Annotated in this window: 50 protein-coding genes (1 of these 50 cut by a window edge); 27 read left to right on the top strand and 23 right to left on the bottom strand. The window is 71.8% G+C overall.

What is annotated here, in order from left to right:
* The 4 genes from egtC to QIS99_RS23740 all read right to left on the bottom strand — a co-directional run.
* Nucleotides 1-588: the 5' portion of an ergothioneine biosynthesis protein EgtC gene (egtC, locus tag QIS99_RS23755; protein ID WP_282515647.1), read on the bottom strand. It extends 186 nt beyond the left edge of the window; only the first 588 of its 774 coding nucleotides appear in the window; its start codon is at nt 586-588; its stop codon lies beyond the left edge, outside the window.
* The gene (egtB, locus tag QIS99_RS23750) at nt 588-1,934 is read right to left on the bottom strand and encodes an ergothioneine biosynthesis protein EgtB (RefSeq protein ID WP_282515683.1); all 1,347 of its coding nucleotides are present in this window, start codon (nt 1,932-1,934) and stop codon (nt 588-590) included. Before egtB ends, egtC begins: the two co-directional genes overlap by 1 nt.
* Before the next feature lie 8 nt (nt 1,935-1,942).
* A complete protein-coding gene (egtA, locus tag QIS99_RS23745; protein ID WP_282515646.1) occupies nt 1,943-3,223 on the bottom strand; it encodes an ergothioneine biosynthesis glutamate--cysteine ligase EgtA in 1,281 nt (426 codons plus the stop codon).
* Nucleotides 3,224-3,440: 217 nt separating this feature from the next.
* The gene (locus QIS99_RS23740; protein WP_282515645.1) at nt 3,441-5,459 is read right to left on the bottom strand and encodes a serine/threonine-protein kinase; all 2,019 of its coding nucleotides are present in this window, start codon (nt 5,457-5,459) and stop codon (nt 3,441-3,443) included.
* Between the two features lie 364 nt (nt 5,460-5,823).
* On the opposite strand from QIS99_RS23740, the gene QIS99_RS23735 reads away from it, so the two are divergent.
* Nucleotides 5,824-8,199, top strand: coding sequence for an excinuclease ABC subunit UvrA (locus QIS99_RS23735; RefSeq protein ID WP_282515644.1), 2,376 nt, complete (start codon nt 5,824-5,826; stop codon nt 8,197-8,199).
* A gap of 169 nt (nt 8,200-8,368) precedes the next feature.
* Here QIS99_RS23735 and QIS99_RS23730 read toward each other — a convergent pair whose 3' ends face one another.
* Together QIS99_RS23730 and QIS99_RS23725 are read right to left on the bottom strand one after the other, a co-directional pair.
* On the bottom strand, nt 8,369-8,851 hold the full coding sequence (locus QIS99_RS23730) for a hypothetical protein (RefSeq protein ID WP_282515643.1): 483 nt from the start codon (nt 8,849-8,851) through the stop codon (nt 8,369-8,371).
* Nucleotides 8,852-8,961: 110 nt separating this feature from the next.
* Nucleotides 8,962-10,470, bottom strand: coding sequence for an amidase (locus QIS99_RS23725; protein ID WP_282515642.1), 1,509 nt, complete (start codon nt 10,468-10,470; stop codon nt 8,962-8,964).
* A gap of 244 nt (nt 10,471-10,714) precedes the next feature.
* On the opposite strand from QIS99_RS23725, the gene QIS99_RS23720 reads away from it, so the two are divergent.
* Nucleotides 10,715-11,857 (top strand): LacI family DNA-binding transcriptional regulator, encoded by a 1,143-nt coding sequence (locus QIS99_RS23720; protein ID WP_408909616.1) that lies wholly within the window; start codon nt 10,715-10,717, stop codon nt 11,855-11,857.
* Nucleotides 11,858-12,033: 176 nt separating this feature from the next.
* Complete coding sequence (locus QIS99_RS23715) at nt 12,034-13,470, top strand: benzaldehyde dehydrogenase (RefSeq protein WP_282515640.1); 1,437 nt, start codon at nt 12,034-12,036, stop codon at nt 13,468-13,470.
* A 92-nt stretch (nt 13,471-13,562) separates the two neighbouring features.
* On the opposite strand, the gene QIS99_RS23710 is transcribed toward QIS99_RS23715, so the two are convergent.
* Nucleotides 13,563-13,994: a thioredoxin family protein gene (locus QIS99_RS23710; RefSeq protein ID WP_282515639.1), complete on the bottom strand. Its 432-nt coding sequence runs from the start codon at nt 13,992-13,994 to the stop codon at nt 13,563-13,565.
* A 154-nt stretch (nt 13,995-14,148) separates the two neighbouring features.
* On the opposite strand from QIS99_RS23710, the gene QIS99_RS23705 reads away from it, so the two are divergent.
* Nucleotides 14,149-15,588, top strand: coding sequence for a dihydrolipoyl dehydrogenase family protein (locus QIS99_RS23705; protein ID WP_282515638.1), 1,440 nt, complete (start codon nt 14,149-14,151; stop codon nt 15,586-15,588).
* Between the two features lie 53 nt (nt 15,589-15,641).
* On the opposite strand, the gene QIS99_RS23700 is transcribed toward QIS99_RS23705, so the two are convergent.
* The 4 genes from QIS99_RS23700 to QIS99_RS23685 form a co-directional block, all read right to left on the bottom strand.
* The gene (locus tag QIS99_RS23700; protein ID WP_282515637.1) at nt 15,642-17,177 is read right to left on the bottom strand and encodes an aminobutyraldehyde dehydrogenase; all 1,536 of its coding nucleotides are present in this window, start codon (nt 17,175-17,177) and stop codon (nt 15,642-15,644) included.
* A gap of 52 nt (nt 17,178-17,229) precedes the next feature.
* Nucleotides 17,230-18,129, bottom strand: a complete 900-nt coding sequence (dapA, locus tag QIS99_RS23695) for a 4-hydroxy-tetrahydrodipicolinate synthase (RefSeq protein WP_282515636.1) — start codon at nt 18,127-18,129, stop codon at nt 17,230-17,232.
* Between the two features lie 106 nt (nt 18,130-18,235).
* Nucleotides 18,236-19,615, bottom strand: coding sequence for a flavin monoamine oxidase family protein (locus QIS99_RS23690; RefSeq protein ID WP_282515635.1), 1,380 nt, complete (start codon nt 19,613-19,615; stop codon nt 18,236-18,238).
* A gap of 142 nt (nt 19,616-19,757) precedes the next feature.
* Nucleotides 19,758-21,191 (bottom strand): MFS transporter, encoded by a 1,434-nt coding sequence (locus QIS99_RS23685; RefSeq protein ID WP_282515634.1) that lies wholly within the window; start codon nt 21,189-21,191, stop codon nt 19,758-19,760.
* Nucleotides 21,192-21,498: 307 nt separating this feature from the next.
* On the opposite strand from QIS99_RS23685, the gene QIS99_RS23680 reads away from it, so the two are divergent.
* Nucleotides 21,499-23,451, top strand: a complete 1,953-nt coding sequence (locus QIS99_RS23680) for a helix-turn-helix domain-containing protein (protein WP_282515633.1) — start codon at nt 21,499-21,501, stop codon at nt 23,449-23,451.
* 82 nt (nt 23,452-23,533) lie between these two features.
* Here the strand turns inward: QIS99_RS23680 and QIS99_RS23675 are convergent, their stop codons facing one another.
* Nucleotides 23,534-23,953 (bottom strand): arsenate reductase ArsC, encoded by a 420-nt coding sequence (locus tag QIS99_RS23675; RefSeq protein WP_282515632.1) that lies wholly within the window; start codon nt 23,951-23,953, stop codon nt 23,534-23,536.
* Nucleotides 23,954-24,128: 175 nt separating this feature from the next.
* Here QIS99_RS23675 and QIS99_RS23670 point away from each other — a divergent pair, with 175 nt between their 5' ends.
* The 13 genes from QIS99_RS23670 to QIS99_RS23610 all read left to right on the top strand — a co-directional run bounded on the left by QIS99_RS23670 (nt 24,129) and on the right by QIS99_RS23610 (nt 38,356).
* Nucleotides 24,129-24,437 (top strand): ArsR/SmtB family transcription factor, encoded by a 309-nt coding sequence (locus QIS99_RS23670; RefSeq protein WP_282515631.1) that lies wholly within the window; start codon nt 24,129-24,131, stop codon nt 24,435-24,437.
* Nucleotides 24,434-25,537, top strand: coding sequence for an ACR3 family arsenite efflux transporter (gene arsB, locus QIS99_RS23665; RefSeq protein ID WP_282515630.1), 1,104 nt, complete (start codon nt 24,434-24,436; stop codon nt 25,535-25,537). Before QIS99_RS23670 ends, arsB begins: the two co-directional genes overlap by 4 nt.
* Entirely contained in the window at nt 25,534-26,622 is a 1,089-nt protein-coding gene (locus QIS99_RS23660) for an ArsO family NAD(P)H-dependent flavin-containing monooxygenase (protein WP_282515629.1), read from the top strand. Before arsB ends, QIS99_RS23660 begins: the two co-directional genes overlap by 4 nt.
* A gap of 123 nt (nt 26,623-26,745) precedes the next feature.
* Nucleotides 26,746-28,128, top strand: a complete 1,383-nt coding sequence (locus QIS99_RS23655) for an NAD(P)-binding domain-containing protein (RefSeq protein WP_282515627.1) — start codon at nt 26,746-26,748, stop codon at nt 28,126-28,128.
* A 607-nt stretch (nt 28,129-28,735) separates the two neighbouring features.
* Nucleotides 28,736-29,968, top strand: a complete 1,233-nt coding sequence (locus QIS99_RS23650; protein ID WP_282515626.1) for an MFS transporter — start codon at nt 28,736-28,738, stop codon at nt 29,966-29,968.
* Nucleotides 29,965-31,188, top strand: a complete 1,224-nt coding sequence (locus tag QIS99_RS23645; RefSeq protein ID WP_282515625.1) for a CaiB/BaiF CoA transferase family protein — start codon at nt 29,965-29,967, stop codon at nt 31,186-31,188. The genes QIS99_RS23650 and QIS99_RS23645 overlap by 4 nt, the downstream gene beginning before the upstream one ends.
* 78 nt (nt 31,189-31,266) lie before the next feature.
* Complete coding sequence (locus QIS99_RS23640; protein ID WP_282515624.1) at nt 31,267-32,415, top strand: acyl-CoA dehydrogenase family protein; 1,149 nt, start codon at nt 31,267-31,269, stop codon at nt 32,413-32,415.
* 57 nt (nt 32,416-32,472) lie between these two features.
* Nucleotides 32,473-33,237 carry an SDR family NAD(P)-dependent oxidoreductase gene (locus QIS99_RS23635; RefSeq protein WP_282515623.1) on the top strand — a complete coding sequence of 255 codons (765 nt, stop codon included), beginning with the start codon at nt 32,473-32,475 and terminating at the stop codon, nt 33,235-33,237.
* Nucleotides 33,234-34,079 (top strand): crotonase/enoyl-CoA hydratase family protein, encoded by an 846-nt coding sequence (locus QIS99_RS23630; protein ID WP_282515622.1) that lies wholly within the window; start codon nt 33,234-33,236, stop codon nt 34,077-34,079. Before QIS99_RS23635 ends, QIS99_RS23630 begins: the two co-directional genes overlap by 4 nt.
* Before the next feature lie 33 nt (nt 34,080-34,112).
* On the top strand, nt 34,113-35,282 hold the full coding sequence (locus tag QIS99_RS23625; RefSeq protein WP_282515621.1) for a thiolase family protein: 1,170 nt from the start codon (nt 34,113-34,115) through the stop codon (nt 35,280-35,282).
* Nucleotides 35,283-35,402: 120 nt separating this feature from the next.
* Nucleotides 35,403-36,164, top strand: coding sequence for an electron transfer flavoprotein subunit beta/FixA family protein (locus QIS99_RS23620; protein WP_282515620.1), 762 nt, complete (start codon nt 35,403-35,405; stop codon nt 36,162-36,164).
* A gap of 80 nt (nt 36,165-36,244) precedes the next feature.
* Nucleotides 36,245-37,201 (top strand): electron transfer flavoprotein subunit alpha/FixB family protein, encoded by a 957-nt coding sequence (locus QIS99_RS23615; protein ID WP_282515619.1) that lies wholly within the window; start codon nt 36,245-36,247, stop codon nt 37,199-37,201.
* A 138-nt stretch (nt 37,202-37,339) separates the two neighbouring features.
* Nucleotides 37,340-38,356, top strand: a complete 1,017-nt coding sequence (locus QIS99_RS23610) for a LysR family transcriptional regulator (protein ID WP_282515618.1) — start codon at nt 37,340-37,342, stop codon at nt 38,354-38,356.
* A gap of 80 nt (nt 38,357-38,436) precedes the next feature.
* Here QIS99_RS23610 and QIS99_RS23605 read toward each other — a convergent pair whose 3' ends face one another.
* The 4 genes from QIS99_RS23605 to QIS99_RS23590 all read right to left on the bottom strand — a co-directional run bounded on the left by QIS99_RS23605 (nt 38,437) and on the right by QIS99_RS23590 (nt 41,645).
* Nucleotides 38,437-38,601 carry a hypothetical protein gene (locus QIS99_RS23605; RefSeq protein WP_282515617.1) on the bottom strand — a complete coding sequence of 55 codons (165 nt, stop codon included), beginning with the start codon at nt 38,599-38,601 and terminating at the stop codon, nt 38,437-38,439.
* Nucleotides 38,602-38,755: 154 nt separating this feature from the next.
* On the bottom strand, nt 38,756-39,451 hold the full coding sequence (locus QIS99_RS23600) for an HAD family hydrolase (RefSeq protein WP_282515616.1): 696 nt from the start codon (nt 39,449-39,451) through the stop codon (nt 38,756-38,758).
* 230 nt (nt 39,452-39,681) lie between these two features.
* Nucleotides 39,682-40,716 (bottom strand): NADP-dependent oxidoreductase, encoded by a 1,035-nt coding sequence (locus tag QIS99_RS23595; protein ID WP_282515615.1) that lies wholly within the window; start codon nt 40,714-40,716, stop codon nt 39,682-39,684.
* A complete protein-coding gene (locus QIS99_RS23590; protein ID WP_282515614.1) occupies nt 40,716-41,645 on the bottom strand; it encodes an amidohydrolase family protein in 930 nt (309 codons plus the stop codon). The genes QIS99_RS23595 and QIS99_RS23590 overlap by 1 nt, the downstream gene beginning before the upstream one ends.
* 128 nt (nt 41,646-41,773) lie before the next feature.
* Between QIS99_RS23590 and QIS99_RS23585 the strand changes: the two genes are divergently transcribed.
* Genes QIS99_RS23585 through QIS99_RS23570 form a run of 4 tightly spaced genes read left to right on the top strand, consistent with a single transcriptional unit; the run spans nt 41,774 to nt 45,247 of the window.
* Nucleotides 41,774-42,763 (top strand): quinone oxidoreductase family protein, encoded by a 990-nt coding sequence (locus QIS99_RS23585; protein WP_282515613.1) that lies wholly within the window; start codon nt 41,774-41,776, stop codon nt 42,761-42,763.
* A complete protein-coding gene (locus tag QIS99_RS23580; protein WP_282515612.1) occupies nt 42,760-43,212 on the top strand; it encodes a hypothetical protein in 453 nt (150 codons plus the stop codon). Before QIS99_RS23585 ends, QIS99_RS23580 begins: the two co-directional genes overlap by 4 nt.
* Nucleotides 43,209-43,616 (top strand): hypothetical protein, encoded by a 408-nt coding sequence (locus QIS99_RS23575; protein ID WP_282515611.1) that lies wholly within the window; start codon nt 43,209-43,211, stop codon nt 43,614-43,616. The genes QIS99_RS23580 and QIS99_RS23575 overlap by 4 nt, the downstream gene beginning before the upstream one ends.
* Nucleotides 43,613-45,247, top strand: coding sequence for a 3-(methylthio)propionyl-CoA ligase (locus QIS99_RS23570; protein WP_282515610.1), 1,635 nt, complete (start codon nt 43,613-43,615; stop codon nt 45,245-45,247). The genes QIS99_RS23575 and QIS99_RS23570 overlap by 4 nt, the downstream gene beginning before the upstream one ends.
* Before the next feature lie 121 nt (nt 45,248-45,368).
* Here QIS99_RS23570 and QIS99_RS23565 read toward each other — a convergent pair whose 3' ends face one another.
* From QIS99_RS23565 to QIS99_RS23535, 7 genes are all read right to left on the bottom strand, one after another.
* Entirely contained in the window at nt 45,369-46,379 is a 1,011-nt protein-coding gene (locus QIS99_RS23565; protein WP_282515609.1) for an ABC transporter substrate-binding protein, read from the bottom strand.
* Between the two features lie 80 nt (nt 46,380-46,459).
* Nucleotides 46,460-47,296 carry an ABC transporter ATP-binding protein gene (locus tag QIS99_RS23560; protein ID WP_282515607.1) on the bottom strand — a complete coding sequence of 279 codons (837 nt, stop codon included), beginning with the start codon at nt 47,294-47,296 and terminating at the stop codon, nt 46,460-46,462.
* 5 nt (nt 47,297-47,301) lie between these two features.
* The gene (locus QIS99_RS23555; RefSeq protein WP_282515606.1) at nt 47,302-48,153 is read right to left on the bottom strand and encodes an ABC transporter permease; all 852 of its coding nucleotides are present in this window, start codon (nt 48,151-48,153) and stop codon (nt 47,302-47,304) included.
* Between the two features lie 50 nt (nt 48,154-48,203).
* A complete protein-coding gene (locus tag QIS99_RS23550; protein WP_282515605.1) occupies nt 48,204-49,010 on the bottom strand; it encodes a TauD/TfdA dioxygenase family protein in 807 nt (268 codons plus the stop codon).
* A gap of 143 nt (nt 49,011-49,153) precedes the next feature.
* A complete protein-coding gene (locus QIS99_RS23545) occupies nt 49,154-49,930 on the bottom strand; it encodes a GntR family transcriptional regulator (RefSeq protein ID WP_282515604.1) in 777 nt (258 codons plus the stop codon).
* 221 nt (nt 49,931-50,151) lie between these two features.
* Nucleotides 50,152-50,610, bottom strand: a complete 459-nt coding sequence (locus tag QIS99_RS23540; RefSeq protein ID WP_282515603.1) for a MaoC family dehydratase — start codon at nt 50,608-50,610, stop codon at nt 50,152-50,154.
* A gap of 162 nt (nt 50,611-50,772) precedes the next feature.
* Complete coding sequence (locus QIS99_RS23535) at nt 50,773-51,663, bottom strand: LysR family transcriptional regulator (protein ID WP_282515602.1); 891 nt, start codon at nt 51,661-51,663, stop codon at nt 50,773-50,775.
* Nucleotides 51,664-51,882: 219 nt separating this feature from the next.
* Between QIS99_RS23535 and QIS99_RS23530 the strand changes: the two genes are divergently transcribed.
* From QIS99_RS23530 to QIS99_RS23510, 5 genes are all read left to right on the top strand, one after another.
* Nucleotides 51,883-52,800 (top strand): CoA transferase subunit A, encoded by a 918-nt coding sequence (locus QIS99_RS23530; protein WP_282515682.1) that lies wholly within the window; start codon nt 51,883-51,885, stop codon nt 52,798-52,800.
* A gap of 8 nt (nt 52,801-52,808) precedes the next feature.
* Entirely contained in the window at nt 52,809-53,561 is a 753-nt protein-coding gene (locus tag QIS99_RS23525; RefSeq protein WP_282515601.1) for a CoA-transferase subunit beta, read from the top strand.
* Nucleotides 53,562-53,620: 59 nt separating this feature from the next.
* Complete coding sequence (locus QIS99_RS23520) at nt 53,621-55,159, top strand: 3-hydroxyacyl-CoA dehydrogenase (RefSeq protein WP_282515600.1); 1,539 nt, start codon at nt 53,621-53,623, stop codon at nt 55,157-55,159.
* 44 nt (nt 55,160-55,203) lie between these two features.
* Nucleotides 55,204-56,364, top strand: coding sequence for an acyl-CoA dehydrogenase family protein (locus QIS99_RS23515; RefSeq protein WP_282515599.1), 1,161 nt, complete (start codon nt 55,204-55,206; stop codon nt 56,362-56,364).
* A gap of 58 nt (nt 56,365-56,422) precedes the next feature.
* Nucleotides 56,423-56,674 (top strand): electron transfer flavoprotein subunit beta/FixA family protein (locus QIS99_RS23510; RefSeq protein ID WP_408909618.1); only part of this gene is annotated, 252 nt, incomplete at its 3' end.

The following is a 56,674-nucleotide window of genomic DNA, read 5'->3' as shown; positions in this document are numbered from 1 at the left end:
CGTCGCGGCGATCTCGGTGCCGTCCGTCACCAGCAGGTTGAGGCGCGAGCGCGGCGCGGCGGCCGCGACCTCCGTGACGGTGTCCGCCAGTGCCTGCGGCAGTGCGTCGCCCGACCGCAGCCGGTGCAGCAGCAGCGCCCACACGAGCGCCGAGTCGCAGCGCGCCTCCAGGGCGAGCAGTTCCTCGGCGGGCAGGCAACGGGCTTGCTCCGCAAGGGAGTCGGGCCAGCCCGCCACCATCCCGTTGTGGCTGAACAGCCACGGCCCGTACGCGAACGGGGCCGCCGCGGCCTCCCCGTCCGCGCCCGCGCGCGTCGCGTCCCGCACCGCCGCGAGGAACGCGCCGCTGCGCACCACCCGCACCAGGTCCGCGAAGGACTCGTCGCCCCACACGGGCCCGGCACGCCGGTACCGGGCCGGCACCGGATCTCCGTCCGCGTACCAGCCCACCCCGAACCCGTCGGCGTTGACTGTCCCGTGCCGCTGCCGGCGCGGCGCCCAGGACTGCACGTAGAGGCTGTGCGGCGGACGTACGAGGAGTTCGCCGAGGGGTTCCGGCGGGCCCAGGCAGGCGAGGTGACGGCACATCAGCGCACCACCGCCCCGGCCGTCCCGGCCGCCTCGTCCACGCGCGCGTCCCGCGCCGTGCGGAAGCCGGAGAAGATCTGCCGCCGCACCGGATGGTCCCAGTTGCGGAACGTGCCCCGGCACGCCACCCGGTCCACGGCGAACGAGCCGCCGCGCAGCACCTTGTGGTCGCCGCCGAAGAACACCTCCGAGTACTCGCGGTACGGGAACGCCGCGAACCCCGGGTAGGGCAGGAAGTCGCTCGCCGTCCACTCCCACACGTCGCCGATCAACTGCCGTACGCCCAAAGGTGACTGGCCCGCCTCGTACGCGCCCGCCGGGGCCGGGCGGAGGTGGCGCTGGCCGAGGTTGGCGTGGTCCGGGGCCGGGTCTGCGTCGCCCCACGGGTAGCGGCGGGAGCGGTCGGCGGACGGGTCGTGCCGGGCGGCCTTCTCCCACTCGGCCTCGGTGGGAAGCCGGCGCCCCGCCCAGCGGGCGTACGCGTCCGCCTCGTACCAACTCACGTGCAGCACCGGCTCGTCGGGCGGCACCGGCTCCGTCACCCCGAAGCGGCGGCGCAGCCACTGCCCGCCCTCGCGCCGCCAGAACAGCGGCGCCACGAGACCGTGCTCGCGCACGTGCGCCCATCCCGCCGGGTCCCACCAGCGCGGCTCGTCGTACCCGCCGTCCGCCAGGAACTCCAGATACGCGCCGCACGTCACCGGCGTCGTGTCGATCCAGTACGCGGCCACCTCGCGGCGGTGCGCCGGGCGCTCGTTGTCCAGGGCCCACGGCTCGGTCGACGTGCCCATGGTGAACGGGCCGCCGGGGACCAGGACCTCACGGGCCGCGGGTGGCTGCCGCACCGGCTCCGGGTCGGGGGCCGTGAGCGCGGCCGGGCCCTTGCGGAGCTGGTGCGTGATCAGCATCGTCTCGTCGTGCTGCTGCTCGTGCTGCGCGATCATGCCGAACGCGAACGCCGCGTCCACCAGCGCCGAGCCGCGCAGCGCGCTGGTGTCCAGGACGTCCAGGGCCCGGCCGCGCACCTCCGCCGCGTACCGGTGTGCCTCGTCCGGCGGAAGCAGCGGCAGCGAGGGGCGCTCCGCGCGCGGGTGTTCGAACGCGTCGTACACCGAGTCGATCTCCGGCCGCATCGCCTCGCGCCCGGCGACGGCGCGAAGCAGCCACTGCTCCTCCTGGTTGCCGATGTGCGCGAGGTCCCACACGAGGGGCGACATCAACGGCGAGTGCTGTGCGGTCAGTTCGGCCTCGTCCACGCAGGTGGTGAGCAGCCGGGTGCGGTCCCGCGCGGTGGTCAGGGCGGCGCGGGCGGCGGTGCGCAGCGCCTCCTCGTCGGGCGGGTCCATGGGGGTGTTCAAGGTGTCCTCCCGGTCACTTCGTCGAGCAGGTCGTCGGCCGGGCAGCGGCCCCGCGCGACATGGCGCTCCGCGAACGCGCCGACGGCGTCCACGACCGCGTCCGGTGCGCCGCGCCGGGGCAGCGCCTCCAGGGCGGCGGCGAAACAGTCCTCGGCGGCCTCGCGCAGCTCCGGGTCGGCGAGGCCGTGCCGGGCGGCGTCCAGCCACAGCGGGCTGCGCGGGGCGGCCGCGCCGTCCTCGCCCGCGGCCCGTTCGGCCAGCGGTTTCACGGTGCGGTACGCCCGCTCCGCGGCCTGCGGGTCCTCGAACAGCGCCTCGGTCACGGCGAGCGGTACGAGCCAGCCGTCCCGGCCGGGCTGCGCGTCGATCATGCGCAGCTCCAGATGGCCGCGCGGCCTGACCGGCGGGAACAGCGTCGTCAAGTGGTAGTCGAGGTCGGCGCGGGTCGGCGGCCGGGGCAGCGCGCCGCCGCGCAGCCAGTCCCGGAAGCTGACCCGCTCCGGCACCAACCACGGCCCCTCGGGCGTACGGACGCACATCACCGGCGCGTCCAGGGCGTGCCGCACCCACGCGTCGCGCGGCTCGGCGGCCTCCAGGGGAGCGGCGCTGCGGCCCGGCTCGATCGCCGCCCACACCGCCTGCCGGGTGGACCGCCAGCCCGTCGGACGGCCCCGGTCGAGCGGGGAGTTGGCGAACGCGGCGACCAGGACCGCGCCGAGCAGATGGGCCAGGCGCCAGCGCCGCCCGTGCCCGAGGGGGCCCGGTTCCTCGTACCCGGCGTCGAGGCAGACCTGCACCGAGGCCGTCGAGCACATCATGGCCCGCCCGGCAGGACCGGTGCGGTCGAAGTACCGCTCCATCGCGATGTAGCGGGCGTCGTCGAGGAGGCGGCGCGGCGGGTGCCAGGGGTCCTGGCCGAGTCCGGAGAGGCCGAGCCCCAGGGCGTCCAGTTCGCTGCGGGCGAGGCGGAGGTCGGCGGAGACGGAGGCGACGCACTCCGTCAGCGATGCGGCGGGCAGCGAGCTCAGCTCCAGCTGGCCGCCGGGTTCGACCGTCAGGGCCGAACGCAGGGGCAGGGCGCGCAGTGCGGCGGCGGCCGCCGCGGACCGTTCGGGGGGTACGGGGCGTCGGGGGGCGTGCACCTCGTGGACGAGCCACTCCAGTTCCACGCCCACTCTTCGGGGCGGTCCGGTCTTGAAGCAGATGCCGTGGACGAGCGCCTCCACCTCGTCCTCGGACACCAGCGTGTCGTGCTCCGTACAGTCGGCCTCACTCATGGCCGGTTCCTCCTGTTCGAAGGCGTCGGGGCGTCGGGCCCTTGGGGCCTTGGGGCCTTGGGGGTGACCTCCGTGAGCGGGCGCGCACGCGGGCGTACGGACGCCGCCCCGGAAGACGCACCCGTCCACCCAAGACCCTCGCGCCGGTCCGCACAAGGGCGCCCCGGCGGCGGCCGGCCGCTGTTGCCGGTCTGTTGGAGGTGGCGCGGCCCGGCGTTCAGGCGCGCTTGTAGTCGTAGCCGTTGGTGTTCGGGGCGCCTGAGCCGCGCTGGATCCCGCTTCCGTTCACAGCGAAGTACGACGGGTCCAGGGTCTTGTAGCAGGAGTACGGGGCGCCACTGCTGGTCAGCGTCGCCGTGCCGATGTCGATCCGGGTGTTCTGGTTGGACTTGGACGTCACCTTCGCCGTGTACACGCACGCCTTGCCGTTCACTTCCTCGACCATGCGCACCGAGCCGCTCGCGTGGATCGTGACGGTGTCGGGCTGGCCGTTGTAGTCGAGGGACTCGGCGTACCTCCAAGTGTCGACGAAGAACTCGGGCACCGCACCTCCGCCTCCACCTTCGCCTCCGCTGCCGCCACCGGAGCCGTCGGACGAGCCGGAGCCGCCGTCGTCCCCCGACCCGGAGTCACTGCCCGTGGACGTTCCGGAGCCGGCGCCGCCTTCGCCCGCACCGTCGTCCGCCGCGCCGCCCGCGGAGCCCGCGGAGCCCTGGCCGGAGGCGCCCGCGGAGTCGGCCGAGCCCTTGCCGCCGTCGCCGGAGCCGCCGCCGTCCTTGCCGCCCTTGTCCTCGTCCTTACCCTCGTCACTCTCGTCCTTGTCCTCCCCCGACGGTGAACTGCTGGGCCCGGACGGCGAGTCGGGCCCCGAGGAGGCCGCCGGGCCGCCCTTCGGGGGTGCCGCGTTGTCGTCGGAGCCGCCGAAGGGCTGGAGCAGGGCAAGGCTGCCGCCGCCCAGCGCGAGGACCGCGAGCACCGACAGGGCGAGCGTCCGGAGACGGCGCCCCCGCCCGCGCTCCTCCTCGCGCCGACCCACCGGGCCGGCCTCGGCCTTCGGCTCAGGCCCGGCCGCGCCCGAGGGCCTGGAATCGGCCCCGGCCCCGGCCCCGGCCCCGGCCTCGGCCCCGGCCCCGGCCTCGGCCCCGGCCTCGGCCCCGGCCTCGGCCCCGGCGTCCGCCTCCGCCTTCGGTCCGCCGAGGTGGGCCGTCTCCCGGTCGACGGGCGGCGGGGCCGTCTCCCGGTCGACGGGCGGTGCCCCGGCCGCGGGCTCCTCGCGGGCCGGGGTGGCGACCTCCGCGTCCAGGAGCCGGGCCGCCTGCTGCGCGAGATGCGTGACGACCGCGCCCGGCAGCTCCGTACCGGACGGCACCGCCGCGCGCCGCTCCTCGTCCGCCAACAGCGCGGCCACATCGGGCCGTTCGGCGACGTCCTTCGTCAGGCAGCGGGCGACGAGGGCACGCAGCCGCTCGTCCTTCAGCCGCCCGAGCTTCGGCTCGCCCTCGACGATCCGGTACATCACGGCGTGCTGGTTACTGGCCCCGTGGCCGAACGGCAGCACGCCCGTGGCCGCGTACATCAGCAGGCAGCCCAGCGCGAACACGTCGCACTTCGGGCCGGAGCCCTCGCCCAGGATCTGCTCCGGCGCCATGAAGCCCGGCGAGCCGATCACCATGCCGGTGCTGGTCAGCATCGACTCGACGTCGGTCTGTACGGCACGGGCGATGCCGAAGTCGATGACGCGCGGCCCGTCCACGGTCAGCATCACGTTGGACGGCTTGAGGTCCCGGTGCACGATCCCGGCGCCGTGGATGTCCTCCAGGGCGCGCAGCATGCCGTCGCCGAGCGCGTGCACGGCCTGCGCGGGAAGCGGGCCATGGCCCCGTACCACCTGCTCCAGGGAGAGCCCGGGCACGTACCCCGTGGCGACCCAGGGGAGCCGGGCGTCCGGGTCGGAGTCCAGGACGGGCGCGGTGTGGCGGGCGCCGACCTTGCGGGCCGCGCCGATCTCACGCCGGAACCGCGCCCGGAACTGGCCGTCCTCGACGTGCTCCTCGTGCACCACCTTCACCGCGACCGTACGGCCGCTCCCGGCCCGCGCCAGGTACACCCGCCCCATGCCGCCCGCGCCGAGCCGGCCGAGCAGCTGATAGGGGCCGATGTGGGCCGGATCGGCCGTGGTGAGTGGCTTGATACCGCCCTCGACGTTGTCGTCGCCCCCGCCGGTCGCACTCGTCATCGCGGTCTGATCCCCTTGGTCGTCCGGCCCGGTGCCGTGGCCGCCCGTCTGCGTCAGCGGTGTGCACGGCGCGCACACCGAAGGTCACGACGCGTACGACGGCCGTCCGGTTCTGCCCAACTCGGAGCATGCGGGCGGTGGTTCGAAGATGAGCGGTGGTCACTTTACGACGTAACGGCGGCGTACGGCGATCACGGTCGCGCGTTCCGACGGGGACGGGCAGGCCCGCGCCCGAGGCCCGCTGCGGACGGGGGCCCTCCGGTCAGGATCGGAGAAGCACGGGCCGCGCCCCGCCTCTAATGTGACTGCCATGAGGAGCCGGGTCGCGCAGGCGGCGCCGCGGACGGACGGAGACACGAGAACCATGGCAAAGACCGAGCTGCACGCGGCCGACCGCCACGACCTGATCCGGGTGCACGGCGCGCGCGAGAACAACCTCAAGGACGTCAGCATCGAGATCCCCAAGCGCCGCCTCACGGTGTTCACGGGCGTCTCCGGGTCCGGCAAGAGCTCCCTGGTCTTCGACACCATCGCCGCCGAGTCCCAGCGGCTGATCAACGAGACGTACAGCAGCTTCGTCCAGGGCTTCATGCCGACCCTCGCCCGCCCCGAGGTGGACGTCCTCGACGGCCTCACCACCGCGATCATCGTCGACCAGCAGCGCATGGGCTCCGACCCGCGCTCCACCGTCGGCACGGCCACCGACGCCAACGCGATGCTCCGCATCCTCTTCAGCCGCCTCGCCAAGCCGCACGTCGGCCCGCCCGGCGCGTACTCCTTCAACACCGCGTCCGTCTCCGCCAGCGGCGGCCTCCGGGTGGACAAGGGCGCGGGCAAGACCAGGACGGAGAAGGTCACCTTCAGCCGCACCGGCGGCATGTGCACCCGCTGCGAGGGCCGCGGCGCGGTCTCCGACATCGACCTCACGCAGCTGTACGACGACTCCAAGTCGCTCGCCGAGGGCGCCTTCACCATCCCCGGCTGGAAGTCCGACAGCCAGTGGACCGTGCAGGTCTACGCCCAGTCCGGCTTCGTCGACCCGGACAAGCCGATCGCCCAGTACACCAAGAAGGAGCTGCAGGCCTTCCTGTACGGGGCGCCGGTCAAGGTCAAGGTCAACGGCGTCAACCTCACGTACGAAGGTCTGATCCCCAAGATCCAGAAGTCGTTCCTGTCCAAGGACAAGGAGTCGATGCAGCCGCACATCCGGGCCTTCGTGGAGCGCGCCGTCACCTTCACCACCTGCCCCGAGTGCGACGGCACCCGCCTCAGCGAGGCCGTCCGCGCCTCCAAGTACAAGCGGAAGAGCATCGCCGACGTCTGCGCGATGGAGATCCGCGACCTCGCCGAGTGGGTGCGCGGCATCAAGGAGCCCTCCGTCGCACCGCTGATCGAGGCGCTGCAGCAGAACCTCGACTCGTTCGTGGAGATCGGGCTCGGCTATCTCTCCCTCGACCGGCCCTCCGGCACCCTCTCCGGCGGCGAGGCGCAGCGCGTCAAGATGATCCGGCACCTCGGCTCCTCGCTCACCGACGTCACGTACGTCTTCGACGAGCCCACGATCGGACTGCACCCGCATGACATCCGCCGCATGAACGACCTGCTGCTCCGCCTCCGCGACAAGGGCAACACGGTCCTCGTCGTCGAGCACAAGCCGCAGACCATCGCGATCGCCGACCACGTGGTCGACCTCGGCCCCGGCGCCGGTTCGGAGGGCGGCACGGTCTGCTTCGAGGGCACCGTGGACGGCCTGCGCGCCGGTTCCACCGTCACCGGGCGCCATCTGGACGACCGGGCGGCGGTCAAGGACACGGTGCGCAAGGCGGACGGGGCGCTGGAGATCCGCGGGGCCACCGAGCACAACCTGCGCAAGGTCGACGTGGACGTGCCGCTTGGTGTGCTCTGCGTCGTCACCGGAGTCGCCGGTTCCGGCAAGAGCTCGCTGATCCACGGCTCCGTCCCGGCCTCCGCGAACGTGGTGTCCGTCGACCAGACCCCGATCCGCGGCTCGCGGCGCAGCAACCCCGCCACGTACACCGGTCTCCTGGAGCCCATCCGCAAGGCCTTCGCCAAGGCCAACGGCGTGAAGCCCGCGCTGTTCAGCGCCAACTCCGAGGGTGCGTGCCCGACTTGCAACGGCGCGGGCGTCATCTACACCGACCTGGCGATGATGGCCGGGGTGTCCACGCCGTGCGAGGAGTGCGAGGGCAGGCGTTTCCAGGCCTCGGTCCTGGAGTACCGCTTCGGCGGCCGCGACATCAGCGAGGTCCTGAGGATGTCGGTCGCCCAGGCCGAGGAGTTCTTCGCCTCCGGCGAGGCCCGCATCCCCGCCGCGCACAAGATCCTGGAACGCCTCGCCGACGTCGGCCTCGGCTACCTCACCCTCGGCCAGCCCCTCACCACGCTCTCCGGCGGCGAGCGCCAACGCGTCAAGCTGGCCACGCACATGGCGGACAAGGGCGGCGTCTACATCCTGGACGAGCCCACGACCGGCCTCCACCTCGCCGACGTGGAACAACTCCTCGCCCTCCTCGACCGCCTGGTCGACTCCGGCAAGTCGGTCATCGTCATCGAGCATCACCCGGCGGTCATGGCCCACGCCGACTGGATCATCGACCTCGGCCCCGGCGCGGGCCACGACGGCGGCAAGGTGATCTTCGAGGGCACACCGGCGGACCTGGTCGCGCAGGGGGCGACGCTTACGGGCGAGGCGTTGGCGGATTACGTGGGGGGCCGCTGACGGGGGGCTGGGCCCGTCGCCTCGTCGCCTCGTCGCCCCGTCGCCTCGTCGCCTCGTCGCCTCGTCGCCCCGTCCTCCGTCCCCCGTTGCCCGGACCGAACGCGGACGCGCCGCGGCCCGGGCGCGCGCCGACTCGCGCCCGGGCCGCGGCACATCCGCCGTGTGCGGATCACCAGGGGTAGTACTGCTTGTTGCCCGCCTTGCAGGTGTTGTTGGGCCCCCACTCGTTCTTGCACACGACGGCGCGTGCCCACTTCACGTTCTTGCCGATCTTCCACGTCCGGTTGTTGTACGAGTCGCCGCCGTTGGTGCACCAGTCGTCCTGCGCCAGATTCACCTTGTACGTCGTGCCGTCGGTGGTCCTGGCGTGCAGCTGGACGTAGACCTCCTTGCTGTCGCAGCTCTTGTCCTTCGCGTACGAGTCGATGTTGGCGAACGTGCCGCGGTGCCCCTTGATGTACGTCCACTTGACCTTGCCGTAGCCCCAGCTCTCCGACTCGGCGGAGCTGACCCGCTTCTTGGCGGCCGCGACGGCGGTGGTCGTGTCGGGTGCGGGCCGGGCGGAGGCGGTGGCCGTTGCTCCGGTGGCGAGCAGTGCGGCGCCTGCCACGCCGATGAGTGCTGTCCTGACGGTGCGGGTGCTGGTGAACATGGTTCCCCCGAGAGGTACTGGGTCGGTCGACTTCCGGTGATGACGTTGCCAGCCGTCCCGCCTCGTGGAGAAGAACTTTCGGCCCACACCGAAAGCGACGTTCGCCTTCGTCAGCCTGCCGCCTCGGCCCCCACAGCCCCCGGCCACCGCTCGAACCACCGCTGGTCGTCCTCCAGTTGGGAGGCGAGCGAGACGAGCAGGGGTTCGCTGTGCGCCGGGCCGAGGAGCTGCGCGCCGAGCGGCAGGCGGCCGGGGGCGAAGCCCGCGGGGACGTTGACGCCGGGCCAGCCGAGGACGTTCCAGGGCCAGGCGTACGGGCACGCCGCGATCATCGCCCGGTCCGTGGCAACGCCGTTCATCGCCGCGAGGGTGCCGACGCGGGGCGCCGGAGTGGCGGTGGTCGGCGCGAGCACCACGTCGTAGCGGCGGAACACCGCGCCGACCCGGCGGTGCAGCGTGGCCTCGGCGCGCCGGGCCCAGCGCAGCGGCGCCCCGCCGAGCGCGCGGCCGAGCCGGGCCGCATCCCGGGTGCGCGGGTCGAGCAGCGCCCGGTCCGGCACGCGGTCGGCCCACTCGGCGATCCCGGCCGTCGCGCGCGGCACGAAGGTCAGCCCGATCGGGCCGTACGCCGGATCCGCCTCCTCGACCTCGTGGCCCAGGGCGGCCAGCCGCTCGGCGAGCGCGTGCACCGCCGCCCGGACGACCGGCTCCAGCCTCTTCGGGGTGGCCGTGAACGGCATCCGGGTCGACAGGGCGATACGCAGCCGGCCCGGGTCGCGGCCGACCGCGTCGCTCAGGCGCAGCGCGGGCGGCCGGTGCAGGTCGCCCTCGTGGCCGCCGCTCGCGCAGTCGAGGAGCAACGCCGCGTCCCCGACGGTCCTGGCCAGCGGGCCGTTGACGGTGATCCCCTGGAACGCCTCCGGTTCCGGCCAGGTGGAGATGCGGCCGCGCTGCGGCTTGATGCCGACCAGATGCGTCCAGGCCGCGGGGATGCGCACCGAGCCCGCGCCGTCCGAGCCGAGCGCCGCCGGTACGAGGCCCGCGGCCACCGCCGCCGCCGAGCCGCCGGACGAACCGCCGGGTGTGTGCCGGGTGTTCCACGGGTTGCGGGTGTCGCCGAACGCGGGCCCCTCGGTGAACGGCCACTGCCCCAGCTCGCACGCGTTGGCCTTGCCGACGATCACCGCACCCGCCGCGCGCAGCCGCCGTACCGCCTCCGCGTCCGCCGCCTTGGCCGGGAAGTCGCCGCCGCAGCCGAAGGCCGTCGGGGTGCCCGCCACGTCCATGTCGTCCTTGACCGCGACCGGCACGCCGAGCAGCGGCAGGCGCTCGCCCGCGGCGAGCCGGGCGTCGGCGTCCTCGGCCTCGGCGAGCGCGGCCTCGGAGCGCAGCAGACGGAAGGCGTTCAGCGTCGGCTGGGTGGCCTCGATCCGGGCCAGCGCGCGCTCGACCAGCTCCCGCGACGACACGTCCCCGTCGGCCAGCGCCCGCGCGCTGCCCGCGAGGCCCGCGGAGCGGCAGGGCGGCGGGGGACTCGCGTGGCTCGCCTGGTCCGGCTGACTCGGCTGACTCCGCTGACTCCGCTGACTCGGCGGGTTTGCGTGGCTCGCGTGGCTCATGTGTGGGGGGGGGAACCTCTCCGCTGCTCGTACTCGTCTGCTCGCACTCGTCTGCTCGTACTCGTTGCTCGTACTCGTCAGTACGCACGAACCGTAGCGGTGCCGGACGGAAATCGGTATGCGTGGCCGGGAGTTGGGGCGGACCGGGCCGGACGGCGTGTCGGCGCAGGTCGCGGCAGGGTGACCGGGGGTACGGGGTACCGGCCCGTGGCGTCCGGGCGCCGTCTGCGAGGATGCGGGCGTCATGGCGCAGATACCGGAGCAGCAGTCACCAGCAACGCGGCCGTCACCGACACGACAGTCGGCAGCCCAGCAGTCGGCAGCCCAGCAGTCGGCACCCCAGCAGGCGACAGCGCAGCCGGGGGCGCGAGGTGCCGCGCCGGGCGCCGCCGCGCCCGTGCCGACCAGTGCCGACGTCGCCCGCCTCGCCGGCGTCTCGCGGGCCACCGTCTCGTACGTCCTGAACAACGCCACCGCCGTACGGATCAGCGAGCCGACCCGGCAGCGCGTCCAGGAGGCCGCCGACGAGCTGGGCTACGTGCCGCACGCCGCTGCCCGCAGCCTGCGCGCCGGGCACAGCCGGATGGTGCTCATGCCCACGCCGACCATGCCCATGGGCGCCCTCTACAGTCATGTCTTCAACGAACTCCAGTGGGCGCTGCGCCGGCTCGACTACACGGTCGTGCAGTTCGGCAGCCTCGGCATGAGCGGCGACGAAGCGGCCCGCGCCTGGGCCGAGCTGCGGCCGGTCGCCGTTCTCGCACCCGGAGACGGCACGCTCACCCCGCGCGGCGTGCATGTGCTCAAGCGCTCCGGCGCGAAGGCCGTCGTGACCCTCGGTCCGCAGCGCGTGGAGGGGGCGCACGCGCTGCTCATGGACCAGCGCGCCGTCGGCCGGTGCGCGGGCGCGCACCTCCTCGACCGGGGGCGCACCCGCATCGGCGTGGTCGTGCCGCGCGAACCCGGCTACGAGACCTTCTCCGCGCCCCGCCTCGCGGGCCTCCGTGCCGCCACCGAGACCCGCGCGGACGCCCGTGTCGTCCCCCTGGAACTCGGCTACGACGAACCGTCGGCGGCCGAACTCGTCGCGCGCTGGCGGCAGTTGGGGCTCGACTCGGTCTTCGCGTACAACGACGAGTACGCGATGCTGCTGCTCCGCGCCCTGCAGGACGCGGGCGTCGACGTGCCCGGCGAGACCGCCGTCATGGGCGCCGACGACCTGCTGCTCGGCCGTCTCCTGCGGCCCCGCCTGAGCACCGTCCGGATGGAGCTGCCCTCGGGGCAACGGCTCGCGGAGCTCGTCGACCGGGCGGTCCGCGACCCCGCCGGTGCCCCCGAGGTGCACCCGCTCCTCGGAACCGAGGCCGTGCCCAGGGAGTCCACCTGAGCCCGCCGCCGCGCCGCCAACCGGGACGTGGCCCGGCAACTCCCCTTGGTCGTACGGGAGTTGAGCGCTGCTCGGCAGGCGGGCGCAGGGCTTGACTCCCGTACCCCATGGTTAGGATGTTGCATCCTGAACCAACTTGTTGCACGCAGAGCGTCGACGTCGAACGGAGACCCGGCATGCCCCTGCTCGACCCGAAGACCTGGCAGCCCCACCCGCTGCGCGGCGGCGCGCACACCGTCACGGAACCGGCGACGGGCGAGGACCTCGGGACGCTCGACCTCGCCGACGGCGACGACGTCACGGCGGCCGCCGAGGCCGCGCAGGCCGCGCAGCGCGCCTGGGCCGCCACGCCCCACTTCGAGCGGGCCGCCGTGCTGCGCCGGGCCGGCGACCTGTTCACCGAGCATGCCGACGAGCTCCGCGAGTGGCTGGTCCGTGAGTCCGGATCGGTCCCCGGCAAGGCCGGCTTCGAGCTGCACGTCGCCGCCCAGGAGTGCTACGAGGCCGCCGCCCTCGCCTCACGCCCCACCGGCCAGGTGCTGCCCAGCGAGGCGCCCCGGCTCTCGTACACGCGGCGCGTCCCGGTCGGCGTGACCGGCGTGATCGCCCCGTTCAACGCCCCGCTGATCCTCTCCATCCGCTCCGTCGCCCCCGCCCTGGCCCTCGGCAACGCCGTCCTCCTGAAGCCCGACCCGCGCACCGCGGTCTGCGGCGGCCTCGCGCTCGGCGCGGTGTTCGCCGCGGCCGGGCTGCCGGAGGGCCTGCTGCACGTACTGCCCGGCGGTGCCGCGGCCGGGCAGGCGCTGGTCGCGGACCCGCGCGTGCCCGTCATCTCCTTCACCGGCTCGACCGCCGCCGGACGTGCCGTCGGTGAGGCCGCGGGCCGCCATCTCAAGCGCGCCCACCTGGAGTTGGGCGGAAACTCGGCCCTCGTCGTCCTCGCCGACGCCGACCTGGACGCGGTCATCTCCACCGCCGCCTGGGGCTCCTTCTTCCACCAGGGCCAGATCTGCATGACGACAGGCCGCCACCTCGTGCACGCCTCGCTCTACGACGCGTACGTGGAACGCCTCGCCGCCAAGGCCGACTCGCTCGCCGTCGGCGACCCGCACCGCGACCCCGTGCACCTCGGCCCGCTCATCGACTCCGGCCAACTCGCCAAGGTGCACGGCCTGGTGGAGGCCTCCACCGCGAGCGGCGCCCGGCTCGCCGCGGGCGGCAGCCACGTCGGCCTGTGCTACCGGCCGACGGTCCTCGCCGACGTCTGCGACGACACGCCCGCATACCGTGAGGAGGTCTTCGGGCCGGTCGCGCCCGTACGCGCCTTCCGCACCGAGGACGAGGCCGCCGCCCTCGCCGCCGCGAGCCCGTACGGCCTCTCCCTCGGCATCGTCACCCGCGACACCGCCCGCGGCCTGGCCCTCGCCGACGGCATCCCGACCGGCATCGCGCACATCAACGACCAGACGGTCAACGACGAGGCCGTCGCGCCCTTCGGCGGCATCGCGGCCTCCGGCACCGGTGCGCGGTTCGGCGGCGAGGCCAACGTGGAGGCGTTCACCGAGCTGCGCTGGACAACGGTGCGGGGGGACGCGGCGACGTACCCGTTCTGAGCCGTTCCCATCCGTTCTGCTGCCGATCGCGTCCCGAACGCACGAGTGCCGGGCCCGGAGCATGTCCCCCGACCCGGCACTCGTACGACGGCTCACGCCTCGGGCTGCTGCCCCGGCTGGCCCGGCCCGCCCTGCTGGCCCGGCTGGCCCTGCTGAGCCTCCTTGGCCTGTTCCTGGGCGATCTGCTGGCGCACCTCGTCCATGTCGATGTTCCTGGCCTGGCCGATCACGTCCTCCAGGGCGTCCTCGGGCAGCGCACCGGGCTGCGCGAAGATCGCGACCTTGTCCCGGATGATCGCCAGCGTCGGGATCGACTGGATGCCGAAGGCCTGCGCGAGCTCCGGCTGCGCCTCGGTGTCGACCTTGCCGAAGACGAGGTCCGGGTGACGCTCGGACGCACCCTCGTAGACCGGGCCGAACTGGCGGCAAGGACCGCACCAGGACGCCCAGAAGTCGATGAGGACGAAATCGTGCTCCGTGACGATCTCGTCGAAGTTCTCCTTGGTGAGTTCCCGGGTGCTCAAGTTGACCTACCTCTTCGCGGTCGGATGCGTCGTACTGCCCGCACAACGGCGCGGGTCAGCTCCCTATTCCTGGGCCCGCGGGCCCCCGGAACGCGGGACACCGATGCCCCTGCCCCTGTGGCCCGCGCGCACACATGCGGGAAGACTGGCCTCCATGGGACAGCCACACGCAACAGCAGCCACCGAGTACGACGTCGTCGTCCTGGGCGCGGGCCCGGTCGGCGAGAACGTCGCCGAGCGCACCCGCGCGGCGGGCCTCAGCACCGCGATCGTGGAGAGCGAACTCGTCGGCGGCGAATGCTCCTACTGGGCGTGCATGCCGAGCAAGGCACTGCTGCGCCCCGTCATCGCGCGCGCGGACTCCCGCCGCGTGCCGGGCCTGCGCCAGGCGGTGCAGGTCCCCCTCGACGCGCCCGCGGTCCTCGCCCACCGCGACGCGTTCACGAGCAACTGGAAGGACGACGGCCAGGTGGGCTGGCTCGACTCCATCGGCGTGCGCCTCTACCGCGGCGAGGGCAGGCTCGACGGCCCGAAGCAGGTCAAGGTCACGTCCGCCGAGGGCGAGCACCACACCCTGAAGGCCCGGCACGCGGTCGCCGTCTGCACCGGCAGCCGCGCCGCCCTGCCCGACCTGCCGGGACTGCCCGGCGCCCGCGCCTGGACCAGCCGCGAGGCGACCAGCGCGCACGCCGTGCCCGCGCGGCTCGCGGTGGTCGGCGGCGGCGTCGTCGGCACCGAGATGGCCACGGCCTGGCAGGGCCTCGGCGCGCAGGTCACGATGCTCGTACGCGGCGAGGGCCTGCTGCCCAGGATGGAGCCGTTCGCCGGCGAGCTGGTCGCGGACGCGCTGCGCGAGGCGGGCGCGGAGGTGCGTACCGGCGTCTCCGTCACCTCGGTGTCCCGCGACGGCGACACCGTCACGCTCACCCTCGACGACGGCTCGAAGGTCGAGGCCGACGAGGTCCTCTTCGCCACCGGCCGCGCTCCGCGCACGGACGGCATCGGCCTCGCATCGGTGGGCCTCGCCGACGGCTCGTGGCTGAGCGTGGACGACAGCTGCCGGGTGGAGGGCAGCAGCTGGCTGTACGGGGTCGGCGACGTCAACCACCGCGCGCTCCTCACCCACCAGGGCAAGTACCAGGCCCGCATCGCCGGCGCCGCGATCGCCGCCCGCGCGTCCGGCACGCCGATCCTGGAGACCGACCGCTGGGGCGCCCACGCGGCCACCGCGGACCACGCCGCCGTACCCCAGGTCGTCTTCACGGACCCGGAGGTCGCCGCGGTCGGCCTCTCCGCCGCCGAGGCCGAGGCGGCCGGCCACCGGATCCGCGCCGTCGACTACGACATGGCGTCGGTGGCCGGCGCCGCCCTCTACGCCGACGGTTACACGGGCCGGGCCCGCATCGTCGTCGACCTGGACCGCGAAACCCTCCTCGGCGCGACCTTCGCCGGCCCGGGCGCGAGCGAGATGCTCCAGGCGGCCACGATCGCGATCGCGGGCGAGGTCCCGGTGGAACGCCTCTGGCACGCGGTGCCGGCGTACCCGACGGTGAGTGAGGTGTGGCTGCGGTTGCTGGAGAGTTATCGCGGCTGAGTACGGAGGGCAGCCCGACGCCGCCGCCGGCCTTTCGGCGGGCGGGTGGGGGTTCACCGCCCGTGGTGGTGCATCACATGCTTCGTACGGGAGTAGTCGTCGAGGGCGTACAGGGACAGGTCGCGGCCGTAGCCGGAGCCCTTGAAGCCGCCCCAGGGGACCTCGTTGGCGAGCGTGAGGTGGGCGTTGACCCACACCGTGCCGAAGTCCAGGCGGCCCGCGACGCGGTGGCTGCGGCGGGCGCTCTCCGTCCACACCGAGGCGGCGAGGCCGAAGGGCACGTCGTTGGCGCGGCGCACCGCCTCGTCCTCGTCGGTGAAGGTCTCCACGGTGACGACCGGACCGAAGACCTCCTCGCGGGCGATCTCCGCACCCTCGGGCACGTCCGTGAGCACGGTCGGGGCGACGAACCAGCCGGGCCCGTCGAGCGCGCCGCCGCCGGCCACCGCGCGGGCGCCCTTGGCGACGGCCCGCTCCAGGTGCGCGAGCACCCGGTCGTAGTGCGCCTTCGACACCAGCGAGCCCATCTCCACCTCCTCGCCCGCGCGCGGGTCGCCGACGACGATCTCGCCGACCTCGCGGACGAGTTCGGCCACGAACCGGTCCGCGACGCCGGCGTGCACCAGGACCCGGCAGCCGGCGCCGCACTCCTGCCCGGAGTTCCAGTAACCGGCGGTGCGCAGGGACGCGGCTGCGGCCTTCAGGTCGGCGTCCTCGAAGATCACCACCGGGGCCTTGCCGCCCAGCTCCAGGTGCACCCGCTTCAGCGTGTCCGCGGCGGTACGGGCCACGGCGCGGCCGCTGCCGACCGAACCGGTCAGGGCGACCAGCGCGATGTCCGGGTGCTCGGCGAGCCGGTGCCCGACCGTCGGACCGAGCCCCGTCACGACGTTCACGACACCGGGGGGCAGCAGGTCGCCGACCAGCTCCGCGAACTTCAGCGTCGTCAGCGGCGTCTGCTCGGACGGCTTGATGACCACGCTGTTGCCCGCCGCGAGCGACGGCGCGAGTTTCCAGGCGGCCATCATCAGCGGGTAGTTCCACGGCGTGACGACCCCGACGACCCCCAGCGGCTCGCGCAGGATCACCGACAGATGGCCGGCGGCGTACTCCCCGGCGGCCATGGACGTGGTCGCGCGCAGGGCGCCCGCCATGAAGCGGAACGTGTCGATGGTGCCGTCGACGTCGTCACGGGCGACGGCCAGCGGCTTGCCCGCGTTCGCCGTCTCCAGGCGTACGAGGACGTCTTTGTGCTCGGCGAGCCGGTCGGCGATCCGGTGCAGCAGCGCGGAGCGGTCGGACGGCACCACGCGGGCCCACTGCTCCTGCGCGGCGAGCGCGGCCCGCACCGCCCGGTCGACGTCGGCGGCGCCGCCCTCGGGGACGCGGGCGATGACCTCCTCCGTGCACGGGTCGACGATGTCGGTGAACTGCTCGTGCCGCGCGTCCGGGAAGGCGCCGTCGACGAAGGGGCCGTCGACGAAGGCGCCGTCGATGAAGGCGCCGTCGATGTAGTGGCGGGCCGGCGGCAGGTCGCCCTCCCGGAGGAGGGGAGCCGGGTCGGCGGGGCGGCGGACGGGTGCGGTCATGGGGTGACTTCCTTACGTCGTGGGCCAGTTGGGTCGGTGACCGGTCCCCGCGTTACCGGGCGGCCGTCAGCTCGGGCAGGTCCTCCAGCGCCGCAGCGATCCGCGTACGCGTCTCCGCGTCCACCGGCAGCAGCGGCTCGCGCGGCCCGCCGACCGGCAGGCCGATCTCCTCCAGGGCGGCCTTCACGGCGGGGATGAAAGCGGCCGACATCAGGGTGTCCATCAGCGGGTAGATCCGCGCCCACAGCTCGCGCGCCCCGGCCAGGTCGCCCGCCGTCAAGGCCCGGTGCACGGCGACGAGTTGGGCGGGCATGACGTTCGCCGTACCGGCCATCACACCGGCCGCGCCCTCGGAGACTGCGGCGAGCAGCAGGGCGTCCCAGCCGATGAACGTGGAGATGACGTCGCCGTGGTGGTGGATCAGCTTCCCGGCCTGCGTCATGTCGCCGGTGGTGTCCTTGATGTAGCGGATGTTCCGGTGCTTGCGGGCGAGCGCGCCGACCGTGTCCGGGTCGAGGTTGACGCCGGTGGCGCCCGGGAGGTTGTAGAGCATGACCGGGATCTGCACGGAGTCGGCGACCGTACGCAGGTAGCGCAGCGTCTCGTCCAGGGTCAGCGGCTCGTAGTACGGGGTGACGACCATCAGGACGTCGGCCCCGGCATCCTCGGCGTGCCGCGAGAGCGCGACGGCCTCGCGGGTGGAGACGGCGCCCGTCTGCGCGATGACGGGGACACGGCCCGCGGTCTGGTCGATGACGGTCTCGACGAGCAGGCGCCGCTCGTCCCCGGTCATGGCCGCGAACTCGCCGGTGGAGCCGCAGGCGACGACGCCGTCGACCCCGCCGTTCACGCTCCGGTCCACGAGCCGCCGCAGCAGCTTCTCGTCGATCGCGCCGTCCGGCGAGAAGGGGGTGGCGAGGGCCGTGAGGATGCCGTTGAGGTGCGAAGCCATGGGGTAACTCCTTTGATTTAAAGGGAAGTTGGTGGGCTGGGAAGGAAAGTTGGAGGGCTGCGAGGAAAAGTTGGTGGGATGGGCAGGGAAGCTGGTGGGCTGGGCTTCAGGCGGCGGAGCTGAGGGTGCGGCGGGCCGTCTGCCGGTCGGTGGCGAGGATGCTGCGGATCTCGGTCGCGGCGGACAGGCCGGAGGAGATGGCCGTCTCGGTGTAGAGCGTGCCGAGGTAGTCACCGGCCAGGAACACCCGGCCGCCGCGGCGGGTGAGCGCGGGCTGGAGTTCGGCGCGGCCGGGGAAGCAGTACGGGGCGCCCGTCGGGAAGCGCTGCACCTCGGCCTCGACGACGTGGTCGGCGAATCCGGGCAGGACCTGGTCGAGGTCGTCGAGGTAGATGCGGCGGACGGTGTCGTCGTCGTGATCCAGCAGGCCGCGGGCGAGGGAGCCGGGGGAGAAGGTCATCAGGCTGCTGCCGGGCTGCCGTTCCCGCTCGTGGCCGCGGACGATGTTGGACATGTTGAGCGCCACGTTGAAGGACCGCTTCGGGGTGGCGATGGCGTACGCGTCGTCCCACCGCTGCCGCCCGGTCTCGTTCGACAGGAACGCGGCGCTGACGTACGGCCCGTAGGCCACCTTTGACAGGGCCTCACGGATGTCCGGGTCCAGGTCGACGGCGACGCGGTGCGCGACCGTCGCCGGGGTGGCGAGGACGACCGTACGGGCCTGCACCTCCTGCGGGACGCCGTTCTCGCGGTAGCGGACGACGACGGAGTCCTTCTTGTGCGCGATCTCGTCCACATGCGCGTCAAGGCGCAGGTTCCCGCCGAGCGAGGCCGCAATTGACTCGGTGAGCGTCGACGGGCCGCCGACGATGGACTGTGTGAGCCCGCCGCCGATGCCCCAGACCAGGCTGAAGTAGCCGACGCCCGCGCCCGCCGACAGCTGGTCGATGTCGGCCGCGGACCGGGTGACCGTCGGCTCGAACAGGGCCTGGGTGTCGGCGGGCACGTCGCCGATGAAGTCCTTGAACGAGCGGTCGTTGAGGAACTCGTAGATCCGCTGCTGGCGTTCGGCGGCCGTCTCGCCCTTGCGACGGCCGACGATGCGGGAGTAACGGGCCACCTGCAGCGCGACCTTGGCGCCGGTCCTCACCATGCCGATCCGGGCTTGCAGCGGCATCGGGATGCGAAATGGGTACGTCTCCACCCGGCCCTCCATGATCGTCCTGCCGTTCATCGAGAGGCCGGACAGCGAGCCCGGCACGTCGATCGCCTCGACGCCGGTGTTGTTCAGGAGCCATCCGGTGGCGGAGTTGCCGCCCGCGTAGACATGGCCGCCCCAGTTGAGGAAGTACGGTCCGCGCCGCTCGGAGCGGATGCGGCCGCCGACCCGGCCCTCGGATTCGAGCAGCAGCGTGTCCCAGTGCCGCAGCCGCCAGGCGGCCGACAGGCCCGCGATGCCTCCGCCGACGATGACGACGTCCTTCATCGGTACACCTCTCTTCTTTCCGTTCTTTCCGTGCGTGAGCAGCAACTTCCGTACGAGGACGGTGTGTTGTCCGCGTTATCCGCGTTATCCGCGTTATCCGTGCTATCCGTGTTGACCGTTTGTCCGGCGGGGTGCCGAACGGTCAGACCCGGAGGCTTTCCGGAGACCGGGGGGACCGGGGGGACCGGTCGGGCAGGGTGGCCGCCTCGTCGAGGGACATGCCGCGGGTCTCGGGCGCCCACAGGACGGAGACGCCGGCGCCGAGGAGGCTGATGGCCGCGGCGGCGAGCATGGTGCCGCCGATGCCCCAGGCGGTCAGCGCCACGGGTACGAGGTAGGTGCCGACGGCGGCGCCGATGCGGCTGGCGGACGAGGCCAGGCCGACGGCGGAGCCGCGTACCTCGGTCGGGAACAGCTCGTTCGGGTAGACCCACTGCAGGATCTGGGTGCCGCCGATGATCAGCGCGTACAGGGCGAACAGCGCCATGATCACGTTCGACGGGGCGTCGGGGAAGATGCCGAGCAGCAGCAGGGCGACACCGGACCAGACGAAACTGTGGATGACCAGAGGGCGCCGCCCCATGCGGTTCACGCAGAACAGGGCGAGCACGCAGCCGGTGAGGAACATGACGGTGATGAGCGCTTCGCCGATGTTGGCGAGGCCGCCTTCGAGGTGAAGTGCGTCGAGGATCCTCGGGCCGAAAGCGTAGATGGCGAACAGCGGGACGATGGAACACGTCCAGAAGACGGTGATGTAGAGCATCCGTCCGCCGTAGCCCGAGCGCATGATCGCCTTGAGGTCGACGTTCTCGCGTTCCTCCGTCGGCAGATCGGCGATCGTCGCCTCGGGGCCGTAGACCTTCTTGAGGACGGCCTCGGCCTCCTCGGCGCGGCCCTTGTTCGCCAGCCAGCGCGGGGACTCGGGCGTGCCGTGGCGCAGCAGCACGATGACCGTGGCGGGCAGGGTGGCGCTGGCGAGCATCCACCGCCAGGCGTCGTCGCCGCCGTACGACAGCATGATCTCGCCGACGATGTACGCGGTGGCCGCACCCACGAACCACATGACGACCAGGCCGCCGAGGAGCGGACCGCGGTAGCGGCGCGGCGTGAACTCGGCGAGCAGCGAGGTCGCGATCGGATAGTCGGCGCCGACCGCCATCCCGATCAGCAGGCGCAGGACGAACAGCCACACCGGATCCGTCGCCCAGAACTGCGCGACGGAACAGACGATGATGGCGACCAGGTCGATGGTGTAGAGGAGTTGTCGGCCGAACCTGTCGGTGAGCCAGCCGCCCACGAACGCGCCGAGAAAGATACCGATGAGCGCGGACGCGCCGATCAACCCCTGGGCGGAGTCCGACAGTTGGAGCTGCGGGGTGATCTGCGCCATCGCGACGCCGATGATGCTCAGGACGTAGCCGTCGAGGAACGGCCCGCCGGAGGAGTACAGCGCCAGCTTCTTGTGGAAGCGCGACAAGGGCGCGTCGTCCACTCTGTTCTCCGGTGGGGTCTCCGGAGTGCTTTCTGGTGTGTTCTCCGGTGTGTTCTCGGCCGTGCTCTTTGCGTGTGCGGTCATCTCAGCCTCCGGGAGCGGCCCGCGCCTACGTAAAGGGCAGCGCGGGACAGGGTCCGGGTCGATGTCGTACGGGATCGTTTCCTGCTGTCCCGCTGTGCTGCTGTCCCGCTGTGCTGCTGTCCCGTCCGTCCTACTGGCAGCCGGTTTCGCAGCAATCGAGGGAAGTACGCGGGTTTCTGCTGGTTGGCGGAGGAGTGGCCGCCGGATGACAGGAAGTATGGGAAGGCCGGGGGCGGCCAACAATGCCCCTGCTGTCCGACGAGGCTCCGACCTGTCCGTGAGTCGGAAATTCGGCTACGGTTGACGCATGGCTGGCCGTCCCCGAAACGCCGTGACCCTCGCTGCGGACGAGCGGGCCGCGCTCCTGCAGTGGACCCGCAGTCGTACCTGCTCGCAGGCGCATGCCCTGCGCGCGAAGATCGTGCTGGCCTGCGAGGAGGAGCCCACCAACACCGCCGTGGCCCAGCGCCTGGGAATCTCCCGCGACATGGTCGGAAAGTGGCGGTCCCGCTTCCTCGCCGAGCGGCTCGACGGCCTGGACGAGCAGCCGCGTTCCGGACGCCCGCCCACGGCGGACGACGACACGGTGGCGCACGTTCTCCTCCGGACGCTCACGCCCCCGCCGTCCGGCGCCCGGCGGGCCTGGTCGACCCGCGCCATGGCGGCGGAGACCGGCCTGAGTCAGAGCACGGTCAGCAGAGTCTGGCGGACCTACGGCGTGCAGGGGGCGCCGCGGAACGCGACCCGGGTGCGCTCGGCGTGGTCCCTGCCGGACCGTGCCGAGGAGATGGTCGGCCTGTTCCTCGCTCCACCCATGTGCGTGCTCGCCGTGACGGCCCGCGCCGGACGAGGCAGGGCCGCACGCAGCTCCCCACCGACCGCCGTTGGGCGCCTGTTCGGCCAGGACTCGGACGTGTCCCAAGTGCTGGCCGTCGCCGGGGCGTTCTCGGCGCTGCGGGGGAAGGGGGACGCGGAAGACAGAGGCGCGACGGTTCCCTCTGCCCCGGCCCGCTCTGACCTGGCCCGCTCGGCTCGCTCTGACCTGGCCCGCGATGCCCCGGACCGCTCTGCCCCGGCCGCCGCTGGCTCCGCCCGCTCCGAACTGCGCGCGTTTCTGGAGCGGGTGACGTCGGAAGCGGGTGCCGGGGCACACGTGCACCTGCTCGCGCACGGGGTGCCCGCGGAGGCCCGCGGCGTACTCGACGGACCGGACACGGCCGACCCCCGATGCCTCCGCTGGCACCCGGCACCCACACCCGCGGAGTGGACCGAAGAGACCCGGCGTCTCCTCGCCGTGGACGGCCGGCTCCCGCGTGGAGCGGCGCCCGAGGGGTCCCGCCTCCGCGATGCGCTGCTGACCTGGTCCACCACGTGGACCCCGTCCGCCACCCCGTTCATGCGTACCGTCACGGCTCGTCCGCCCTACGAAAGCCCCGCCATCTGTGGCCCTGGCAGTGACTCAAGAGTGCGGGATGCGCGTACAGCCGAGCGCGTCGACACCGCCACGGCGCCCCGCACCGCACCCGTCGACGCGCCACCCGGAGCCCCCCTCACCACCGACCCCGTCGTAGCGCTGTTGCGGGAAGCCGTCCTCGCCGCCGGCCACCGTCCCGGAGACCGCGTGCGGGAGGCTCCGCTCGCTTCCCGTCTCGGCCTTTCGCGCCGCGTCGTCCGGGCGGGGCTGCGGGCACTGGCCGAGGAAGGCATGCTGGAGCCGCTCCCCGGCGGTGCGACCGCCGTCCCCGCCATCACGGCGAAGGACGTCCTCGACCTCTATGCGCTGCGGGCCAGTCTCGGTGCCCTGCTCATCCGCCGTGTCGCGATGCTCGGGCCGGAGCAGCTGGCCTCGCCCTCGGCCGCCCTCGCGGAGGTCCGCGCCGCCGCCCGCGAGAACGACCACACCCGTATCCGCGAAGACGATTTGCGGTTCCAGGACGCCCTCGCGCGCAGCGCGGATCTGCCGGAGGCCGCCCACACCTTCGAACGTCTCACGGCCCGGCTGCGCATGTTCGTCACCGTCCTTGACATGGACTACAGCCAGGCCTGCGGCACCATCGCCCATGAAGACGCCGTCGTCCACGAGGCGCTGCGCGACGCCGACGGAAACGAGGCGGCCCGTCTGTGGCGAGTCAAGATCGAACGGTGCGTGCACTACATGCTCGCCCAACTCCCCGAGGACGACGCCGATTCGCACCTCTGGACCTCCCTGGCGGGCAGGCCCCGACTGCATCCCGAGGACGCGCGGGGCGCCGTGCACTGAGGCAACGATCAGGGGCGGGGCGTAAACGATCAGGGGAAGGGCGTAACGGAAGCCGGGCCGCGTACGACGGTCCGTCCGCGCCTCACGCCGTCCGCTGGGCGTCGATCTCGGCGATGAGGGCCTCGATACGGGTCTTGATCTCGTCGCGGATCGGACGGACGGAGTCGACGCCCTTGCCCGCGGGGTCTTCCAGGGCCCAGTCGAGGTACGTCTTGCCGGGGAAGACCGGGCAGGCGTCGCCGCAGCCCATGGTGATGACGTAGTCGGACGCCTGGACGGCCTCGGTGGTGAGGACCTTGGGCCTGGCGTCGGCGATGTCGATCCCGACCTCCTTCATGGCCTCGACCGCGGCCGGGTTGACCCGGTCGCCCGGGACCGAACCGGCGGAGCGGACCTCGATGCGGTCGCCTGCGAGGTGGTCGAGAAATCCGGCGGCCATCTGGGAGCGTCCGGCGTTGTGGACGCAGACGAACAGGACGGAGGCGAGCGGAACGGAGGACATGCGTTCTTCCCTCTACGAGCGGTGCGGGCGGTGCGGGCGGTGCGGGCGGTACGAGCGCTACGGGACGGTACGGGCGGTGCGGGCGGCACTTTCAGTGCGGGCCGTACGAGCACTGCGTGCCCGGCAAGTCAGCCCGCGCTCGTGTCAGCCGTCGATGATGTGACAGTATCAGCCCATGATGACGTCAGTCGACGCTGACCTGATCCGAGTCCTCGCCGACCCGCTCAGGCTGCAGATCGTGACCCTGCTCGCCCGCGAGACGCTGTGCACCACCCACCTCGTCGAGGAGACCGGTGCCCGGCAGACCAACCTCTCCAACCACCTGAGGGTGCTGCGCGAGGCCGGGGTCGTGGACACCGAGCCGTGCGGCCGCTTCACGTACTACAAGCTCCGCCCGGACGTCGTCGCCTCGCTCGCCGGCCAGTTCGCCGAGCTGGCAGAGACCGCCCGTACCGCCGCAGACAACAAGAGGGCCTGCCCGTGACCCGCACCGAATCCCCCGCCCCCACGACAGCCGAGGAGTCCTCGGTCGTCGCGAAGCTGTCGACACTCGACCGCTTCCTCGCCGTGTGGATCCTGCTCGCCATGGCCGTCGGCCTCGGCCTCGGCCGGCTGATCCCCGGCATGGGCGACGCGCTGGCCCAGGTGGAGATCGGCGGCATCTCCCTGCCGATCGCCCTGGGCCTGCTCGTGATGATGTACCCGGTCCTCGCCAAGGTCCGCTACGACCGGCTCGATGCCGTCACAGGCGACCGGCGCCTGATGCTCTCCTCGCTGGTCATCAACTGGATCCTGGGCCCGGCGGTCATGTTCGCCCTCGCCTGGATCTTCCTGCCGGACCTGCCCGAGTACCGCACCGGCCTGATCATCGTCGGCCTCGCCCGCTGCATCGCCATGGTGATCATCTGGAACGACCTGGCCTGCGGCGACCGCGAGGCCGCCGCCGTGCTCGTCGCCCTCAACTCGGTCTTCCAGGTCATCGCCTTCGGCCTGCTCGGCTGGTTCTACCTCGACCTGCTGCCCCAGTGGCTCGGCCTCGGCGACGGCCAAGGGCTCGACGTCCCCGTCTGGCACATCGCCCTGAACGTGATCGTCTTCCTCGGCGTCCCGCTCCTCGCCGGCTTCCTCACCCGCCGCATCGGCGAGCAGAAGCTCGGCCGCGAGCGCTACGAGTCCAACTTCCTGCCGAAGATCGGCCCCTGGGCGCTGTACGGCCTGCTCTTCACGATCGTCATCCTCTTCGCCCTCCAGGGGAAGACGATCACCTCGCAGCCGGTCGACGTGGTCCGCATTGCGCTCCCCCTCCTCGTCTACTTCGCGGTGATGTTCTTCGGCACCTTCCTCCTCGGCAAGGCCATCGGCCTCACGTACGAGCGCACCACGACCCTCGCCTTCACGGCGGCCGGCAACAACTTCGAGCTGGCCATCGCCGTCGCCATCGCCACCTTCGGTGTCACGTCCGGCCAGGCCCTGTCCGGTGTCGTCGGCCCGCTGATCGAGGTGCCGGTCCTGGTCGCGCTCGTGTACGTGGCGCTGGCCTGGCGCAAGAAGTTCGCGCCGTCCGCGATCAACGCATCCGCGTGACGCGGCGGACCGATGTGGTGGTGATCGGCGGCGGCCAGGCAGGGCTCGCCGCCGGTTACCACCTGCGCCGCCGGGGCCTGGACTTCGTCGTCCTCGACGCCCGGTCCACGCCCGGCGGCGCCTGGCAGCACGCCTGGCACTCGCTCCACCTGTTCTCCCCGGCGGCGTTCTCCTCGCTGCCGGGCCGGCCCATGCCCGTACAGGAGGGCAAGGCCCACCCGGACGCGCGGCACGTCGTGGAGTACCTCACCGCGTACGAGCAACGCTACGAACTGCCCATCGTGCGCTCGGCGTTGGTGCGCGGCGTGCATCGCGACGGGGACTTCCTGCGCGTCGAGTCCGAGAGCGGTACGTGGCGGGCGCGAGCCGTGATCTCCGCGACGGGCACCTGGGGGCGGCCGTTCCTGCCCGCCGTCCCCGGCCGCACCGAGTTCGCGGGACGGCAGCTCCACGCCGTCGAGTACCGCTCGCCGGCCGACTTCGCCGGGCTGGGGGTCCCCCGGGCCGGAAGCCGGGGGAAGGTGGTGGTGGTCGGCGGCGGCAACTCCGGCGCCCAGATCGCCGCCGATCTCGCGTACGACACCGACCTGACCTGGGTCACCCAGCGCCCGCCCCGCTTCCTGCCCGACGAGATCGACGGGCGCGCCCTCTTCGACGCGGCCACCGCCCGCCGGCAAGCCCTTGAGGCAGGCCGCACCGACACCGGCGGCGTCGCCGCGCTGGGCGACATCGTGGCCGTGCCACCGGTGCGCGAGGCGCGGGACGCGGGGCTGCTGAAGGCGTCGCCCATGTTCGTACGTATGGAACGCGAGGGCGTCGTCCGGGCCGACGGCACCCGTGCCGAGGCGGACGCGATCATCTGGTGCACCGGCTTCCGACCCGCCCTCTCCCACCTCGGCCCGCTCCAGCTCCGGGGCGCACGCGGGCACATCGCGACCGAGGGCACCCGCGCGGTCGACGAGCCGCGGCTGCATCTGCTCGGGTACGGCGACTGGACGGGGCCCGCCTCCGCGACGCTGATCGGCGTCGGCCGCCCGGCGCGGGACGCGGTCCGGGAGATCGCGGAACTGTGCGCACGGAACTGACGTGACGACCTGATGCCCTGAGCGCTAATTCGATAAATGTCTATGTTGACGTTCGTCAAAGCAGGTGCCATGCTGGCGGCCTAGGCCATCGACAGCCGTCGAAACAAGCTGCGAGGAGTCGCCGTGAACGCGCCCGCCACCGTCGAACTGCCCGTCGTCGTGATCGGGGCCGGCCCCATCGGCCTGGCCGCCGCCGCCCATCTGGTCGAGCAGGGCATCGAGCCGCTCGTTCTGGAAGCGGGCACCCGGGCCGGTGCGGCCGTGCGCGAGTGGGCGCATGTGCGGCTCTTCTCCACCTGGGGCGAGGTCGTCGACCCGGCCGCCGAGAAGCTCCTCGCCCCCACCGGCTGGACCCACCCCGACGCCGCGACCTACCCCTCCGGCGGCGACTGGGCCGAGCAGTACCTCCAGCCGCTCGCGGACGCCCTCGGCGAGAAGGTCCGCACCGGCGCCACCGTCACCGGCGTCTCCCGCTCCGGCCGCGACCGGATCGTCGACGCCGACCGCGAGGGCCAGCCCTTCGTCGTGCACGTCGCCCACGCCGACGGCCGCGAAGAGCGCCTCCACGCCCGCGCCGTCATCGACGCCTCCGGCACCTGGGCCACGCCCTCCCCGGCGGGCGGCAGCGGCCTGCCCGCCCTCGGCGAGCGCGCCGCCGCCGACCGGATCACCTACCGCGTCCCGGACCTCAGCGACCCTGCCGTACGCGCCCGTTACGCGGGCAAGCGCACCGCAGTCATCGGCTCCGGCGCCTCCGCCTTCACCGCCCTCGCCTACCTGGCCGACCTCGCGAAGTCCGGCGACGGCACCCGCACGCAGGCCGTATGGGTCCTGCGTCGCGGCATCTCCGGCGATACCTTCGGCGGCGGCGAGAGCGACCAGCTCCCCGCCCGCGGCGCCCTCGGCCTCGCTGCGAAGGCCGCAGTGGACGACGGCCACGCCGACGCGGTCACCGGCTTCCGCACCGACGCCGTCGAACGCGACGACGACGGCCGCCTGGTCCTGGTCGCCGAGGACGGCCGCCGCCTCGACCCGGTCGACGAGGTCATCGCCCTCACCGGCTACCGCCCCGACCTGTCCTTCCTCTCCGAGATCCGCCTGAACCTCGACGAGCGCCTCCAGGCCCCGGTCGAACTCGCCCCGCTCATCGACCCCAACCAGCACTCCTGCGGCACCGTCTATCCGCACGGCCACCGCGAGCTGTCCCACTCCGAGCAGGGCGTCTACCTGGTCGGCATGAAGTCCTACGGCCGCGCCCCGACCTTCCTCGCCCTGACCGGATACGAGCAGGTCCGCTCCGTCGTCGCCGCACTCACCGGCGACACCGACTCCGCCGACCGCGTCGAACTCACCCTCCCCGAGACCGGGGTGTGCAAGGGCGGCGGGCTCCTCAACACCCCCGAGGCCGACCAGGAGCAGGCGACCGGCTGCTGCGCCCCGACCCCCGCCCTGATCCAACTCGGCGCCCCCGGCACCGACCGGACCCCCGCCTCCGGAGGCTGCTGACCCGAACCGTAGCCCAGGGTGACCCACACCCGGAGCCCGGTCGCGCATCCCACCGGCAGCAGGATCACCGCGAACGTCAGGCACCAGTAGAGCCCATCGCGGAGACTGTCCCGCACCTCGTCCATCGGCCCCCTGCCGCCGCCACCGCAGTGCAGGGGGGCCGCGCGCAGAACGAGTCGACGGGCACAACGCACCCCTGCGCACCCCTGCGCGGCCCCTGCGCGGCCCCTGCGCGGCCCCTGCGCGGCCCCTGCGCGGCCCCTGCGCGGCCCCTGCGCGGCCCCTGCGCGGCCCCTGCGCGGCCCCTGCGCGGCCCCCAGCCCCCGCCCGGCGACCTATAGGCAACCGTAGTCGGTCCGGGTGGATATCGGTCTTGGACGCGATCAGTCCGCGTGGCTTGAATGGGATGACGCGAGATCGCAACCCGGTCTTCGCCGTTCGTCAGGCGAGCAGACATCTGGCCCTGCCCCGACCACGTCGGTCCATCGCCTCTGACGCCTCGCCCTTCATGCCCTCACTGCGAGGAGATTTCATGACTCGAACCCTGCCCAAGGCGGCACCGGCCGCAGCAGCTTCACCAACCAAGGCCGGCGCATGGAGCGTTACCGTGCTGCTGGCGCTGTTCATGCTGCTCAACTACGCAGACAAGGCCGTGATCGGCTTTTCCGCACAGGGCATCCTGAAAGACCTGGGCATCACGGCCCAGCAGTTCGGCGTCGTCCAGAGCGCCTTCTTCTGGTTGTTCTTCGCCGGGGCCATTCTCCTCGGCGCGCTCTCCACGAAGATCGGGCTCCGCTGGCTCCTGGGCATCCTCATGCTCGTGTGGGTTGCGACCATGCTGCCGCTGGTCGGGACCGTCAGCTTCACCGTGCTCGTGCTCTGTCGGCTCGTCCTCGGCTTCGCCGAGGGCCCGGCCTTCGCCCTCGCCAACCAGGCCGTCCAGTCGCGGTTCCCGGCCGAGAAGCGGGCGCTGCCCGCCGGCATCGTCGCCGCCGGGGCCTCCCTCGGGCCGGTGGTGATGGCGCCGATCCTGACGTGGGTGATCGTCAGGTGGTCGTGGCACGCGGCGTTCGCCGTGCTGGCCGTGGCAGGCACCATCTGGGCGGTCCTCTGGCTGGTGTTCGGAAAGGACGCTCCCGCCGCGTCGCCCGCCGCCCGGGCCGCGGAGTCCGAGGTCGTCGACGCGCCGTTCTCCACCCTCATCCGACGCGGCACGCTCATCGGCATCGCCCTGCTCATGTTCTTCGGGTACTGGTCGACCACCCTGAAGGTCGCTTGGCTGCCGCTCTACCTCTCCGACGGACTGGGCTACTCCACCCTGGCCACCGGCCGGCTGGTGATGATTCCGTACGCGGTGGCCGCAGCCGGGTCCATCGCGGCCGGCGCACTCTCCAACCGTCTCCTCGCCAAGGGCGTGTCCCGGCGGGTGGCGCGCGGATATCTGACGGGCGCACTCGTCGTGTCCTCCGGCGTGGCGATGTACAGCTTCACCGTCGTCGGCCAGGGCGTGCTCCAGATGGTGCTGATCACCCTGGCGTTCTCCCTCAACACCGCCTCCTACGCGGTGGCCATCACCACGGTCGCCGACTTCGTACACCCGCGGAAGCGCGGCGCGGTGATGGGCGGCCTGGTCGCGGTGTCGAGCATCGCCGGCGTCATCTCCCCGCTGGTGCTCGGGTACTTCGTCAGCGATGCCGCGAACAAGATCGTCGGCTACGGCCAGGGCTTCGCCCTCGTCGGCGTGCTCATCGCCGTCGGCAGCCTCTTCGCCACCTTCCTGGTCCACCCGGACCGCGACCTTGCCGTGCTCCGTGTCCGAGCCGAGGAGAGTGCCCGATGACCAAGCCCCTGGACGGTGTCCGCGTCATCGACTTCGGTCAGTTCATCGCGGCCCCCGCCGCCGCCCAACTCCTCGGCGACATGGGCGCCGACGTGATCAAGGTCGAGCCCGTGCACGGCGAGTCCGCCCGGGTGATCGGCGCGCCGGGGCAGGCCATGCTCAACGCGTACAGCCGGAACAAGCGCGGTGTCGCGCTCGATCTGAAGGACCCCCGCGGCCTGCGGATCGCGGAGGAACTGATCGCCGGCGCCGACATCGTGGTCCAGAACCTCCGCCCCGGTGTCATGGAGTCCCTGGGCCTCGGGGCACGCACCATGCGCGCCCGGCACCCCGCCCTCGTCTACGCCACGGTCAGCGGCTTCGGGCTGCACGGGCCCTCCCGGCTCCGGGCGGGCCTGGACATCGCCGCGCAGGCCGAGAGCGGCATCATGTCGGTGACCGGCGAGCGGGACCGTGAGCCCCAGAAGGTCGGTTTCCAGGTCGTCGACTCGACCACCGCCCACGTCTGCGCCCAGGCCGTCCTCGGCGCCTACGTCCGGCGGCTGCGCACCGGGCACGGAGACGAGGTCGAGGTCTCCCTCCTGGAGGTCGCCGTCCACCTCCAGGCGCCGAACTGGGGCACCTACCTGCTCACCGGGAAGGAGCCCGTCCGCACAGGGAACGGCCAGCCGGCCCTGGCCCCGGCGGCGGACGTCATGCCCAACGGCGACGGCGCCCTGGTCGTCTCCGCCTACTCGGACGCGCACTTCGAGCGTCTCTGCCGACTCCTCGGCCGGCCGGAGCTGGCACTGGACGAGCGCTTCGCGACGAACGCCGCACGCGTCCGCCACCGCCCCGAGATGCTGGCCGAACTCCGCTCCGAATTCGCGACGATGACCACCGACGACGCCATGCGCCTGCTCACCGAGAACGGCGTGGTGGCCGGGCGCATCAACTCGTACGGCCAGACCATGGCGAGCCCGGACGTCGAGGCGTCCGGAATCTTCATCCGCGTGACCGACGTGGCCGGCCGCGAGACGACCACCCTCGGATCGCCGTGGCACCTCGGCTCCGTGCCCGAGCCGTCGGGGACCGCGGCCCCCGAACTCGGCCAGCACACCGCCGAAGTGCTCGCGGAGCTGGGCTACGCCCGCGACGCCGTCCGCACCCTCGAAGCCGCGGGCGTCGTCCACACGTACGACGCCGAACGGGCCGAAGCGCTCGCCCCGTCGCACCGCTGACACATCGAGCCGCGACGCACCGGCCGCCCTCCCGAAAGACAACTGCCCTCATCTCCCTACCCATTCGAGGAGTACCCCATGGAACGGAACCTGTTCGACGAGGAGCACGACGCATTCCGTGCCACCGTCCGCCAGTTCATGGCCAAGGAGGTGGTGCCGCACATGCCGGAGTGGGAAGCGGCAGGAATGGCTCCGCGCGAACTGTTCAAGAAGACCGCGCAGATAGGCATCAACGGCCTGCAGGTGCCCGAGGAGTTCGGCGGCGCAGGCGTCGACAGCTTCCTCTTCAACACCATCGTGTTCGAGGAGATCGGCTATGCGGCCGCCTCGCTCGGCGGCCTCCAAGTGCACCTGAACACCGTGCTGCCCTACTTCCTGGAGTACGCGAACGACGAACAGAAGGCGCGCTGGTTCCCCGGATTCGCCGACGGCGACCTCGTCGCGTCCATCGCCATGACCGAACCGGGAACCGGTTCGGACCTGGCCGGGATGACCACCACCGCGGTGCGGGACGGCGACGACTACATCCTGAACGGCGCCAAGACGTTCATCACGGGCGGGATCAACGCGGACCTGGTCATCGTGGTCGCGAGGACCGGCCGGGACGGGGAGGACCGGCGCAAGGGACTCTCGCTCCTGGTCGTCGAGTCCGGCATGGAGGGCTTCGTCCGCGGGCGCAACCTCGACAAGCTGGGGCTGAAGTCCTCCGACACCGCGGAGCTGCTCTTCGACCACGTCCGGGTGCCGGCCCGCAACGTCCTGGGCACCGAGGGCGGCGCGTTCGCCCTGCTCACCAGCAATCTCGCCCAGGAACGCCTCTCCATCGCGATCACCGCACAGGCAACGGCGACCGCGGCGCTGAACCTGGCGATCGACTACGTCCGGCAGCGCAAGGTCTTCGGGCGCCGCGTCGCGGACTTCCAGAACACCAAGTTCGTACTGGCCGACTGCGCGACCGAGCTCGAAGCCGCCCAGGCCCTGGTCGACCGCGCCGTCACCGGCCTCGACGCCGGCACGCTGACGCCGGCCGACGCCGCCAAGGTCAAGCTGTTCGCCACCGAGACTCAGGCCCGGGTCGTCGACCGCTGCCTGCAACTGCACGGCGGCTACGGCTACATGCGGGAGTACCCGATCTCCCGGCTGTACGCGGACGCCCGCGTCACCCGCATCTTCGGCGGCACCAGCGAAGTGATGAAGAGCGTGATCTCAAAGTCCCTGGCCCTCTGAGCCCCCGGCTCTCTGAGCGCCGCTCCACGAACCTGTCCCACTGCACGAAGGAACCACATGCACATCAAGGGGATTCACGCCGTCGTCACCGGAGGCGCGTCCGGCCTCGGGTGGGCGACCGCGCGCCGCCTGGTGGCGCAAGGCGCCACGGTCACCCTCCTCGACCTCCCCGCATCGGCCGGCGCGGAACGGGCCGAAGAACTCGGCCCCGCCGCCCGGTTCGTCCCCGTCGACGTCACCGACCCGGACGAGGTGGACACCGCCTTCGCGGCCGCCGCGGAGCAGGGGGCCGTCCGCGCCGTCGTGCACTGCGCCGGCCGCGGACGGCCGATGCGGATCCTGACGAAGGACGGAGAACCCGCGGACCCGGCACCGTTCGAGGCGGTGATCCGCCTCAACGTCCTGGGCAGCTTCAACGTTCTGCGGTCCGCGGCCGCGGCGATGGCCGCCCACGAGCCGTACGACGGAGACCGGGGTGTCTGCGTGCTCACCGCGTCGGTGGCCGCGTACGAGGGACAGATCGGCCAGATCAATTATGCGGCGGCCAAGGCCGGCATCGTCGGGATGACGCTGCCCGCCGCACGCGACCTGGCCGGCGTCGGCATCCGCGTCTGCACGATCGCGCCGGGCACCTTCGCCACCCCGCTGCTCACCAGTGCGCGGCCGGACATCGTCGAGGCCCTGGCCGCGTCCGTGCCGCACCCACCCCGTCTGGGCGACCCCGACGAGTTCGCCGCGCTGGCCGCGCACGTCATCGAGAACGGGATGCTCAACGGCGAGACGATCCGCCTCGACGGCGCGATCCGGATGGCGCCGCGATGAGCCCCGAACCGGGCGCCGCCACGGGGGCCGCCACGGGCGCCACGACGGGCGCCACGACGGGCGCCGCCACGGATGCCGTCGCGGACGCGGTCCGTCTTGAACGCGTCGGTTCCGTGCTCGTCGTGACCATCGAACGCCCCGAGGCACGGAACGCCGTCAACCGGGACGTCGCACAGGGCATCGCACGCGCCATGGACCTGCTCGACGGGGAGCCGCACCTCACCGCGGCGGTCCTGACGGGGGCGGGCCCCCACTTCTGCGCGGGCATGGACCTGAAGGCGTTCCTGCGGGGTGAGCGTCCGAACGTCCCCGGGCGAGGCTTCGCGGGCCTGGTGGAAGCGCCGCCGGCGAAGCCGCTGATCGCCGCCGTGGAAGGCGCGGCCGTCGCCGGCGGCTTCGAGATCGTCCTCGCCGCCGACCTGGTCGTCGCCTCGACCGCGGCCACCTTCGGGCTGCCCGAGGTCAGACGCGGACTCGTCGCGGCGGGCGGCGGACTCAGCCGGCTGCCCGCGTGGGTACCGCGGGCCGTCGCGCTCGAAATGGCCCTGACCGGGGCCCCGTTGGACGCCGCGAAGCTGCACGCGTTCGGGATGATCAACCGCCTCGTACAGCCGGGGAAGGCCCGGACAGCCGCCATCGAACTGGCCCAGCGGATCGCCGCGAACGGCCCGCTCGCGGTCCGGGCGAGCAAGCGGATCCTCACGGAAGCACCGGGATGGGCCCCGGACGAGACGTTCGAACGGACCCGCCGGATCGCGATGCCGGTCCTGCGGTCCGACGACGCCCGCGAGGGGGCCGCGGCCTTCGCCGAGCGCAGGACCGCTGTCTGGACAGCCAGATGACCTACGAGAACAACCAACAGGAAGGGGACAGTCATGCGTGACGCCGTCATCGTCGAGGCGGTTCGCAGCCCGATCGGGCGGCGGGCGGGGGCACTTGGGGAGATCCACCCGGCCGACCTGTCGGCCGCCCTGCTCAACGCCCTGTCGCAGCGGGCGGGGATCGACCCGGCCCACGTCGACGACGTCATCTGGGGCTGCGTCGCCCAGGTCGGCGAACAGGCCGGCAACATCGCCCGCACCGCGGTCCTCGCCGCGGGCTGGCCCGAGAGCGTCCCCGGCACGACCGTCGACCGCCAGTGCGGCTCCAGCCAGCAGGCGATCCACTTCGCTGCCGCAGCGGTGATCTCGGGACAGTGCGACGTGGCCGTCGCCGGCGGTGTGGAGAGCATGTCCCGCATCCCCATGGGGTCGGCGCGGCGTGCCGGCCCGGGGGTGCCGTCCAGCGGCACGCTGCTGCGTCGTTACGACGGCGTCGAGTTCAGCCAGGGCACCGGCGCCGAGATCCTGGCCCGGCGGTACGACCTCACCCGGAGCTGGCTCGACGCGTACAGCCTCGAATCGCACCAGCGGGCCGCCGCGGCCGTGGACCAGGGCCGCTTCGCCAAGGAGATCGCCTCGATCGAGACGCCGGACGGCTCGGTCGTGCCGCTGGACGAGGGCATCCGACGCGACTCGGACATGGCGAAACTCGGAGCCCTGAAGACGCCGTTCGACGCCGACGGCCGCGTCACGGCGGGCAACGCGTCGCAGATCTCCGACGGGGCCGCCGCCCTCCTGGTCACGACGAGTGAGCGGGCCCGCAGCCTCGGCCTGACCCCCATGGCCCGGGTCCACACCGCCACCGTCGTCGCGGACGACCCGGTCACGATGCTGGCCGGACCGATCCCCGCGACCGCCAAGGCGCTGCGCCTGGCCGGCCTCGGCCTTGAGGAGATCGGAGCCTTCGAGGTCAATGAGGCGTTCGCCAGCGTCGTCGGGGCCTGGCTGAAGGAGACGGGCGCCCGGCGGGAGCGCGTGAACCCGAACGGCGGGGCGATCGCACTCGGGCATCCGCTGGGCGGTTCCGGAGCCCGGCTCGCCACCACGCTGCTCCACCACTTGCAGGCCGAGGGCATCCGCTACGGGCTGCAGACCATGTGCGAGGCCGGAGGAATGGCCAACGCCACGATCTTCGAGAACCTCGACCCCCGGGCTCAGCACTGACGGCCGCGGCCGCCGAACGACGACACAACCGGTCGTCGCACCCTCACACAACCTGCCGCTGAACCCGGCCGGTTGACCACCTCAGGGAGAGTTGTGAAGACCTTGCGGATCGTAGTCTGCGTGAAGTACGTACCCGACGCCACGTGCGACCGGCGCTTCGCCGACGACCTGACCGTCGACCGCGACGACCTGGACGGCCTCCTCTCGGAGCTCGACGAGTACGCGGTCGAGCAGGCGTTGCAGATCAAGGAAGCCGTGGACGACGCGGAGGTCACCGTGGTCACGGTGGGCCCCGAGGACGCCCTGGGCGCGCTGAGCAAGGCCCTGTCCATGGGCGGTGACAAGGCCGTGCACGTGGAGGACGACGACCTGCACGGCTCGGATGTGCTGGGCACCTCGTCGGTGCTGGCGAGGGCGATCGAGCACACCGGCTACGACCTGGTGCTCTGCGGGATGGCCTCGACCGACGGCGGCATGGGCGTACTGCCGTCGATCCTGGCCGAACGCCTGGGCGTGCCCCAGCTGACGCAGCTGTCCGAACTCACCGTCAAGGACGGCGTGGTCACCGCCCGCCGGGACGGCGACCTGGCCAGTGAGCAGCTGCGGGCTTCCCTGCCGGCGGTGGTGTCGGTGACCGACCGGTCCGGTGAGGCGCGCTACCCGTCGTTCAAGGGGATCATGGCGGCGAAGAAGAAGCCGGTGGAGACCCTGGACCTGTCGGACCTGGGCATCGCGGCGGACGAGGTCGGGCTCGCCGCGGCCTGGACGAAGGTCGACGAGGCGGCGCAGCGCCCGCCCCGCACCGTCGGCACGATCCTCGCCGACGACGGCTCGGGCGGCCGGCAGCTCGCCGATTTCCTCGCGGGGCGGCGGCTCGTCTAGCCCCTTGGCCCCGACCGGACCCCTCTCATGTCCATCGCTTTCATCGCCTTCACCATCGCCTTCACAGGAGAGTGTTTTCCATGGCCGAAGTTCTGGTCTACGTCGATCACGCGGACGGTGCTGTCCGCAAGCCGACCCTGGAGTTGCTGACCCTGGCCCGCCGCATCGGTGAGCCCGTGGCGGTGTTCCTCGGCGCCGGTGCCGAGGACGCTGCGCCCACGCTGGCCGAGTACGGCGCGACGAAGGTGCTGGCCGCCGACGAGCCGGAGTTCGTGGAGTACCTGGTGGTGCCGAAGGTGGACGCGCTGCACGCCGCGTTCGCGCACGTCTCCCCGGCCGCTGTGCTGGTCCCGTCGTCGGTGGAAGGCAAGGAGATCGCGGGCCGCCTGGCGGTGCGCACCGGCTCCGGCCTCATCACCGACGCCGTCGACGTGGAGGCCGGCGAGGACGGCCCGGTGGCGACCCAGTCCGTGTTCGCGGGCTCGTACACCACCAAGTCCCGCATCACCAAGGGCACTCCGGTCATCACCGTCAAGCCGAACTCCGCCGCCCCGGCAGCCGCTCCGGCTGCGGGCTCGGTGGAACGGCTCGCCGTCACGGTCGCCGAGGCGTCCAAGGGCACGGAGGTCGTCTCGCGCACTGCGCGCGAGTCGACGGGGCGTCCGGAGCTGACCGAGGCGGCGGTCGTGGTTGCGGGTGGCCGTGGCGTGAACGGCGACTTCAGCGCTGTGGAGGCGCTGGCCGATTCGCTCGGTGCGGCGGTCGGTGCCTCGCGTGCCGCGGTGGACGCGGGCTGGTACCCGCACTCGAACCAGGTCGGCCAGACCGGTAAGAGCGTGTCCCCGCAGCTGTACATCGCCGCGGGCATCTCGGGAGCGATCCAGCACCGGGCCGGCATGCAGACCTCCAGGACCATCGTCGCCGTGAACAAGGACGAGGAGGCCCCCATCTTCGACCTCGTCGACTACGGCGTCGTCGGCGATCTCTTCGACGTCGTCCCCCAGCTCACCGCGGAGCTGGACGCCCGTAGGCGCTGACCCCGTTCGCGTACGCGAACGACCTGGTCCACCTGCTTCAAAGCCCTGGGAGACGGCCCTGGCCCGGGCTCCCGTGCAGGTGGACCGCGTACGTGAGACAGCGTCGACACGCAGAGTCGGGATCATTACGCTGCTTGCATGGATTTGCGGCAGATGGAGTACTTTCTCGCAGTGGTCGACCACGGCGGCGTCAACAAGGCCGCCGCGGCCCTGCGGGTGGCGCAGCCCTCCTTGTCGCAGGCCGTCCGGAAACTGGAGAACGACCTCGGAGTCGAGCTGTTCTTCAGGGTCGGGCGAGGACTCGTCCTGGCGCCCGCGGGGGAGGCGTTCGTCGGCCCCGCCCGCACGATTCTCCGCGAGGTCGACGCCGCGCAGGCCGCGGTACGGGACATCGGAGAGGTGCGCACCGGACGGATCGACCTTGCCTCCCTGTCGGACCTGTCCACCGACCCGCTGTCCGTCTGGGTCGCCAGGTTCCGCGTACTGCATCCGGACATCAGGTTCCGCATCGAGGAGCGCGACGACCCGGCGGAGGTCATCGCACTGGTGAAGTCGGGCGCCTGCGAACTGGGCTTCCTCTCCGCGCCCGTGCCCGGTGACGACGTGGCCGCTGAGAAGCTGGTGGACCAGCGGCTCGTACTCGTGAGCCCGCCGGGCACCGAGGACAGGTGGCCGGACCGCGTGCCGGTCAGCGCGCTGTCCGGAGTGCCACTCGTGCTGGGGGAGCGGGGTACGGCGACGAGGGACTACATCGAGAAGACGTTGCGGACCCACGATGTCGAACCGCGCATCGTCGTGGAGGTCCGGCAACGGGGCGCCGTGCTGCCGATGGTCCTCGCCGGGGGTGCGGTCGCCATCATCCCGCTGCGGGTGGCGCTGGAGGCCCGGCACCGGGGCGGGGTGCTGAGGGAACTCACGCCGGGCCTGTCGATGGGGATCGAGGCGATCCACCGGCGGGCCAAGCTGACCAGCGCCACCTCGCAGTTCCTGGCCTTCGCGAAGCAGTCCCTGAACGACTGGGTCTGTGCCATCGAACGGCGCACCGCCGCGGGAGAAACGCTCGTCGAGGCCGCCGTGCGCACGGCGGACGAAACGGACCGGAAGGTGCGCCGCGCCCACCTGCACATCTCGCCCTGGGGTGATCCGCAGGGCTGAACTCCCCTGCTTGCGAGCCTTGCAGACGCCGGTCACTCGGGCGTCGGGCCGGCGGAGCGGCAACGTTCGCTGCTGGCAGGTCAGTTGGTGACACGCAGCGTTCCGGCGTACGCGAACGCCACGATGAACACGGTGGCGAGAACGGCCAGTCCGGCCTCCGCACGGCCCCGCCGCAGGAGAGTGGGCACGTGCACGCCGGTTCCCGTCCCGAAGAGCGCTATGCCGATGGCGATGCTCTGCACCATATCGCGCAGCCGGTCGCGAGGAGGAGGCTGCGCGGGCCGCCGAGCCCCCACCACCGCCCCACCACACCAGTCACGAAGTAGGTCATGACCAGGGTCACGACGACCCTGGCGATCGTCGGGAGGCCGAGCGTGACGACCGCACCCGCGGAGACGGTCAGCCCGAGCAGGGCCACTGAGTGCCGGGGGAGGAGGTGGCCGGTTCGACGGCTCGGGCGGGCGCGAGGAGGGGCAAGAGCGCGTCGCGGGTGGCGCCGGCGTCCCGGTGGTGGACGGCGTGGAGTCCGGCCCGGCGGGCCCCCTCGACGTTGGGCCGCATGTCGTCGACGAAGGCGACCCGCTCCGGGGGCAGACCGAGGCGTGTGCACAGCAGCTCGTAGACAACCCGGTCTGGTTTGCGCAGGCCGACCTGGCCGGAGATCACGACGGGCGAGAAGCGGCCGTCGTACAGTCGGTCGGGGTAGGCGTCGGACCAGCTGTTGGAGAGGACGGCGACGCGGGTACCGCGTGCGCGCAGCTCGTCGGCCAGGTCCCACATCGCCGGGTCGGGGAGCAGCCCGGCGAACATGCCCGCGAGCAGGCCCGCGGGGCGCGGGCGGCTTCCGTCGGTGCGGCGCAGCCGGACCGCGAGGGCGTACTCGAACTCCGCGGCGGGCAGCCGTCCGGTCTCCAACTCGTGGACGGGCGAGTTCTGTTCGCCCTTCCGGCCGAGCCAGGCGCGCATGCAGTCCGCGAAGCTCTGCGGATCGATGCCGGACGTGGCGTGCCACCGCGCGAGCGAGTCGGCGACGGAGCTGGTGAGCACGCCGCCGTAGTCGAACGCGACGGCCTCGACGGGGCCGAATGGCTTCATGACTCTTTCCTCCGTGGGGAGTCGGGGTTTCCCGCTCCGGGCGCCGGGCACCGAGCGCCGTGTCGGTGCCCGGCCCGGATCGACCGGACAGGCGCTGGATCGACCGGACAGGCGCTGGATCGACCGGTGCAGATCGCTCCGCGCTCAGCCCGCTCCCGGCCGGACCGTGAGGTCCCGGGCCGGCCACGGCGGGAGCGGGCCGCTGAGCGTGGCGAGGGGAGAGCGGCCGCTCAACTCCTGCCCGGGCGGTCCGCGGAGGGCGGTGCGACCTCGATGAGCTGCTTGCCGAAGTTGCGGCCGGTGAGCATGTTGACGAACGCCGCCGGCGCGCCCTCCAGGCCGCCCTTGGCGATGTCCTCACGGAACCGGACGCGCCCCTCCTTGACCCAGGCCGCCAGCTCGCCGATGGCCTCGGGCCAGTAGTCGCGGTGGTCGGCGATGACGAAGGAGCGGACGTCGACCCGGTGCAGCAGCAGGTGGCTGAGCCCCTTGACGCCGTACGGCTCGTCCCGGTTGTAGTCGCTGATGTTGCCGCACAGGACGATCCGGCCGTGGTCGTTCATACGCGGCAGAATCGCGTCGAACGTGGGCCCGCCGACGTTCTCGAAGAGGATGTCGACCCAGTCCGGGGTGAGTTCGGCGAGCTGCCGCTCGATGTCGTCCGTGCGATGGTCGAGGCACGCGTCGAAACCCAGCTCCTCCGTGACGTACCGGCACTTCTCCGGGCCGCCGGCGATGCCGATGACCCGGCACCCCTTGATCTTGGCGAGCTGGCCGGCGACACTGCCGACCGCGCCGGACGCCGCTGTCACGACGACGGTCTCACCCGGCTTGGGCTCTCCCAGGCGCAACAGGCCGTAGTGCGCCGTGGCCCCGGTCATGCCGAGCACGTGCAGGGCCAGCGAGATGTCGCCCGCACTCAGCTCGACGATCCGGGCGCTGTCCTTCGTGACCAGGCCGTACTCCTGCCAGCCGAGCATGCACGCCACGTGCGCACCCACGGGCAGCGCCGCCTCGTTGCTCTCGACCACCTCGCCGACCGTCGCCCCGGGCATCGTCTGCCCGGGCTTGAGCGGCTCGACGTAGGACCGGACGGGGTTCATCATCGGCCGCATGTACGGGTCGAGGGACAGATAGCGGACCCGGACGAGCGCCTGACCGGGGCCGGGAGCGGGACGCGGGGTGCGCTCGACGAGGAAGTCGCCCTCGTTGACCATCCCCTGAGGGTGGTCGGCCATCGCGACGCGCAGGGAATCCGCACCCATCACTTGCCTGCCTTCCGGAGCAGCCGCTCGGCGTTGCCGTACATGTAGGAGTGCAACGCCGCGTCGTTCAGGTCGAGTTCGCAGGTCTTCAGGACGCCCTCATCGATGCCGCAGAACGAGTAGGCCGACGCGTAGACGAAGCGGTTGGGCAGCCAGTTGACGCCCTCGGTGTACGCCTGGCCACCCGGGGCGAACATGTAGACGTCGGGGGAGACGAACACGTTGTGGACCCCGGTGACCTCGCTCTTGAAGGCGAGGGCGACGGCCTCGTTGACGTACGGGTAGCAGCCGTGCCCGAGGATGACCGGCATCCCGGGGTGGCGGCGGGCGACCCGGTCGAAGCGGACGGGGTCGGTGTGGCTGATGTCCGGGCCGGCGAGCGGGCCGGTCATGAACAGCAGCGGTACGCCCAGCTCGGCGATCTTCTCGTACAGCGGGAAGAGCTCCTCGTCGTCCGCATACATCGGCGTGCGGGCGAGGCCCGGTTCGAGGCAGACGCCGACCAGGTTCAGCTCCTTCACCGCCGTGTCGAGGCCGGCGATGATGTCGTCCATGGGCTTGTCGAAGTCGACGCCCGCCAGGCCGAGGACGCGGCCGTCGCTGCGCTCGCTCAGCTCGGCGAGGTCGGGGTCCTCGATGTGCACCGGGACCGGTCGGTTCACCGAGTGCCGGCCGTTCATGACGCCCAGGCGGACGCCGACCGAGTCCATCTCCGCGATCATCGCTTCGAGGGCGCGCTCCTCGGCGTTCGGGAAGGGGTCGGTGCTGATCGTGTACGACCGCGGCACCGGGTCGCCCAGGACGCGGTTCACGGCGCCGACGACGGTAGGGGTGAAGAAGAGGCGGTAGGGGCCGGTCGGCGGGCGGAGACGGAAGTCGATGATCCGGCCGCGGAGGCCGTCGAGCCGTTCGGCGGGGGTGCGAGTCATAACGTGCTGCCCTTCTCTTGGCCAGGCAGAGGTGTCCGTTGCGTCGGTCACCGCTGTCGCAGTGTCGCCCTGGCAGAGTAATCCTCGCCGGTGTTATTGTCGACAGTAATTACTAGGAGGTTCGGTCAATGCGTGCTGTACGGATCCGTCCCACTCCCGACGGCGGCGTTCCGGTCGTCGTCGACCTCCCCGACCCGACACCCGGCCCCGGCCAAGTCCTCGTTCGCGTACGGGCGTCGAGCCTGAACCGCGGCGAGCTGCTCCAGGCAAGCCGGGTCAAGGACGGGGATCCGGTGCCCACCGGCGTCGAACTGGCGGGAGAGATCGCAGCGTTGGGGGAGGGCGTCACAGGCTGGCAGCCCGGGGACGCCGTCGCCGCCCACGGCACGGGAACCCAGGCCGAACTCGTCGTGGTCTCCGCCGGCGCGCTCATGCGCAAGCCGGACAGCAGCAGTTGGGCCGAGGCGGGCTCCTTCCTCAACGCCTTCATGACGGCGCACGACGCGCTCGTCACCAACGGCCGCATGGCGCCCGGCGAGTGCGTCCTGGTCAACGCCGCGACCGGCGGCGTCGGCCTCGCGGCCGTCCAGCTCGCCCGAGCGCTCGGCGCCGGCACGGTCATCGCGACCACGACCTCCGCGGCCAAGGCCCGGACCCTGTACGAGCAGGGCGCGCACCACGTCATCGACGTCTGTGCGCAGGACCAGGTGGCCGCCGTCGCGGAGATCACCCGTGACCGGGGCGTCGACGTCATCGTCGACTCGGTCGGGGGCACGGTGTTCGACGACAACCTGACGTCGCTGGCCGTCCGGGGCCGGCTCGTCCAAGTGGGCCGGATGGGTTCGGCGCGCGCCGAGATCGACCTCGCCCAACTGTGGCGCAAGCGGCTCAACCTGATCGGCGTCACCTTCGCGACCCGGACCGAGGAGGAGCGGCTCGCCTGCATCCGGGCAGCCGAACGCGACCTGTCCGACCTGTGGGAGCAGCGAGTTGTCGTGCCCGTGGTCGACCGCGACTTCCCGCTGGAGGACATCGGCGCGGCGTACGACCACATGAGCAAGAGCGGGCACACCGGCAAGATTGCCCTGCTCATGGCGGCCCCGGCAGGTGACCGGTGAACGTCACCGGCCACTGCGACAAGTTCGGCCGCCTCGTGACCCTGCGCCGGCGCCTCGACCCGGTCGAGGACTTCGAGCTGTGGTACTGGACGACGCTGACCGCGTGCACCAACGCCTACAACGCCGCCGCCCACGATGCCGGCCTCACGGTCGCGGAGGACGCCTTCTCCACGATGCCCGGCCTGTACGTGGTGCCGGGCCCCGACGGCTCCTGGCACCGCGAACTGCGCGGGCTCGGCGACGTCAGCCACGTGGGCTGGCCCCCGCTGGAAGGCGACAAGCCCGCCGACATCGTCCGCCTGGAACACGCCGTCCATCGCATAGAGGCGTTCCGCGACCCGTGCCTGCGCGGCCACCGGCGCCCCGACGCCACCGTCGTGGCCGTGTGCGACGAGGCCTTCGCGGTCGTCGAAGCGGTGGTGGCCGGACGCCTGAAGGGGGCCGCATGAACGTCGAACGCCACGTCGAGCTGGCCTCGAACATCCGCCACTCCCTTGCCCGGCTCGGCCCGGACGACCACGAGATGGCCATCGAGGCGGCGATGCTCGCCGGCACCCACTGGCTCAACGCCGCCCTGCACGCGCACGGCGTCGCGGGCGAGGACGAGGATGTCGTCCACTGCTCGATGCTTGTCGTCAACCTGGTCCGCACGTACACGGTCGTCGAACCCGACCTCGTCGGCGCCCTGCAGGAGATCGAGGATCTGCGCCCCCTCCACGTCCGCGGCGACGTGCCCGGTGGGCCCGCCGCCGCAGACCGTGCCCTCGCGCTGCTCGCCGCCATGCAGCAGCGGGCCCTCGAAGCCATCGCACTCACGGCCCCGACCGCCGACTCACCCAAGGAGGCCCGGTGAACGGCCTGATGATGCACCAGCAATTGCTTGTCTCCTCCCTGCTCACGCACGCGGAACGGCACCACGCGCACACCGAGGTCGTCTCCGCCCGCTGCGAGGGAGACCTCCACCGGTACACCTTCCGGGACCTGGCCCACCGCAGCCGCCAGGTGGCCCAGGCCGTCCGGGCACTGGGCGTCGGGCCCGGCGACCGGGTCGCCACCCTCGCCTGGAACGGCCACCGCCATCTGGAGCTGTACTACGGGGTCTCCGGCGCCGGATCGGTCCTGCACACGCTCAACCCGCGCCTGCATCCGCACCAGCTCGCGTGGATCATCAACAACGCCGACGACTCGGTCCTCTGCTTCGACCTCACCTTCGTCGACCTCGTCCGGGAGATCGCCCCGCGCGTGCCCTCCGTCAAGAAGTACGTCCTGTTGAGCGACGCCGAGCACCTGGCCGCCGAGTGGCCGGCCGACGACCCCTGCGACGTCACGGCGTACGAGGACCTGGTGGCGGCCCAGGACGGCGACTTCACCTGGCCCGTCCTCGACGAGAAGCAGGCCGCCTCCCTGTGCTACACGAGCGGCACGACGGGCCACCCGAAGGGCGTGCTGTACTCGCACCGCTCGACCGTGCTGCATTCGTACGGTGCCGCCCTGCCCGACTCGACGGGTCTCTCGGCCCGCGACGCCGTCATGCCCGTCGTCCCGATGTTCCACGTCAACGCCTGGGGCATCCCGTACGCCGCATGCCTCACCGGGGCGAAACTCGTGCTGCCCGGCAAGGACTTGAGCGGCGCGTCCCTCACCGCGCTCCAGGAGGCCGAGGGCGTCACGGTCTCCGCGAGCGTCCCGACCGTCTGGCAGGGACAGCTGGAACACGCCCGCGCCAACGGCACCACCCTGCGGAGCCTGCAGCGCGCAGTCATCGGAGGCGCCGCCTGCCCCACCTGGATGTTCCGTGAACTGCGGGACGTCCACGGGGTCCGGGTCATCCACGGCTGGGGCATGACGGAGACGAGCCCCCTGGGCGCCGCGTCCGTCCTCAAGCGCAGCCATGAGGGCCTGGACCGGGAGGCGCAGGACGCCGTACTGGCGAAGCAGGGCCGTCCCATGTTCGGCGTCGACCTGAAGATCACCGACGACGAGGGAGCCGACCTGCCGTGGGACGGCCGGACGCCGGGCCACCTCATGGTGCGCGGCCACTGGGTCGCCAGTGGCTACTACCCCCCGGGCCGGCCGAGCCCGCTGATGGACGGCTGGTTCCCGACTGGGGACGTGGCGACGATGGACCCGGAGGGTTTTATGCAGATCACGGACCGGAGCAAGGACCTCATCAAGTCCGGTGGGGAGTGGATCAGTTCGATCGAGATCGAGAACCTCGCCATGGACCACCCCGAGGTCGAGACGGCGGCCTGCATCGGCGTCCGGCACGCGAAGTGGGACGAGCGCCCGATCCTCGTGGCCGTCCGGCGGCGGGGCTCCACGCTGACGGCGGCGGCCCTCCTCGGGTCGTTCGCCGGGAAGATCGCCAAGTGGTGTGTCCCCGATGACGCGGTCTTCGTGGACGCGCTGCCCATGGGGGCGACCGGCAAGATCCTCAAGGCGTCGTTGCGGAAGCGGTACCAGGAGCACCTCACGCAGGAGTGACAGGGCTCTGAAGCAGTGCGCCGAAGGGCCCCGCCCGACCTCCGCGACCCAGGAGTACCTGGCCGCGAGAGGCGGGGCGGGGCCCTGAACGTGCCATCGGGATACGGGAGTCGGGGTCGGCCTACGTTCCGCAGGTGTTGTCGACGGCGCTGAACGGCACGGCGTCCGGCGACCCCACGGAGAACTTCACATTGGCCTTCCACGTGGCGTCGTCGGTGTCCGTGACGAACGACGTGTGGACCGCGTCCCAGAGCTTTCCGGCGGCCTTGGCGTCGATGCCGAGCAAGGTGGCCAGCGACTCCGTACCGGCCTCCTTGTTCGCGTCATCGTTGATCCACTTCACCGCGGAGCCGAGCGCCCTGCAGAACTTGTCGACCGTTTCGGGGTGCTCGGCCTTGTACTCCTTCGTCGTCGCCCACAGGACCTGAAGGCCGTTCCGGCTGAGTTCACCGGCGTCGCCGGCGAGCGCGTCCGAGAACGCCACGACGTCGAGGCCGTGCGATCTCATCGTGAGGTAACTGGACGTCGATCCGACGACGGCGTCGACCTTCCCGTTTCTCAGCGCGGGCTCCTGAGTCACGGCACCGCCCACGGCCACGAAGGTGACGGAGGCCGGGTTCACCCCGACCTTCTTGAACATCGCCCGCGCGTATTTCTCCGAGGCGGTGCCGCGGGCGACGATGCCGAGCCGCTTCCCGGCCAGCTGCTTCACGTCCGTGATGCCGCTGGACTTCGGGGCCGCGAACAGCATGTCCAGCTTGCCGTAAGGCGGCAGCAGCGTGATCGGCTGCCCCTGCTCGATGGCGGGGATGATGTTGTCCGGACTCACCGTGGCGATCTGCGTCGAGCCGCCGATCAGCTGCGCGGCGAGCTCGGGGCCGGACTTGGCGTTCAGGAGCTGGACATCCAGCCCCTCCTCCTTGAAGAAGCCCTGTTCGACCGCGATGGTCGCCGGGAAGGGGATGGAACTGTGCGCGTAGTGCCCGAGGACGATCTTCCCCCGGGCCGCGTCCTGCTCGCCGGCTGCGCCCGGTCCGCCGCCGGCGCAGCCGGACAACAGGACGAGTGCGCAACCGAGTCCGGTGACCGTCTGCTTGTCGGCCCTCTTCACCCTGTTGCCGGCCTGCTTCACCCTGGGCCTCCTCTGCCTTCGCTGTGTGGTGGGGTGTGGGGGAGGTGGGCCGTGGACCGGCCGCGTGCGCCGTCGGGCGTTCACCGGCGCAGATGCGTACGGAGTCGCTCAAGGATGTCCTGATACGCGGAGTCCATCGCGATACGGGTCAGGTCCCGGGGGCGCTCGATATCGACCATGACGTCGTCCAGGACGCCGCCCTCGCCCATGAGTACGACGCGATCGGCGAGGGCGACGGCTTCGCCGAGGTCGTGCGTGACGAACATGACCGTGCGGTGCTCCTCCCGCTGCCACAGGTCGAGAAACCGATCCTGCGCCGATCGCCTCGTGTTGACGTCGAGAGCGGCGAACGGTTCGTCCATGAGGAGCAGTTCGGGGTCGAGGGCCCAGGTGCGGGCGAGGGCGACGCGTTGCCGCATTCCCTGGGAGAGCTGCCAGGGATAGTGCTTCTCGTGGTCCGCCAGGTGCACGGCCGAGAGCCAGCGGGACGCGGTTGCCTTGCGGTCCGCGGCGGGCTGCACGCCGCGGAGCTCCAGTCCGTACTGCACATTGCCCGATGCGGTCCGCCAGGGGAGGAGGGCGTCACGGGCGAGCATGAATCCCATCCGCTTGCGGGCGGCCTGGGGAGTGGACCCGAGGACGGTCACGGTGCCGTCGGCCGCCTCGACGAGGCCGGCGGCCATGTTGAGCATGGTGGTCTTGCCGCAGCCGCTGCGGCCGACGACCGCGAGGAACTGCCCGGCGGGTATCGCCAGGTCGAGGTCTTGGAGGATCGTGCGCACCCCGCCGTCGGCGGCGGGGAAGGCGACGGTGACCTGCTCGAACGTCACGGCGTCGGTCCGGTGCGTACCGCCGGGCCGTGCGGACGTGTCGGCCACGGCGGGGCCGGTCTTCGATGGGTGGGCTCGGGTGGGCATGGCGTTCACCGCTCTTCTGGGGGCTGCCAACGGAGCAGCCGTGCCTCGACGGCGCCCATGAGTTGGTTGAGGAGGACAGCGATCAAGGCCAGCAGGATGAGGATCGCGTACACGGCTTCCATGCGGAAAACAGCGGAGTAGTTCGCAATCAACTGGCCGAGACCGTTCTCGGCGGAGATCAGCTCGGAGCCCACGACACCGAGCAGCGAGTAGATCAGGCCAAGTCGCAAGGACGCGAAGATGGCAGGCGTCGCGACGGGCAAGAAGATTTTCGTGAACAGCTGGAATTTGTTCACCCCGAGCACGGCCGACAGCCGGAGCCATTCCGAGTCGGCGGACCGTACTCCCGCTCGCGCGCCTGACATGACGATGAAGAAGACGAGCGTGGTGGCAAGCGCCACCTTGGCCCACAGGCCGATGCCGAACGCCACGATGAACAGCGGCGCCAGCGCGATCCGCGGCATGGCGTTCACGGCGTCCAAGTAGGGCGTGAGGATGCGCTCGGTGGTGGGCAGCAGACCCAACGCGAGCCCGGCGACGACACCGGCGAAGCCCGCGATGACCCAGGCCAGCAACACGGCTGTCATCGTCGCCTTCGTGTGGGACCACAACTCCCCGGACTCGGCGGCCGCGGTGAGGTAACTCCACGACTGCTCCGGGGTTTTGGAGAGAACAGGGTCAAGGATTCCCGCGCTGGTGACCCCCTGCCACAGGCCGAACCAGCCGAACAGCAGGGCGAGTTGCCAGGCACGCACCTTGCGGTGTCCGAGCCGGCGAAGAGGGGAGGAGGGGCCTTGCCCGTCGGCACCTCCGGCCGTCCGAGTGGCCACGGGGGACGGGGTGGTGTTGGTGGTCATCACAGTCTCCGTCTCGACGAACGCCTCATGGCGGTCACGACCCCGGCCGCTCAGACCGGGACCGTGCCGTGGAGGGTGATCCGGTTGAGGGCCCGCGGCTGGTCGCCGTAGTCGTGGACGGCGTAGTGCATCGTGCAGCGGTTGTCCCACATCACGAGGTCGCCGGGCTGCCAGCTGTGCCGGTACACGTTGTCCGGGGTGACGGACTGGGTGTACAGGAAGTTCATGAGCGGGTCGCTCTCCTCCCTGGTCCAGCCCTCGATGCAGCTGTTCTCCAGGTGGCCGACGTAGAGGGCCTTGCGCCCGGTCTCGGGGTGCGTACGGACGAGGGGATGCACCGCCTCGGGCTGCTCCTCCTCGGGTATGCCCATCATCCGGCCGAGCCGGATGCCGCGGAAGCGCACACGCAGGGTCTCAAGCACGCGTCGAAGGTCGGGCGAGAGCCGTTCGAAGGCGAGGTACTGGTTCGACCAGAGGGTGTCGCCGCCCACCGGGATGGTGACGGCGGAGAGGATCGAGATCTTCGGTGGTGCGGCCTCGAACGTCGCGTCGTAGTGCCAGGCCTCGGTGGCAGTGGTCTCCTTCTTGACGTCGGTGATCTGGACGACCCCCAGAGCATCCGGGAGCGGGTTGAGCATGGCAGTCACCACCGGTTCTCCCCAGTGGCGGGCGAACGTCGCGTGCGCCGGGGGCTCAAGTCCCTGCCCCCGGAAGACGAGCGTGCTGTACTGCAGGAATGCCTCCCGGAGGGTGGCGAGCGTCGCGTCGTCAAGGCCCTCCCGCAGGCGAACCCCTTCGACCGCCGCACCGATTGCTCCGGTGAGCGGTGTGATCTCAAGGGCCATTGCTTCCTCCACGATCGACATCGTCAGGGTGAACGCAACCCCATTAAGAGATTGATGTCGACAAGAATATGGATGGCCGAATCACTGTCAACCCCGGGGGATCAGGGGCCTGTTGTGTCGCGGGGCGGGTGTGGTCGATGCCGGGGCGGACCCTGTCAGTTCGCGGTTCCGGAGGCTTCTTGGGCTTCGAGGGCTTCCAGGGCGGCGTCGCGAGCCTGCTTGATGCGGTCCTCGGCGATGCGCACCACCGGGGCGGCCTTACCCGCTGCCACCGCGGCGTGCAGGGCGTGCCAACTCTCCAGGGACCGCGCGATGTTTCCCGGGCGCTGCGTCAGCCCCAGGCGTACGTATCGGAGAGTCTGGAGGGAGACGGACTGCAACAGGTCGGAGAGGGTCTGGTTGTTCGCCGAAGCCGCGATCGACGAGTTCAGCAGGAACGTCGCCGTCGCGTAGTCGTCGGTGGACTCGGCGGCCGACTTCTCGACTGCGGGCATATGGGTGTTCAGCACGGCGAGCAGCCGCTTCGGGTTCCGGCGCATCTCCTCCCGGAGGAGGATCCCGTACAACGCGATCCGGACGTCGAAGACATTGCGCAGCTCCTCGACGGTCGGCGCGGTGACGAGCGCGCCCCGCCGTGCCTGGAACTCGATGAGCCGATCCCGCTCAAGGATGCGCAGTGCTTCACGGACCGGTGCGCGGCTGACGCCGAGGGTCTGGCAGATGTCCTGTTCGAGCAGCCGCTGTCCGGCGTGGAACAGGTCGAAGGCGATGGCACAGGCCAGTCGGGCGGCAATCTGCTCGGCCAGGGAGACCGCCACCTGGGTGCTGGAGCGGTGCCGGAGCAGCGACTGCTCCACCGCCGCCATCCGTTGGTCACGGGGCACCAGCAGCCCGGTCAGGTCAGGCAGATCCTGCGTTCGCTTGCGTGCCAAGCCGCGGCCCTCCTCCTCGCTCGGTGGCGTCGGCCGACGCCGACACCGGCCGCGCGGACGATACGGTACCGGGCTCCGTGTGAGTCTTGACGTCCGTGTCAGCGGGGATGCCGACAGGGGCCGATCTTACCGGTGGCCGCGCCGGCCGCCGACCGGCAGACCCGCATCGGCAGACCGACCGGCAGACCGACCGGCAGACCGGATCGACGGAACCGCACCCCTCAGGGATAGAAGTGGGTCAGCGACTCGGCCACGCACGCAGGCTTGGCGGACCCGTCGAGCTTGAAGGTGAAGGACCGGGTCATCTGCACTCCGCCGCGGCTCACCGGCTGGACGTCGACGATCGACGCGTGCAGACGCACCCGGCTGCCCACCGGGACCGGCGCCGGGAAACGGACCTTGTTGACGCCGTAGTTGAGCGCCATGCCGACCCCCGTCACCTGCAGGAGTTCCGCGAACATGGGGATGCCCCAGCTCAGCACCATGTAGCCGTGCGCGATCGTCCCGCCGTAGGGGCCGTCGGCGGCTCGGGTGACGTCGGTGTGGATCCACTGGTGGTCGCCCGAGACGTCGGCGAAGGTGTCGATGAGTTCTTGGCTCACGGTTCGCCAGCGGGAGTGGCCGAGGTCGCGCCCTGCCAGCTGAGTGATCTCGGGTATGCCATGGACAGTCAGTGTCATCGTGGCGTGTGCCTTCTCGTGTGGGTAGTTGCTCTGCCGTGTCACGGCTCGTGACCGGACAGGCTGAGTACTCCCCGACCCTCGCAGCCGGTCACTAAGAAGGTCCAATACGCAATTACGACCCCACTGAGACTGACACCTTCTCAATCGAAGGCGGACGCCTCATGGCGTAGGCAGCGCCGTCCGGGCGACGTCCAGAACGGTCCGCAACGCGGCCGAGGGGTTGTCCTTACGCCAGGCCAGGGCCGCCTGGAGCCGCACGGCGGGGCCAGCCAGCGGGCGGTAGACCAGGCCGGTCTGCTGGATGTGCTGGCAGGAGGTGAGGGTGAGCGTCACTCCGACGCCGGCGGCCACGAGCGCCAGGATGGTGTGGGAGTCGGGTGCCTCCTGCAGCACGCGCGGAGTGAAGCCCGCCTCCTCGCAGGCCTTGACCATGGCGTCCCGGAGGGAGGACCCGGCGCCCGCGGGGAAGCTGACGAAGCGCTCCTCGGCGAGCGCGGCGACCGGAATCCGGCTGCGCCCGGCAAGCCGGTGGTCCGACGGCAGCGCGCAGATGAGTTCCTCCTCGTCGATCACCCGGGCCTCCACCCCCGGCTGCGTCACCGGCAGTCGTACGAAACCCAGATCGAGGGAGCCCTCGGCGACCCGGCTGAGTGCGACATCGGCGTAGGTCTGTCCCTTCAGGACCAGCTCGATGCCGGGGTGCGCGGCCGCTACCGCCCGGGTCAGCAGCGGGAGCGTCTCGTGGCTGGAAGCCCCGGCGAAGCCCACGGTGACGCGCCCGTACTCGCCCTGCCCGGCCGCCTTCGCCGCGTGGACGGCCACGTCGATGCCGTCCAGGACGGCGCGTACCGGGTCCAGGAAGGACTCGCCGGCGCTGGTGAGCCGGACCGACCGGGTGTTGCGCTCGAAGAGCTGGACCCCCAGCTCCTTCTCCAGCTGACGGATCTGCTGGCTGACCGGCGGCTGTGCCATCTGCAGCCGCTTGGCCGCCCGGCCGAAGTGCAGCTCCTCGGCCACGGCGAGAAAGGCGTGGAGGTGCCGGAGTTCCATGACGCTCCCCTTCCCCGGGCGCCACCCGGGCTCGATTAATCAATGCGGCGTATTTATTCGAGCCTAATTTCATATTGGACATGAATCAATGACTGCTGGGACGGTGATACCCACCTGTTCGCACACCGTCGGAGGTGCAGCACCATGGGACCGGACGACCCACCCGCTCCGATCGCGGAGCCCAGGCCCGCGCCCGCCCGCTCGAACCGGGACAAGACCATGTCGATGCGGGAGGCCGTCGCCTCCTTCGTCCGCGACGGCGACACCGTCGCGCTGGAAGGCTTCACCCATCTGATCCCCACCGCGGCCGGGCACGAGATCATCCGGCAGGGCCGCCGCGGCCTGACCGTCGTGCGGATGACGGCGGACATCGTGGTCGACCAGATGCTCGCCGCGGGCTGCGTGGCGAAGCTGGTCTCCTCCTTCGTCGGCAACTCCTCCGCGGGCTCGCTCGGCGAACTGCGCCGAAGGATCGAGCGAGCGGACCCGGAGCCCCTCACCTTCGAGGAGTACAGCCACCACGGCATGCTCTGCCGCTATCTCGCGGGCGCTCAGCGGCTGCCCTTCTACCCCCTGCGCTCGTACGCGGGAAGCGACCTGCCGGCGGTCAACCCGGCGCTGCGGAAGGTCACTTCGCCGTATCCGGGGCCCGATGGGCGGCCCGAGCAGGTGTACGTCGTACCGCCCGTCAACCCGGACGTGACCATCGTCCACGCCCAGCGCGCGGATCGCCGGGGCAACACCCAGGTCTGGGGGCTCACGGGCGTCCAGGCGGAGGCCGTCTACGCGGCCCGCACCGCCGTGGTCGTCGTCGAGGAACTGGTCGACGACGACGTGGTCCGCTCCGATCCCAACCGCACCCTCGTCCCCGCACACGCCGTGGACGCGGTCGTCGTCTGCCCCCGAGGGGCCCACCCGTCCTTCGCGCAGGGCTACTACGACCGCGACAACGCCTTCTACCGGGCCTGGTCCCACATCAGCAAGGACCCCGCCCGCCTCCAGGCATGGCTCGACGAATGGGTCCACGGAACGCGCGACCACGCCGAGTACGTCGCCAGGCTCGGCGAGCAGCGCCGGTCGGAGCTGGCCGTGGGCGAGGCCCTGAGCGTTCCGGTGAACTACGGGCGGCGGCTGTGAACCTCACCATGACATCCTCCGAACTCCTCGCCGCCGTCGCCGCACGCGAACTGGCCGGACGGCACACGGTCTTCGCCGGAATCGGCCTGCCCACCCTGGCCGCCTCCCTCGCCCACCTCACCGTGGCGCCGGACCTTGAGATCGTCTACGAATCGGGCGTGTGCGGCGCCCACCCCTCGCACCTGCCCGAGACGATCGCCGACTCCGTGCTCATCACCGGCGCCGAGGCCGTCCTGCCGATGGCTTCGCTCTTCGGGTACGTCCTGCAGGGCGGCCACATCGACGTCGGCTTCCTGGGCGCCGCCCAGATCGACAAGTGGGGAAACCTCAACTCCTCGGCCATCGGCGACTGGCACCGGCCTGATGTGCGCCTGCCCGGCTCCGGCGGAGCCCTGGAGGTCATGGCCAACGCCCGGGAGGTCTTCGTGGTGATGCGCCGCCACACACCCCGGTCCTTCACCGAGCAACTCGACTTCTGCACCTCGCCCGGACCGGACCGCGCCCTGGCGGAGGGAGTCCGCCCACTCGGAGCGGGTGTCACCCGGGTCATCACCGATCTGGGCGTCCTCGCCCGAGCCGGTGCCGGTGAGGAACTGCAGCTCGCCGCGGTCCACCCGGGAGTCACGGTCGACGAGGTGCGCGCTGCCACCGGCTGGGACCTCAAGGCGGCAGACCGCGTCGGCACCGTCGAGCCGCCCACCGCGGCCGAACTGCGCCTGCTGCGCGAACACATCGACCCCCACCGCGTCTACCTGCGCTAGAGACGCGTCCACCCGCGCGAGAGACGCGTCTTTCTGCGCTGGAGAAACGAGGAAGTACGTTGCGAATCAGGATTGTCGGAGCCGGAGTGATGGGCCGCGGCATCGCCCAGTGGGCCGCCGTCGCCGGCCACACCGTCGAACTCTGCGATGCCCGCAAGGAGTCCGTGCCGGAAGCGATCGGCTTCGTCGGCGACATGCTCGAACGGGCCGTACGCAAGCAGCGGATCACCGCCGCTGACGCCGCGGCCGCCACCCGCCGGCTGGTCCCGCTGTCGTCCCCGGCGGAGCCGGGCGAGGAGGTGGACCTGGTCATCGAGGCGATCCGGGAGGATCTCGTCACCAAGAGCGAACTCTTCCGCGAGCTCGAACGCGTCCTGCCCGCGCGCACGGTCCTCGCCACCAACACCTCATCGCTGTCGGTCACGCAGATCGCGGCGCACCTCACCGACCCCTCGCGACTGGTCGGCCTGCACTTCTTCAACCCCGTACCGCTGATGAAGATCGTCGAGGTCGTGCCGGGGGCGCTGACCCGACCCGAGATACCGGCCGCTCTCGTCAGGCTGGTCCGGGCGACCGGCCATGCGGCCGTCACCGTGGCGGACACCCCCGGGTTCCTGGTCAACCACGCGGGCCGCGGACTGGTCACCGAGGCCCTGGCCCTTCTCGAAGAGTCGGTCTGCGACACCGCGGGCATCGACCGCATCGCCCGTGACGTACTGGGGCTGCGCATGGGGCCCTTCGAGCTGATGGACCTCACCGGCCTGGACGTCACGGCCGCCGTCATCGACTCCATCTGGCAGGGCTTCCGGCACTCCGAACGCCTGCGCCCGTCCTACCTCACGCCCAACCGGGTCGCCGCCGGACTGCACGGCCGCAAGACCGGACGCGGCTTCTACTCCTACGGGCCCGACGCCGCCGGCGCCCCGGCCGAAGAGGCCCCGGCAACCGGTGACGCGGACCGCCCGGTCCACGTGCCCGGCCACGGCCCCGACGCCGACGCCCTGCGCCAGGCCCTGGCCCGTTCAGGAGCCGTCCTCGACGGTGGACCGGGCGGGTCCGGCCGGGCGCTGGTCCTGGTGCCGACCTGGGGTACGACGGTGGCTGCCGCGGTCCACGACGCTCAACTTCCCGCCGACCGCACCCTGGGCGTCGACCCCCTGTCCCTGGACACCCCCCGACGCGTACTGGCCGTCACACCCGCCTCGGACCCGACCGCGGCACGCGACGCACGGGCGGTCCTGGCACGCGCCTCCGGCCAGGCCGAACCCCGTCGCGTCACGGTCGTCCGCGACTCGGCCGGCTCGGTCGCCCAGCGGCTGCTCGCCTCCGTCGTCTCGGTGGCCGCGTCCATCGCCGAGCGCTCCATCGCCACACCCCACGACATCGACGTCGCCGTCACGGCCGGACTCGGCTACCCACGCGGCCCGCTGGCCTGGGGCGAGCACATCGGGGCGCAGCGCCTGCTCGCCCTGCACCAGGCGCTTCACCGGACCACCGGCGACCCCCGCCACCGGGCGTCCCGTTGGGTCACCGAACGCGCACAGCTCGGCCTCCCCCTCACGGAGCCGGGCACCGGCCCCTCGCACATCCACAGCTGAACCACCGCAAGCCCACCGCCCGATACCACCAGGAGAGCAGAGCCATGTATGCACGGGACTTCGGTCTGACCGAGACACAGCGCGACATCCGCACCATGGCCGCGGAGTTCGTCGACGCCGAGATCGTGCCGCACACCCGGGACTGGGACCGCGACGAGCGTGTCGACCCGGCCATCGTGAAGCGTCTCGGCGACCTCGGCTTTCTCGGCTTGATGATCCCGGAGAGCTACGGCGGCGTGGAGGCGGACATGCTCTCCTACGTCCTGGCCACCGAGGAACTCGGCCGCGGCGACTCCTCGATCCGCGGCATCGTCTCGGTCTCCCTGGGCCTGGTCACCAAGACCATCGCCGGCTACGGGACTTCGGAGCAGAAGGAGGAGTGGCTGCCCCGCCTGGTCAGCGGCGAGGCGCTGGGCTGCTTCGCCCTCACCGAACCCGGCACCGGCTCGGACGCCGGCTCCCTCACTACGCGGGCGACGCGGGACGGGGCCGACTGGCTGATCAGCGGCAGCAAGATGTTCATCACCAACGGCACCGTGGCCGAGGTCGCCCTCACCTTCGCCCGCACCGACGACCAGGGCATCACCGCCTTCCTCGTACCCACCGACACCCCCGGCTTCACCGCCACCGAGATCCACGGCAAGCTCGGCCTGCGCGGTCAGGCCACCGCCGAACTCGCCTACGACGCGGTGCGGGTGCCGGACTCCGCCCGTCTCGGCGAGGTCGGCAAGGGCCTGGGCATCGCCCTCGGCGCCCTCTCGCGGGGACGGATCTCCGTCGCCGCGGGTGCGGTCGGCGTGGGCCAGGCGGCACTGGACGCCGCGGTGCGGTATGCCACTGAGCGGACTCAGTTCGGCAAGCCGATCGCTTCCTTCCAGCTCGTGCAGGAACTGATCGCGGACTCGGCCGTGGACGTCCAGGCGTCCCGCCTGCTGACCCACCAGGTCGCGCGGATGGCCGACGCGGGTGCCACGCCGAAGGAGTACGCGACCGACGCCTCGGTGGCGAAGTACCACGCGAGCGAGACGGCCGTGCGGGTCAGCAACAACTGCCTTCAGGTCTTCGGCGGTTACGGGTTCATCGACGAGTACCCGGTCGGCAAGTACCTGCGCGACGCCCGTGTCCTGACTCTCTACGAAGGCACCAGCCAGGTCCAGAAGCTCATCATCGGCCGCGACCTCACCGGCGTGAACGCCATGGTCTGACCGCTCGGTTGCCGACGCGGTCCACCGGCCGCGCCACTTCAAGAACAAGGGATGGATGATCACGATGAGGATCGTTGTCAGTGTGAAGTACGTGCCCGACGCCACCGGCGACCGGCGCTTCGCGGAGGACCTGACCGTCGACCGCGACGATGTGGACGGGCTGTTGTCGGAGTTGGACGAGTACGCGGTCGAGCAGGCCCTGCAGATCGCCGAGGCCGCGGACGATGCCGAGGTGACCGTCGTGACGGTGGGCCCGGAGGACGCCAAGGACGCGCTGCGCAAGGCGCTGTCGATGGGCGCCGACAAGGCC

The organism is Streptomyces solicavernae, from assembly GCF_029968095.1.
In the GTDB taxonomy this organism is placed as follows: domain Bacteria; phylum Actinomycetota; class Actinomycetes; order Streptomycetales; family Streptomycetaceae; genus Streptomyces; species Streptomyces solicavernae.
The sequence above is the reverse complement of the archived record's forward strand: the minus strand, read 5'-3'. Positions and strand labels throughout refer to the sequence as shown.

What these genes read in the sequence shown, in the direction of transcription:
- egtB (WP_282515683.1), bottom strand. Translation starts at nt 1,934, where the DNA reads ATGGACCCGCCCGACGAGGAGGCGCTGCGCACCGCCGCCCGCGCCGCC.
- egtA (WP_282515646.1), bottom strand. Translation starts at nt 3,223, where the DNA reads ATGAGTGAGGCCGACTGTACGGAGCACGACACGCTGGTGTCCGAGGAC.
- QIS99_RS23740 (WP_282515645.1), bottom strand. Translation starts at nt 5,459, where the DNA reads ATGACGAGTGCGACCGGCGGGGGCGACGACAACGTCGAGGGCGGTATC.
- QIS99_RS23735 (WP_282515644.1), top strand. Translation starts at nt 5,824, where the DNA reads ATGGCAAAGACCGAGCTGCACGCGGCCGACCGCCACGACCTGATCCGG.
- QIS99_RS23730 (WP_282515643.1), bottom strand. Translation starts at nt 8,851, where the DNA reads ATGTTCACCAGCACCCGCACCGTCAGGACAGCACTCATCGGCGTGGCA.
- QIS99_RS23725 (WP_282515642.1), bottom strand. Translation starts at nt 10,470, where the DNA reads ATGAGCCACGCGAGCCACGCAAACCCGCCGAGTCAGCGGAGTCAGCGG.
- QIS99_RS23720 (WP_408909616.1), top strand. Translation starts at nt 10,715, where the DNA reads ATGGCGCAGATACCGGAGCAGCAGTCACCAGCAACGCGGCCGTCACCG.
- QIS99_RS23715 (WP_282515640.1), top strand. Translation starts at nt 12,034, where the DNA reads ATGCCCCTGCTCGACCCGAAGACCTGGCAGCCCCACCCGCTGCGCGGC.
- QIS99_RS23705 (WP_282515638.1), top strand. Translation starts at nt 14,149, where the DNA reads ATGGGACAGCCACACGCAACAGCAGCCACCGAGTACGACGTCGTCGTC.
- QIS99_RS23700 (WP_282515637.1), bottom strand. Translation starts at nt 17,177, where the DNA reads ATGACCGCACCCGTCCGCCGCCCCGCCGACCCGGCTCCCCTCCTCCGG.
- dapA (WP_282515636.1), bottom strand. Translation starts at nt 18,129, where the DNA reads ATGGCTTCGCACCTCAACGGCATCCTCACGGCCCTCGCCACCCCCTTC.
- QIS99_RS23690 (WP_282515635.1), bottom strand. Translation starts at nt 19,615, where the DNA reads ATGAAGGACGTCGTCATCGTCGGCGGAGGCATCGCGGGCCTGTCGGCC.
- QIS99_RS23685 (WP_282515634.1), bottom strand. Translation starts at nt 21,191, where the DNA reads ATGACCGCACACGCAAAGAGCACGGCCGAGAACACACCGGAGAACACA.
- QIS99_RS23680 (WP_282515633.1), top strand. Translation starts at nt 21,499, where the DNA reads ATGGCTGGCCGTCCCCGAAACGCCGTGACCCTCGCTGCGGACGAGCGG.
- QIS99_RS23675 (WP_282515632.1), bottom strand. Translation starts at nt 23,953, where the DNA reads ATGTCCTCCGTTCCGCTCGCCTCCGTCCTGTTCGTCTGCGTCCACAAC.
- QIS99_RS23670 (WP_282515631.1), top strand. Translation starts at nt 24,129, where the DNA reads ATGATGACGTCAGTCGACGCTGACCTGATCCGAGTCCTCGCCGACCCG.
- QIS99_RS23645 (WP_282515625.1), top strand. Translation starts at nt 29,965, where the DNA reads ATGACCAAGCCCCTGGACGGTGTCCGCGTCATCGACTTCGGTCAGTTC.
- QIS99_RS23640 (WP_282515624.1), top strand. Translation starts at nt 31,267, where the DNA reads ATGGAACGGAACCTGTTCGACGAGGAGCACGACGCATTCCGTGCCACC.
- QIS99_RS23635 (WP_282515623.1), top strand. Translation starts at nt 32,473, where the DNA reads ATGCACATCAAGGGGATTCACGCCGTCGTCACCGGAGGCGCGTCCGGC.
- QIS99_RS23630 (WP_282515622.1), top strand. Translation starts at nt 33,234, where the DNA reads ATGAGCCCCGAACCGGGCGCCGCCACGGGGGCCGCCACGGGCGCCACG.
- QIS99_RS23625 (WP_282515621.1), top strand. Translation starts at nt 34,113, where the DNA reads ATGCGTGACGCCGTCATCGTCGAGGCGGTTCGCAGCCCGATCGGGCGG.
- QIS99_RS23615 (WP_282515619.1), top strand. Translation starts at nt 36,245, where the DNA reads ATGGCCGAAGTTCTGGTCTACGTCGATCACGCGGACGGTGCTGTCCGC.
- QIS99_RS23610 (WP_282515618.1), top strand. Translation starts at nt 37,340, where the DNA reads ATGGATTTGCGGCAGATGGAGTACTTTCTCGCAGTGGTCGACCACGGC.
- QIS99_RS23605 (WP_282515617.1), bottom strand. Translation starts at nt 38,601, where the DNA reads ATGGTGCAGAGCATCGCCATCGGCATAGCGCTCTTCGGGACGGGAACC.
- QIS99_RS23600 (WP_282515616.1), bottom strand. Translation starts at nt 39,451, where the DNA reads ATGAAGCCATTCGGCCCCGTCGAGGCCGTCGCGTTCGACTACGGCGGC.
- QIS99_RS23595 (WP_282515615.1), bottom strand. Translation starts at nt 40,716, where the DNA reads ATGGGTGCGGATTCCCTGCGCGTCGCGATGGCCGACCACCCTCAGGGG.
- QIS99_RS23590 (WP_282515614.1), bottom strand. Translation starts at nt 41,645, where the DNA reads ATGACTCGCACCCCCGCCGAACGGCTCGACGGCCTCCGCGGCCGGATC.
- QIS99_RS23585 (WP_282515613.1), top strand. Translation starts at nt 41,774, where the DNA reads ATGCGTGCTGTACGGATCCGTCCCACTCCCGACGGCGGCGTTCCGGTC.
- QIS99_RS23575 (WP_282515611.1), top strand. Translation starts at nt 43,209, where the DNA reads ATGAACGTCGAACGCCACGTCGAGCTGGCCTCGAACATCCGCCACTCC.
- QIS99_RS23560 (WP_282515607.1), bottom strand. Translation starts at nt 47,296, where the DNA reads ATGCCCACCCGAGCCCACCCATCGAAGACCGGCCCCGCCGTGGCCGAC.
- QIS99_RS23555 (WP_282515606.1), bottom strand. Translation starts at nt 48,153, where the DNA reads ATGACCACCAACACCACCCCGTCCCCCGTGGCCACTCGGACGGCCGGA.
- QIS99_RS23540 (WP_282515603.1), bottom strand. Translation starts at nt 50,610, where the DNA reads ATGACACTGACTGTCCATGGCATACCCGAGATCACTCAGCTGGCAGGG.
- QIS99_RS23535 (WP_282515602.1), bottom strand. Translation starts at nt 51,663, where the DNA reads ATGGAACTCCGGCACCTCCACGCCTTTCTCGCCGTGGCCGAGGAGCTG.
- QIS99_RS23530 (WP_282515682.1), top strand. Translation starts at nt 51,883, where the DNA reads ATGTCGATGCGGGAGGCCGTCGCCTCCTTCGTCCGCGACGGCGACACC.
- QIS99_RS23525 (WP_282515601.1), top strand. Translation starts at nt 52,809, where the DNA reads ATGACATCCTCCGAACTCCTCGCCGCCGTCGCCGCACGCGAACTGGCC.
- QIS99_RS23515 (WP_282515599.1), top strand. Translation starts at nt 55,204, where the DNA reads ATGTATGCACGGGACTTCGGTCTGACCGAGACACAGCGCGACATCCGC.